Below are 57,671 nucleotides of genomic sequence, written 5' to 3' on the forward strand. Positions count from 1 at the left end.
AGCGTCAAAGCCCTCGAAGACGACGTCAACGCCTGGATCGCGGCATGGAACGACAACCCCAAACCCTTTGTCTGGACCAAAACCGCCGACCAGATTCTCGACAACCTCGCCAACTACTGCACCCGGATCAATAAAGCTTCCAACGACTCAGGACACTAGCTGCAGTTTGTCATTCATGACGACGATGGATCTGCAGGCTCCGTCGGATGACCTACTCTCGTTGCTTTAAACCTGATCGAGCACCCAGTCGCGGCATTGGTCCTTAAGCGCCGCAGTCATCCGACGGCGTTCCGGCCCCGTTCGGATGGGCTCACCTCACGATGTTGCTTTCGCCGCGACCAGCGACGCGGTGTCAACCTTGCGCCCCCTGGTTACCGCCAACGCTAAGCCCAGAGCCAAGGCGAGGGCCCCGACATACGCCGTCCAGCCGCGCCAGCCATGGTTGACCATCACCACCGCGAGCGGCGGACCGACAATGTTCAGCAGGGCGTAGTTCAGGTCGAACGCCGCTAGGTACTGGTGGGAGCGGCCCTCCGGCGCAAGGTCGAAGGACAGTGTCCACCACGCGGGGGATTCGGTCATCTCGCCGACGGTGAGCAGCAGGCCCGCGCCGAGAACGAGGGTGGAGCCGAGCCACGGAGATCCCCAAGGGGCCAGCGCGAACAGTATCGCCATACCGGCCAGGCACACCGCGCTGTACCGGAGGTTGTCTCGCGCGGTGGCCACGCTGACCACCCGTCGGGAGAACCGGTACTGCAGCACGACGACCAAGAGAGTGTTGATGAGCACCACGATGGCCACGAGGGCGCTGGGAAGGCCGTAATTGAGCACGAACAGCGGGAGTGCCACGTCGAGGACCCGGACGCTGCTGGCGAACATCGCGGCGGCCAGGATGAGTACGAGGTATCGCAGGTCCTTCAGGACCGAGAAGTCGAGCACCCGGTCGGGCGAGCCGACCTCGTGTGAGCGGCGCAATCCGGCCAGCATGCCCGCGCTCGCCAGAAACGACAGGCCGTTGGCGATGATCGCGACGCTGAGCAGCACTGGCCGGTGCGCCGCCAGCAATACGGCACCCAGGCCTCCAGCCGCCAGAAACCCGATGTTGCGGACCGACCGGAGCATCGCCAAGGTCTCGCTTCGCCGCTCACGACCGACGACGACGGCTGTGATGCTCTGGTTGAGACCGTTGCCGCCGGCGCGGAGCGCGCCGATGACTGCGTGCAGCGCGAACAGCGCCCAGAACGATGTGACCATGCCGACCAACAGGTATCCGAGGGCGCGGCCGAGTCGGGTGAGCATGGCGTAGCGCCACACGCCGTATCGGCCGGCCAACGCGCCGGCGGGCACCGCGAGGGCCAGCTCGGCCACGCCGCCGGCAGCTAGGGCCGCGGCCAACTGACCCGGGGACAGCTTGGCCACCTGAAGCGCGTAGAACGGAAGTGAGATTGATGCCAGGCCGGTACCGGCAGAGTCGACCAGCGCGTTGAGGGCGAGTAGCCGCTGGGGCCCCGGCCGGCGCAGAACGTCCCACCACCCGAGGTCTGTCATGACCGGCAAATCGTTCACCTCCCGTCGTAACGGCCCCGCTAGCGAAGCGTGGCGGTCTACACAGGCCCTGCACATCACGGTGTGTAAGGGACGTGTAGAGCGGCCGGGCATCCTCGGCCAGGTGACTCCGGATCACACACCGCAATAAATGATCTATCGAGAGGAGAACGCAATGTCTGAGGCAGACAACGACCTGTTGCACCTGGACGAGCGGGTAGACAGCAACGACGCCGGGCGGGCACACGAGACGACACTCACGCCCGACACCACGCACGAGACCACGCTCACGCACGAAACCACGCTCAAGTAGCAACAGCGTACGGTCCGGCGAGTGGGCGTCATGACGCAGCACTCGCCGGACCGGTCAGGAGGAGACGTGTCCAACGCCATGCCGACGGCAGCGATGTTCACGGCGCGGAATCCGGTGCTGCTGCGTGTGCCGGTGTACCCGCGAGGCGCCGGCACGCATCCCCTCCCCGCCCTCGACGAGCGCGCCGGTGAGGCCGAGACAGCCGCACTGATCGCCGTGCTGCGAACGCTGCACGGCGATTCGCTGTTGCGTGAGGCCGTCCTGGTTTCCAGCCGCCAACTCGCGACCGCCTGGCACGCCGTACTCGAGCCGCATGCCCGCAGATCCGCTCGGGAACTGTGGCGAATCACTACGGCCGTCACCAAGTACCTGCTGCGCGCCAGTTCCCGCGCTACCCCCTTCGGGCTGCTGGCCGGCGTCGCGGTGGCCCGGTTCGGCGAGGACGCGCGGGTACGGCTGGGCGACAACCACCGTACCCACACCCGGCCGGACCGGCAGTGGCTGCGCGACGTGCTGGCGGCGGCGCAGGTCGACCTGCTGGCAGTGCTCCGGCTCGTCGCGGACCCCAGCTGGGGCCAGGTGGGGGACCGTGCCGTGCTTGCGGGCGTACCAGACCGGAGCCGAACGGCCGAGACCTCGGTGCGACTGAACGCGCTCGTCGCCGAGGCACTGGCCGCTGCGGCGCTCCCGATAAGTGGCGGGCAGCTAGTGGACCACCTGGCGGCGAAGTTCCCGTCTCTTACGCGGGTCCAGCTGACCGACGTGATCACCCGACTTGTGGAACTCGGATTCCTGCTCACCGACCTCTATCCCACTCCGGCCTGCGTCGACCCTCTGGAGCATGTGGTCGGGCGGGCCAGCCGGTCACCCGATCGTCCCTGGGTTGCGCGCTTCACGGACGTCAGCGACCGGATCAGCCGGTACGACCGCTTGCCACCTGGCCGCGGAGAGGCGGCTTTGGCCGCCCTGTACGAGCCGATGCGGGCGCTGCACGAGACAGACCACCTGCTGCACGTCGACCTGGCCGTGGACGCCGACGTCCAGCTGCCGCAAGCGGTGGCGCTCGAAGCGGCAGGCGCGGCCGAGGCGTTGTGGCGGATGTCGCCGGTGATGGCGGGAAGCCCGCGACTACGCGACTACCACGGCAGGTTTCTTGAACGGTACGGGGAGGACAGGCTGGTACCGGTCCCCGAGTTACTCTCGCCCGATCGCGGCCTCGGTGAGCCGCGGGCAGGCTCCTCCGGGCCGGCGTCCTGCGGAGAGTATCCCAGCCGAGCGGAGCGGACGGCCGCCCTCGCCGGGCTCTTGTTCGCCGCAGTCCGCAACGGCCGGCGGGAGGTCGTCCTTGACAAGGAGGACGTCGCTGCGCTGTCGCCCGGCGATGGACTCGGCGCGGTACCAGTTTCCCTGGAACTGCACGCCCGGCTGCTGGCTCGCTCCGCGCAGGACCTGGCCGCCGGAAACTTCCGGCTGGTAGTTGCACCAGATCTCGGCACCCATCCGGCGGGCACTTCATTCGCCCGGTTCAGCTGGTTGCTGGACTGTGAGCCGGACTGGTTCAGTGGCCTAGACGAGCATCGCGCCACCGTCGTCTACCGGCCGCGCAGTGGCCGAGCGGAGAACGTGGCAGCAGCACCAGCGTGGCTACCGCACCGGATTCCGGTGTCGGTACCCGCTCCGCCGGGGAACCCCGGGAATCTCCCGCTGGACCGCCTCGCGGTGGGTGCCACGGCCAGCGGGCTATACCTGGTCCACCTCGACGATGGCCACCGCGTCAGGCCGGTCGTCTTCGACCTGCTCAAACCCGACGGCATCGCCCCCGCCTCGGTGCGCTTCCTCCGCGATGTGGCTCGGGAAGGTGTGCGCGAGATGTGTTCGTGGAGCTGGGGCCCCTTCAAGGATGCGCCGTACCTGCCCCGGGTACGCATGGGGCGTAGCGTGCTTGCCTCCGCGACCTGGCGCACCACCGACACACCGCTGCCCGGCGCCGCTCGCGACGCGTCACCACGTGACTGGCGGGAGGCAGTCGCCCGGTGGCGGGCCGACGCCGCGGTCCCCGAGGAGGTGCTCCTCGTCGAGCGGGACCAGCGCCTCGCGTTGCACCTGGACGACGAGATCCACCTGCGCATCCTGCGGCAGGAGCTGCGCCGCGGCGGCGCGGCGGCGCTCGTCGAACTGCCCGGCGGGGAGGACCAGCCGGACGGCTGGCTCACTGGCCCAAACGGTTCGCACTCGTGCGAGGTGGTGATCCCCCTCCTGCGCACGGCACGCGGATCCGGTGCGCAGACGGTGCCCCGGGCTGCAGGCCGGGTGCGGACCGGGGACCACCTCGTTCGGCCAGGCGGCGGGTGGCTATACGCCAAGGTCTACTGTGCCGCTGCCAGACACGATGACGTGTTGCGTGGACCGGTACGCGACCTGGTCGACCGGCTGAGCCGGACCCTGCCGGTGGACAGGTGGTTCTTTCTGCGATACTCCGACCCCGATCCTCACCTGCGGCTGCGTTTCCGCGGCAATCCCGACAGGCTGTGGAGCGCTGGGGTACGTGAACTGCACTCCTGGAGCGGCGAGCTCGCGGCGACGGGCGTGGCGGACCGGCTGGTCCTCGACAGCTATGACCCGGAGCTGGAGCGGTATGGCGGCCCGGATGCCATGTCCGCGGCCGAACAGGTGTTCCAGGCGGACAGCGAGGTAAGTCTCGCGCTGCTGGACCTGCTCGCGAGGTCCGATGACGCGGCACGCGTGGAGCTGGCCGCGACCAGCGTGGCGCAGCTACTGCTCGCCTTCGGCGGCACGAAAGAGCTGCTGCGCCAGCTGCGCCCGGCCGGCACAGCGCCCGACGAGCGGGCCAGGTTCCGGCGACACCGTGCCCGGCTGCTCGGTCTGATCTTCCCGCTCGACCAGACTGGCGGTGTCGCGGCCCCGCCCGGCGGCGCCGAAGTGTCCGCAGCCTGGGCGTCACGGGCTGCCGCCATCCAAACCTACCGCCGCGAGCTGGACCGGATAGATGGGGTGAGCAGCGCCCTCGACGCCATCGCGCTGTCCCTGGCGCACCTGCACGTCAATCGATTGCTGGGCACCGATGCTGCCACGGAACACGCTGTGCTGGGACTGGTGCGCAACTCGGTGGGCGCGCTCGTGGACCGGGCGCGGTTCGCCGATCCCAGCTGATCGGAGAGCAGCCCGGATCACCGTAGGCCGCGCCGTCAGCGCTTCCTGCCGACTAGGGCCACGAGGCCGGGCCGAAGCCGCTCGGTACCGAACGATGGCGACACCGCGGCATCCACCCCGTGCTCGGACAGTAGTTCCGGCAGCAGCGCCGTATCCACCAGCAGGATCTCATGCCGCTCGTCGGCCCGACGCCATGCACCGGAGTCGGTCCGGACGAACGTCGTCATCGCGTGGATCAGCCGGTTGGGCGGTGTCGCCGACGGCTGGCAGAAGATTGCCCAGTCCGCGGCCACCCTGGCCAGCGGGCGTCCATTCTGTGGTGCGGCGAGCCAGGACCGGTCGGCCACATCGAGAGCGAACACACCACCGGGTCGCAGCGCCTCGGCGATCGCGCCGAGCGCCTCGTGCACCGCGTCGGTGTCGGCCAGATAGTTGAGCACGTGCCCGGTGCCGACGACCGCGTCCACCCGGGGCAGCGGCTCATCCGGCATCACGAGCTGCCGTATCTCCGCCGCCCCGGGCACCGACTGCCGAATCCGGGTGAGCATCGCGGGCGACGCGTCGGTGGCGATGACATGGTGACCCGCAGCGACCAGGTGCCGGGTCAGCGCGCCGGCCCCGCAGCCGACCTCCAGTACCGTGCCACCACGGGCGAGGACCGGTTCCAGCCGGCTCAGGATGCCCGGCGCGCACCGGTCCCCGTGATACCCGAACCCCACGTCGTGGGCGTATGCGAGGTCGGTACCGTACAGGTCCGGCGACATAGCCGTCCTCCTTACCGGGATTCGGGGATCAGATCAGGATTACGCGGTCGACGGCCATCGTCCGCAACATGCGCTCGACTGTGCGGGAATCGGCGCCGTGCTGCGCGGTGACCTGAGCGATGATCTCGGCGACCTCGGTACGCCCGTCACACAGCCGCAACAGGTCGCACGACGCGGCGCCCAGCCGCAGCACGGTGCCGTAGAGGTCGCCGCGCTTGAGGAAGAGGAAGGTGGCCTCGGCCGTGCCAACCGCCTCGTATGGGCGCCCCTCGCGCAGCGCGGCCAGCAGTGGCTCGATGTCTTCGCGATGGCGTCGCATACGGATGCCGTTCGCCGCGACGGGCCGGCGGCGGCTGAGGTCCAGCGAATCCGAGAGGACCAGTGCCTCGACCCCGCGGCGCGGGAACAGCGTGCCTCCTGTCGGGCTCTCCAGGTCGAGGTGCGTCCAGCACAGGTCGCGCTCGAACGCGACCGCTGCCCGCACCGCGTCGGGGAGCGAATCCCCCTGACTGTCGGCCCACTTCGCCAGCGCTTCGGCCGCGGCGTACGCCTGAGCTGGAGCGGTAGCGAAAGTTGTCTCCTTCGCTTCATCCAGCACCCGCTCGCTGGCGACACCCAGTGCGGCGAGCGTGGCTGGCATATGCCGGCGCACCAGGAGCCGCCAGGCTTCCTCCGCCGTCACGGTGGGCGCTGCGGACGTGCGGCGCAGTGCGAGGGCGCGCTCGAACACGTGGATGTACGCATTAGCCAGCATGCCCGGCGCGCTCGGCCGGCTCAACTGCTGGCCGGCCCGTCCCACCGCGGCCGCCGTCTCCGGGTCGTCCACGATCCGTCCGAGGATATTCGCGAGCTCGTCGGTGTCGCTCGGCTCCTCTACCACGTAAACGTTCTCGCCGTGACGCAGGTTCGCTCGGAACGCCTGCTTGTCGGCGATCTCGCGGGACACCACCAGACATGTACCGGTGCTGAGAACCTCGTTGGGAATGCTGGGGGAGTGAATGTGCACGGGGAAACGCCGTTCCAGGAAGCATGCCGCGGTCACTCGCTGCAGGAACTCCGGTACCCGCCAGTGCGGTAGGAACGGCAGCCGCCAGGTGCGGTCGGCCAGGCCCGCCTCTTCGATGGCTCGGGCAAATGGCTGGCGTTGCTCGCCCCCGCCTAGGACGAGCAGGTTGAACTGCCGCCCCGACTCGGCCACCTGCCGCAGCGCGTTGATCAGGTCGTAGCTGCCCTTGGCCTCGCCCAGCTTGCCGTATACGCCAATGGTGACCCGGTCGGTGGGGAGCGGCGCCGTGTTGCTGACCCAGTGATGCCCGGTACCGGCGAACGCTGCCGTGACCCGGTCGACGTCCAACGGCGGCACATCGACGTGGTCGAACGCGGCGGACAGCGCCCGCGTGGGCAGCGGGACCACACGTTCGGGCGCCACCCCGAAACCTTCCACGGATCCTTCTTGTGCCAAGACCAGATCGGCGCGGCGAAGCACCTCCCGGTATGCCATGGACAGCTCGGGATGTGCGAGCAGGCGGGTGCGGTCGCTACCCGCGTGTTGCACCACGTGCGGGACACCAGTCCACTGCGCGGCGAGGTGGGCCGCCAGTCCGTACGGCTCCAGGTAGTACGAGAACACTACGTCCGCGCCGATTCGACGGATCTCCTCGGTGGCCAGAGCAGCCAGCTTGGTCACGAAAGGCTTGCTCACCGGGATGTGCGCGGCCAGCTTGGGGCTCACCGGCGAGGTGGCGACCAGCGTGACACTGCCCCCGTTCGCGAATCGCGGGGCCAGTCGTTCACGATCCTCGGCTTGCATCCAGATCCGGTACTCGTCCTCCACCTCGTCGGCGTTGGTGACCACGCTGACCTGGTTGCCGGCCGCGGCCAGGCTCGTCGCCATGCGGTAGCTCAACGCGCTGACGCCGCCCTGGATCGGCGGATACTTCACTACTGCGACAATCTTCAACGGTCGGCCCCTTCTCGTCGTACGTCTGCTCGTCGGTTGGTCGCCTCGTCGGCCCGGGGTGCCGGTCGGACCGTGATGACTGCCAGGTCGACGAGGCGCAGCAGCACCCCCACCGCACGGTCGCGTACGTCCTCGTTCAATTCGGCGATCAGCTGCCCGACGCTGCGCCGGCCGTCGCACTTACAAGCCAGTGCGGCTGTGGCGGTGCCCAGTCGCAGGCAGGTGGGTTGGCGAGCGTTCCACACCTTGCGTAGCAGCACTCCGCCCGGCCGGTACCGCGCTGCCGCGAGCGCGGTGAGCGACACCGACCGGGGCAGCCCCAGCACGTCGATGTCGAACTGCTCCACGCGGACGTCCGGGCTCAGCGCCGGGTAGGCGTTGCTCCTCAGGGGCAAGGCTGTTGGCGGCGGTGCGTCCACCCGATCTCTCGCGGTGATCGCCGCGGCGTCGTCCGCACTGAGCTCCAACATGGTGAACTCGAAGCGGGCCAGGTCCAGCAAGCCGGGCGGCAAATCGGCGGGCGACTGGCGGCTGAGCCACCTGACTAGATCGCCGGTCTGCGACACGCCCCGAGTCATGTCGACATCGGAGCGCGACAGCGCATCGTCCAGGTACGAATGAACTGTGCGGTAGTCATCGAGCTCGATGAGCGCCCCGAGCGTCTGTGGCAGCAGCGCCTGCAGCACGCCGATCCGCTTGGATCGTACGACCTCGTGCGACAGGTGCATCCGGGCCATTGGTATTGCCTGCAGCGTATGGAGTTCGGCGTCACTCAGCTGGTATGCGTCCCGCAGGATCTCCGGGTTTCGATAGAACTCGTGCAAGGTGTGATGCGAGGCAACCAGTTGGGCGAATGCATCGACCAAGCGCATGCCGCTCATGCGTGAGCCGCCGTCGCCATTGCTGCGGCTGCGCGCCGCACCTCGCCCAACAGGTCGGCGAAGTCCTCCGGGAAGTCCTGGTCACGCTCGACCAGCGAGGCCTTCAGCGGAATACGGGACACCAGGTCGTCGAAGAGCGACCACACCGGCTCCGGCACGGGCGCCGAGTGCGTATCGATGAAAGTGCCGGCGTGCAGCTCGCCGCCGGCGAGATGGACCTGCACGATCCGGTCGACCGGAATTGTGTCCAGGAACTTTCGCGTGTCGAAGCCATGGTTCACCGAGTTGATGTACAGGTTGGTCAGGTCGAGCAGCAGGCCACAATCGCAGTGCTCGCAGAACTCGGCGATGAACTCCGCCTCGGACATACCGGCGTCGAGGTCGGCGTAGTAGGTGATGTTCTCCAGCACGAACGGCACCCCGATCCGATCCTGCACCCGTTGCGCCTTCGCCGCGATCTGCCTGGCCACCTCCGCTGAGCGTGGCAGCGGGGTGAGGTTGCCCAGCGACACGGTTTCGGTCCGGGTGAAGCACAGGTGGTCGCTGAAGTAAGGAGCGTCAATATCTCGGACCAGCCGGCGTAGGGCGTCCAGATAGTTGTCGTCCACCTCGCCGGGGGAGCCGACCGACATCTCGATGCCGTGTGGCACGATGCGGAACTGCTCCCGAAGTTCCATCAGGCGTGAACGGCTCTGTACGGAGCCGTTCAGGTAGTGCTCGGTGATGACCTCGAGCCACTCGATGGACTCGCGGTTGTCATAGATGTCGTTGTGGAGCTCTCGGCGGTACCCCAGCCCGGAGCCCAGGCGGGGCAACTCGTTCAGCGGTGTCATCGTGACCGCCTTTCAGGGCGTCTTCGAGGGCGGGTGAGTGTGCAGGTCGGCTGATGCGGGCCGCCCCACGGCGGCCCGCATCAGATCTGTGCTGCAGTGCTCGATCGGCGTCCGTCGTCCGACTCTGTCGATGGCCGCGACCGATCGGCGCCGGATGCAGCGATCAGATCTCGAGAACGCTGTGACCGCCGACCCAGGTGCAGCAGGAGCCGCCACAGCCGCTCGCGCAGAACTGACCGCACGAGCCGTAGCAGTTGCAGGTAGTGGCCATGGGCAGGCCTGGCCCGGTGGCGATCATCGGGATCGTCTCGACCGTTTCCAACAGGAACGGATCGGCCTCGGTTTGCGGCCGGGTCGCGGTGATGGTCATCGATACTCCTTCGGGTTCGCTGGGCCGGTCGGTGCGCGCTACCGGTTCGGGCCAGCCTCGCGGCGCGATCTACACATGCCCTACGCGCTGCCCGTACCGGGTACATGCGCGTGTATCCGTTGTGTAGATCCAGGCCACATGCTGACTGGGCCCGGACTCCACGTTGCGTGCGCAGTTCGTACCGGCCCACAGGGAGGTTGCATGTTCGCCATCCCCGACATCGGCGCCGAGGGCACCGCGCTCGCCCCGTTCTTCGCGGTGCCGCGGGTACGGGCGCTTTCGGTGGCCAGGGACGAGGGCAGCTACGCGCTGGAGGTGGCCCGGCCCGCAGCTGGCGGGCGGCTAGCGCCGGCGGTGTCGGTGGTCTGGCCCGGCACTCGGCGGCGCCACCCGCCGTTCCCAGGCGAGCAGCCGACCTGCTTGCCGGGCCGACGCATCCTCTTCCTCGCGCCCGACCCGTCGAATGCGCGACGGCGCACCGCGCTGTGCATGACCGATTTGGACACGGGGACGACCGCGATGATCGCGGCCGGCGTGACCGGGTACTCGGCAGCCCCGAACACCGGCCGGCTGGTGTACGCCACCAGGGCGGCGGCCGAAGGCCATCGGCGCGCCATCCGAATGCGCAGAGCCGAGTTGGGCGTCACCGCGGTGCTCCACGCGCCGAAGGAACTGCCGGTCAATGACGCGCGCCGGCTGGTCTGTACGTCCTGGCTACCCGGCGCCAGCGGCACGGAACTGCCGGCACCGGACGGCCGTCTCACCAGTACGTTCGCCATCGCCGCCAGCGGTACCCGGGTAATCGCAGTGCAGGAGGTGCCGGACGGCCCGCACACCGCGAGCCAATTGGCCGTCGCCGACGAGTCGCCCGGAACCGGAGCCTGGCGGTGGCGGATCGTCGCGGCGGAGCCCGGAGTCGACTACTACGAGCCTATGCTTTCCCCGGACGGTGACCGGTTGGTATGCCTGCGCGTCCGGCCGGGACGTCCGCCGTCACCCAGCGGCTCCGGCGCGGCGCTGGAGGTACGTCTGTGGGTGATCGACCTGACCGGCCGGCAGGCGCCACAGGCGGTACCCGCGCCCGTCGACTGGTATCCGGGCGTGCTCCCGGCCGCCTGGTCGGCAGACAGCCGATATCTGTACGTCACCGCGGACCAAGCCGGTAGCCGGCCGGTGTACCGGATCGACCTGGTCACCGGCCGGGTCCGGCGGCTGACCCGCAGCGGCCACCACAGCGCGGTGCAGGTGGCAGGCTCGGCGGTGTACGCGCTGCGGTCGGCGATCGACCAGCCACCAGCACCCGTGCGGCTGCTGCCGGACGGGCCGGCCGGGCGCCGGGCAGCTCAGCCGCTCGCCGACCCGGGGCCGCCGATGGCATTGCCGGGCCGAATCGAGCGGGTGTCCACGGCGTCCTCGGACGGGTTTGGGGTGCACGGCTGGCTGTGCACGCCCAACAAGCTCCCGGAGGACGGTCTGCCGCTGCTGGTGTTCGTGCACGGTGGTCCGTACGCGAGCTGGAACCTCTGGTCATGGCGGTGGAATCCGTGGCTGGCGGTCGACCGCGGCTACGCCGTGCTGCTGCCGGACCCGAGTCCCTCCACCGGGTACAGCGCGGCGTTCGTGGCGCGGGCTTGGAGCGACTGGTCGGGGGTGCCCTACCAGGACCTCGTCGCGCTGGTCGACCAGGTCGCCGCACGGCCCGCGCTGGACGACAAGCGCGTCGCCGTGCTTGGCGCATCGTTCGGCGGCTACCTCGTCAACCTGGCGATCGGCCGGTCGGAGCGGTTCCGGGCGGCGGTCAGCCACGCGGGCATCTGGGACCTGCGCTCGTTCGTCAGCGGTACCGTCGCCGCGCGCCGGTTTGTCGAGGAGTTCGGGCATCCGAGTGAGCCGGACCGGTCCGGGTACCTGGTGCACTCACCCCGCCGCGCCGCCGCCGATATCGCCACACCGCTGCTGGTCAGCCACGGCGAGAAGGATCAGCTGGTGCCGGTGACCGAGGCGCTCACTCAGTACGCCGACCTCAGGCACCTGGGCAAGCCGGTTCGCCTTTTGTCATTTCCGGACGAGGCTCATGAGATCACCAAGCCGGGCAACGTGCAGGTGTGGTGGCAGTGCGTGTTCGCCTTCCTTGAGCACGAGCTGAACGGCAGCCCGTGGCGCCGGCCCGGCCTACTGTGAGCGGCAGCCTGCCCGATCCGGCGTTCGTCGTGACGGGCCCCGTGCTGGTACGTACACCCGCGCTGCCCCGTGCCGCCCTGGATGGCCTTGTCTCCTCCACCGACGGTGACCCGATCGAGCGAGTCCGCGCGCTGGCGGCCCACCCGGGCCTGGCGGAGGCCGTTGCGGTGGCGAGCCCCACCCTGGCGGAGAGCGTGGAGCGGACTCTCGCCAAGGCTGCGGCCGGCGACGAAATCGATCCCGGTAGAGCGCACCGGCTGCTGCTCGGCCTGACCCGGTACGCGCTGCGGATGACCGGCCGGCCGACACCCTTTGGCCTGTTCGCCGGCGTGGCACTCGGCGCCGTCGCCACCGGCGCGGTGGCGCAGATGGCCGGCGATCACCGCAAGCGGGTCCGGCCGGACGCGGGGTGGCTGGTGGCGTTGGCCCGCCGCCTCGAGCAGGACCCCCGGGTGCTGCCGCACACGACGCTCAGTGTCGATACGACGATGGTGCGCCGTGGCGAGCATATTCTCCTGCCGGGCGGGTCGGTGGTGCTGCGCCGCAATCCGCTGCTGGCAGCCATCCTAGCTGCGGCCGAGCCGCCCCGGCAGTGTGGCGACGTGGTCGCCGCCGTTGCCGAAGCGCTGCCCTGTTTCTCGCCGGACCGCGTGCTGACGTCGATCGGCGAGCTGGTCCGACTGCGGGTCCTGGTCACCGATCTGGTGCCGCCGCCGGAGGCCCCCGATCCGCTCCCACACCTGCTCGACCGGCTACCTGCCGGCTGTACCCTCCGACCCGAGCTCACCGCCATCCACGTTGAGCTGCAACGGTACGAACGGCTGGCGCCGGGGAAGGGCGCTGCCCGGGTGGCCCGGCTTACCGCCCGGATGCGGGCGGTGCAACCGGCAGACCGTACCCTGCACGTCGACTTGGCGCTCGACGCGTGCGTGTCACTGCCGCAGGTGGTGGCGGACGAGGCGGCCCAGGCGGCGGATGCCCTCTTCCGGATGTCCGCTGACGGAGGCCGGGGCCTGCTGCCGGCGCAGCGTCGGGTCGCTGCCTGCCACACTTGGTTCGTGGAGCGGTACGGTACGCACCGCACGGTTGCGTTGACCGACGTGGTCCTCGCCGACCGCCCGTCCCGGGCCGGCGGGCCGGGCTTTCGACAGCCTGGCCGTAGCAGCCGGAATGCACTCCTCGGCGAGTTCCTCCACACCGCGATCGCCGATGGAGCGCGGGAGGTGGTCCTTGACGCCCAGGACGTGCGGCGGCTAACCGTGCGTCCGGCAGGGGAGCAGCCCCCTCCGATGGAGCTGCACGGCGTTCTGCGCGCGGCATCCGTCGCTGCCCTGGACGCCGGTGACTTCCGGCTGGCGCTCGGGCAGTCGGCCGGTACCCTGCGCTTCGGCGCTTCCTTCGGCCGGTTCGCAGACCTGCTCGGCGTCCCGCCTCCGTCCGGACTGGACCATCCTAACGACGGTCAGGTGCGGGCCATGCTCGTGTGCCGGCCGAGCAGCGCGGACACGGGCAACGTGACGGCGGCTCCGGACTGGCTCGGTCACACCATCCGCATCGGCGCCGCGCCGTGGCAAGGGACCGCGACCGCCATCGACATCCGGGACCTGGGGCTGCGCGCGACCCCGGAGCGGCTACACCTGGTGCTGCGCAGCACGGGACAGCCCGTACTCCCTCTGCGCTTCGACCTGACGCCGGTGGACCGGCTGGCCTCGGCGGTTGCCCGGCTGCTCGACGACTTGGCGGTGGCCGCCGCGCCCGGACTGCACGGCTGGGATTGGGGCCGGATGTCTGACGCGCCGTTCCTGCCACGCGTCCGATTCGGCCGTACCGCACTTAGCCCGGCTCGCTGGAGCGTGAGCCCGGGGCTGCTCGGCCCGGCCGCCCGCCATCACCGCGAGTGGTCTCACGTGTTCGAGCGCTGGCGTATGCACGTGAACCTGCCGTCGACCGTCCTGCTCACCACCGGCGACCAGTACCTGCCGGTTGACCTGGCCGATCCAGTGCATCGAGAGTTGCTGCGTCGGCAGTGCGCCAGTAGCGAGGCCGTGCGACTGCTGGAGGTACCCGGCGGCGAGGAGCATCCGGATGGCTGGCTCTGCGGGCCGGGTGGCGGGTACACCGTAGAGGTGGTGGTTCCGTTGGTGCCGCGGCGGCCCGTGAATACCCCGCCCCCCGTCGCGTCGACGAGCCGCACGCGCGGCGGGGATGAGGGGGTGCACCTGCCAGGCGGCGAGTGGCTGTCCGCCAAGGTGTACCTACCGGGCTGGGCGGAGCAAGCAGTGGTCCGCGACCATCTGCCCCGGCTGGTCGACGCCGTACGACGGGAGGCGACGGTCGACCGCTGGTTCTTCGTCCGCTACGCCGACCCTGGTCCACACCTGAGGTTGCGCCTGCACGCCAACTCTGGTCAGTTGTGGAGCGTGGGCTTGCCCGCAGTGCACGAATGGGTGTGCCGACTGCGGGCGGCCGGCCTGGTCGATGAGCTTCAGCTCGACAGTTACGACTGCGAACTGGAACGCTACGGCGGCCCGCAAGCCACGACGGCGGCGCAGGAGGCGTTCTGCGCGGACAGCACCGCGGTGCTGGCACAGCTCGCGCTGGTCGATTCCGGCGTGGTGGACGTGGACCCAGTGGTGTTGGCTGCGGCGGGAATCATAGACCTGTTGGAGTCCCTCGAGGATCCTGATGCGCTTCGCGCGTGGGCTGCCAGGGACGTCCCGGATGTGGCTCGCCGGCGGTGGCAGGGACAGCGATGCGAGGCGTCACCGCTACTGGACCCCGCCGACTCGTGGGCGGCAATTCGTGCCCGGCGCGGTGGGGCCGCAGCGGTGGACGCATGGTCACGCCGGCGGCCGACCATCACCGCACTCGACCGGCTCCTTCGGGACCCGCTCCGCGACTGCGGTTCGTGGAGCACCTCTGAGGCAGTGGCAGCGAGCCTAGTACACCTGCATTGCAATCGGCTCCTTGGCATTGACGCCCCGGCCGAGCAACTGGCGGTGGGCATCGCGCGCAGCAGTCTCCGGGCCCGCCTCAGGACCGGCCGTGACCAGAGCTAGGAGCCTGGGCACCCCTCCAGCAAGGCCAGGATCTCCTCGGCCCGCCGGGGGTGGAGTTCGCGCAAGATCTCGTACGCCCGTTGCCAGGCCGTCCGGGCGGCGGCTAGCCGGCCGACCGCCCGGTGGCTGTCACCGATCCGGCTGAGCGTGTCGGCCTCGTGGTGTCGGTCCCCGAGGTCCTGATTGAGCGAAACTGCGTGGTCGTAGCAGCGGACGGCTTGTTCGTAGTTGGCCATCCGATGATGGATGTACCCGAGGCTGTCCCAGGCGGCGGCCTGCCCGACCGGATCCCCGAGGGAAGCGAGTAGCTCCAGCGACCGCTGACACGCGGCGAGTGCCGCAACGTGCTCGTCGAGCTGTGCGTGGCACCAGCTCAAGGCGTTCAGCGCTCGCGCTTGCGAGACCAGATCGCCGCTCTCCGTGATCAGCTCGACGGCCTTGCTCGTGTGGTGTAGCGCCTGCCGATACTGCCCCTGCTGCTCAGCGAGAGACCCCCAGTTCAGATAGGTAATTCCCTGTCCACGCCGGTCGCCGACCCGGCCGTACTGTTGCAGCGCCTGCCGATAGTGCTCATGCGCCGACTGGAAGTGGCCCAGCCTGCTGCGCGCTCGCGCCAAGCCCCGGTGTGCCTCGGCCTGGGCAGCGAGGTCGCCCACGGCGGTCGCCGCGGCAAGCGCTGCGCTCTGCACCGACGCCAGGTCCTGCCATTGGCCGCGGCGCTGCAAGAGCATCGTGAGCGCCGGACCGAACGCGATGGCATGCCGGTGGAATCCGCGGTCCGCAGCGAGCTGTGCAGCGGCGAGCAGCGTCGACTGCTCCTCCTCCAACCATGACAGTGCGTCGGCGGGTGCGGCGAAGTCCATGACCACCACGTTGGGCGTGGGCGCCGACGGTGCGTCGACCCTGCCGCGGGGGTCGAGCAGGCGTTTGGCCAGGCGGGCGGAGTGCAGATAGTGGTCCAGCAGCCGGAGCAGCGCCTCGTGTCGCTGGTCTTCGGCGTCGTACCCAGCCGCTAGCTCGTCGGCGTACGCTCGCAGCAGGTCATGCAGGGTATATCGGCCCCTGGCGTGCTGGTTCACCAGGCAGGCGTCGGAGAGCTGCGCCAACAGCGGCTCCACCCGCGCGACCGGTACGCCGAGCAGACTCGCGGCCGCTGACCGGTTGATGTCCGGTCCGGTCGGCAGTCCGAGCAGACGGAACAGCCTCGCCGCCTCCTCGTCCAGGGATCGGTAGGACCATGAGAACACGGCGCGGGCGTCGGCGTCCGGCGAGCTCACCGCGAGGGTGTCAAGGACCGGCCGCCGCTCGCGCAACTCCACAGCGAACTGGGCGAGTGGAAGGTGGGGCTGCACCGCGGCGCGAGCGGCGACGAGCGCCAGCGCCAGCGGAAGCCGTCCGCACCGATCGACGATCTCGTCCACGGCGGAGTGCTGCCGGTCGGCGCCGTGTTCGAGCCGAGCGGTGAACAAATTGCGGGCCTCCACGGCGGTGGGCAGGTCGAGCGCGAGGAACTGGGCGCCCTTGGTAGCCACCAAGCCGGCCAGGCGGTGCCGGCTCGTGACTAGGACCATGCAGCCGGGCACGCCTGGCAGCAGCCTCAGCACCTGGCTCTCATCACGCGCGTTGTCGAGGACGATCAGTATGCGTTTGCCGGCGAGTTGGCTGCGGTACAGGCCGGCCTGTGCGTCGAGATCCGCCGGCACCCGTTCCGACGGTACCCGCAGTGCGTCCAGCAGATGGCGGATCGCCTGCTCGGGAGCTAGCGGCGCGCCAGCGGGGCCGTAACCACGCAGGTTGAGGTAGATCTGGCCGTCGGGGAATCGATCGGCCACCCGGTGACCCCAGTGCACGGCAAGGGTGGTCTTGCCGACGCCGGGGGTACCGCAGATGGTACCGATGACAACGCCGGTGGTCTCATACTCGGCCCGAGCGAGCATCTCGTCTAGCCGATCCAGGTATGCGCGGCGCCCAGTGAAACCACGCAGGTCCGCCGGAAGTTGCGCGGGTTTCGGCCCGACCGCCGGGGGCGGGAGCGGCAACCGCGCCGGATTCGCCCGGGGGGAATTCGTCTGCTCCTCACGGAGCAGGTCCTGGTAAACAGCACGGAGTTCGGCCCCGGGACTGACACCCAGCTCGTCGGCCAGCGTCCGCCGCACCTGCTCATATACGGCGAGCGCCTCAGCCCGTCGGCCCCGCTCGTGCAGGGCACGCACGAGCATCGTAGCCAGCCGCTCCCGGAACGGGTTCCCGGCCAGGAGCTCGAACAGCTCGTCGATCGCGCGATCGTGCCGACCCAGCCGCAACTCCAGCGCGAGGCGCTGTTCGGTCGTGGCGAGGCGACGTCCATTCCAAGCCACGATCGAATCCCGCAGCCCGGTTCCTTCCAGCCCTGCCAGCGCCGGGCCGCGCCACAGCGCGAGCGCTTCCGCGAGGGCATCCACGGCACCCGCAGGGTCATCCGCGGCCATCGTCTCGGCCCGCCGCACGAGCTCGGTGAAGGATCGCGCGTCGTGCCGGTATCCGTTGACGACCAGCTGGTACCCGTCGCGGAGCGTCCGGATGATCTCCGGCGGCGCACCGGCCGCAGCCAGCTCGCGACGGAGCCGGGAGACGAGATCCTGTACCTGCCGACGGGCGGTGGACGGAGGGTCCACAGGCCATACCAGGTCGACCAGATGGCTTAGTGGTACGCCCTGGTCACCAAGCAACATCAGGGCGGCAACGACACACTCCTGACGAGGCCCATGCAGGGGAATGCGAGCGCCATCGACCCACACCTCGACTGGGCCGAGAACCCGGAATTCGATCATCACTCTCCAAGTCCCGTGACGCCTCGTCGCGGCCAGCTCAGCAGACCGTGACCGGGCGGGCCGCCCCAGCAGCGCGTCGGACGCTTCATCGCCGAACGAGGACGATTCGAGGACCGATCGAGTGCCGTCGCGGCAAAGGTAACCGATATGTGGAGGGGGAGGCTGCCCCACCACCGACTGTGACGGTGAGCAGGGGAGATGCCCATGCGCTTCCACGTTCTCGGCAAGTTCGAAATCCGTGGTGCAGGCCAGACGAGGCCTCTGACGCGAACGAAACCCAAGCTGCTCCTCGCCCTGCTCCTCATGCACGCCAATCGACCCGTGGCGATCGACTACCTGGTAGCCGAACTGTGGGGGGACCGCGAGCCCCGATCAGCCGCCGCCAACCTATACACCTATATCTCAGCCATCCGGCAGGTGCTGTCCGTCGAAGACCATGGTCATCGGTTGACCAATGGGACAACCCGGTACACGCTGGAGGTCGCAGCGGAGGAGCTGGACGTTCTGTCGTACCGGCAACTGGCGACGCGCGGACGCCACGAGTTGCGCCACGGCGATCCCCACGGGAGCGCCGAGTTCCTGGCGCAAGCCGTGAACCTCTGGCGAGGGCCGCCCTTGGACGACCTGCCCCGGTCGCCGGGACTGGACCGCTGGGTTGTTTCGCTTGAAGAGCAGCACCGCGCCCTCCTGCGCGACTGGACAGACGTCCGGCTGCGGCTCGGACAGCATGACGAGTTGGTGAGCGAGCTGCGCGACCTGATCGCCAGTGACCCCTTGTGCGAGCGAGGCCATGTGCAGTTGATGCTGGCGCTCTATCGTGCTGGCCGCACCTCCGAAGCACTGAACGCGTACGCTGACGCCCGTCACCTGCTCGTCGAGGAGTTGGGGCTCGAGCCCGGTCCGCTTCTCGTAGGGACCCATCGGGCCATCCTCCGCCGCGACCCGTCCCTCACCGATGCCGACAGCGTCACCTGGCTGCAGTGGCCCTCAGGTGACGACCGGTGAGAAGCGTTTCGCCGGACGGTCCGGGCGCAGGCACCCGGCGCCATCACCATGCGACGCTGAATCTGACCCTGCGGAGGACCGAAGGGCTGCGGCGTGCTCGTATCCGACGTGATCGCCATGATCGCTGTCCCAGTCCTACAGCAGCCCGTCGTGTTGGCAGCCCTGGTGGGGCAGGCCGTGTGGCAAGGGCCGCCGGGGTGGCGTTCGGGGTTCATTGTGCAGGTTCGCGGTCATCAGTCGGGGTACGACGGGCCAGTTGGTGTTCGGCGTTGACGGCGACGTACTGCGCGCCAAGCAGGCTGAGGTCACCCCCCAAGACCAGCTCGGGTTCGGCGTGCGGTGGCTGACCCCGCGGAACCCCACCGGGGCTATGTCCCGGACGCCCTCGACGGCACGCGTCGATCTTTGCTCGCGAGTCGTCCGGAGTGCGCGAGGACGGTGCGGGCCAGCCGGTGAAGACAAGGTCAGCGCTACGAACAAGTTCCAACCGAGATGAGGCGGCTCAGCATATTGACGGGCCTCACCGCTCCTGCTGTGATCATGCTCCCTTCAACCTCTACGGGAATGAACGATGATTCTTCGCGCGCCATGGCGGCGGCGTATAGCCAGTCTGACGGTGGCCCTGCTGGCCGGCGGCCTCCTCTCGGCGACCGCACCAGCCGACGACGTGGCACACGCCGCGCTGCCGACCGGCGGGATGACGGCGTCAGCCCTCAACACGATGTTCAACACCTACGGCGACGCTGGCGGCCACTGGACCGGCGCCGACGCGACCGCCTCGGTGCCCCTGCCGGACGGTCGTCTGGCCTGGCTCTTCTCCGACACGTTCCTTGGCACGGTGAACGCGGACGGCAGTCGGCCGCAGGATACGCCGATGGTGAACAACACCATCGTGGTGCAGGATGGCACCAACCTCGTAAGCACCCTGCACGGCGGCACGACAACCGTGCCCGAGGCGCTTGTGAAGCCCAGCCAGCAGGGCGAGTACTTCTGGGTGGCCGACGGTACCGTCGAGAACGGCGTTCTCAAGGTCATCTACAACCGGTACCGGCACAGCGGGACCGGCAATCTGGACTTCGAGCTGACCGGCAACTCGCTGGTCACCTTCGCGCTTCCCGCGCTGACCGTCAGTTCGGTCGTCGACCTGCCGCTCGGCAGCACCATCGGTTGGGGCTCGACGATCCTGGAGGACGGCGGGTACACCTACGTGTACGGCACCTCCAAGAGCCAGGACAACCTGAAGTTCGCACACCTGGCCCGGGTGCCGGCGGGCGGACTGAGCGGAGCCTGGCAGTTCTGGACCGGCTCGGCCTGGTCCGCCACCGAGGCTGACGCCGCACGGCTGCTCAGCGGCGTCGGCACCAACTTCGGCGTGCAGAAGATCGGCAGCCAGTACGTGCTGATCACCCAGGAGAACAACCTGTTCTTCGACCCGCAGTACGTGGCCTACACCGCCCCGACGCCGTCCGGCCCGTTCACCGGACCCACACAGCTGTTCAAGGCGCCGGAGCAGAAGCCCGGGTCCCCCGTCATCAGCTACGACGCCCGCCTGCACCCGGAGCTCGCTCCGTCCGGCAAGCTGCTGCTCTCGTACAACGTCAACAGCCTGGACAACGACGACAACTACACCGACGCGCGGCTGTACCGGCCGCGGTTCGTGGAGGTGGCCTGGCCGCAGCCGGTGCCCGATCCGGCGAGCCTGCCGGCCACGCCGGCCGGCTTCACCGCCACCGTCGACGGGTCCGGTATCGCCACCCTGACCTGGCAGGCGGTCAGCGGCGCCACCGGTTACTGGGTCCACCGCCGGGACGTCACGGCCGGTCAGACCCACTTCGCCCGGCTGCCCGAGCCAGTGACCGGCACCTCGACCCAGGTGGGACAGCTGCTCGACGGCCACCAGTACGAGTTGCGGGTGACCGCGGAGAACGCCGCCGGGGAAGGCACGCCGACCGCCACGCTCACCGTCACCCCGCAGATCGCCCCGCCGCCGGCACCGACCGGGGTCGCCGCGGTCGCCGACGCCGCCGGTCGGATCACCCTCAGCTGGAACGCCGTGCCGACGGTGTGGAGCTATGAGGTGTACCGCAAGGACCTGACCGGTGGGGACGATGGCTTCACCTTCGTTACGCGCCTCGGCCCGGACGTCACCTCACAAACCATTGAGTGGCTGGAGCACAACCACCAGTACGAGTTCTACGTGACCGCCACCCACGGCGGCGGCGCCTCAACGGAGTCGGCCCACGTTACGGCGACCGCCGTCTATACGCTGCCCGGTGCGCCGACCAACGTGACGGCCACCCCGAACACCAGCGACGGCACCATCCGGCTCTCCTGGACCGAGCCGGGGCCGAACGTCTGGTACCTGGTCTACCAGCGCGACGTGACGGCCGGGCAGACCGAGTTCGAGCAGTTGCCGCTGCCGGTCACCGTCGGCACCTCGCTCACCGCCGCCTTTCTCGTCCATGACCACCTGTACGAGTTCAAGGTGAGCGCGACCAACCGCGCCGGTGAGGGCCCCGCCTCCGCGGTGGTCTCCGCGAAGTCGAGCTACCCCGTACCGGCCCCGCCGACCGGACTGACCGCCTCCGCCGGGGACGCGAAGGTCACCTTGAACTGGGTCGCGAGCACCACCCCAGACGTCTGGTACCAGATCTACCAGCGGGACGTGACGGCAGGGGAGACGGTGTTCACCAAACTTCCGCTGCCGATCGCCACGTGCTGCACGATGGAAGCGGCCTTCCTCACCAACGGGCACAACTACGAGTTCAAGCTGACCACGATCAGTCAGGGCGGCGAGTCGACCGGTGCCCTCGTGCAGGCCACCCCGAAACTTCCACTACCCGGGGCGGTGACCGGGCTGACCACCACGTCGAACACCAACGGCACGATCACCGTGTCGTGGACGGCCCCGGGGGACAACCTCTGGTTCGACATCTACCAACGCGACGTCACCGCCGGCGAGACGAGCTTCACCAAGCTCGCCCTGCCGGTCACCGAATGCTGTTCCTTCAAGGCCGGCTACCTCACCCACCTGCACGTGTACGAGTTCAAGGTGGCAGCCACCAACGCCACCGGCGCCGGCCCGCTGTCGGCGCCGGTACAGGGGACGTCCCGGTACAGCCTGCCCACCGCACCGACGAACCTGCGCGGCGAGTCGTCCGGTGACGGCCGGATCGCCCTGGACTGGGACGCCCCGACTCCCGACGGCTACCTCTACTGGGTCTACCTCCGGGACGTCACGGACGGACAGACCAACTTCACCAAGCTCTCGCTGCCCACCGAGCGCACCTGGGCCGACCTGGGGCCCTATGTAAACGGGCACGTGTACGAGTTCAAGGTGTCCGCGGAAAACCAGGCGGGCGCCGGGCCCACCTCGACGGTCGTCCAGGTCACCTCCCGGGGCGGGGTCCCGGCGGCACCGACTGGCCTGACCGCGACCGCCGGCGACGGGCAGGTGACCCTACGGTGGACCGCGAGCAGCACCAGCAACGTGACGTACAACGTCTACCAGCGCAACGCCAGCGCCGGCGGCTCATGGCAGAAGCTGCCGTTGCCGGTCACGGGCACCTCGATGACCGCTGGCTACCTGGCCAACGGCAGCACATACGAGTTCAAGGTGAACGCGTCGAACGCCTCGGGCAACAGCGCCTTCTCCGACACCGCGTCGGCTCGGCCGATGCCCCCGCTGCCGGCGGCGCCGTCCGGACTCACCGCGAGCGCCGGTGACGGCAAGGTCACCCTCAGGTGGACGGCCAGTTCCTCGCCGAACGTTGCGTACTGGATCGAGCTGCGCTCGAACGGCGGGTCCTGGCAGCGGCTGCCGGTGGCGCTCAGCTCGTGTTGCTCGTACACGGTGAATCTGCTGAACAACGGCACCACGTACGACTTCCGGGTCTTCGCCACCAACATCACGGGTGACTCGGGCGCCTCCAACACCGCGTCGGCCCGGCCAATGCCGCCCTTCCCGCAACCGGCGAGCGGACTGAGCGCGACCGCTGGCGACGGCAAGGTGACCCTCAAGTGGACGGCGAGCCCGACTTCCGGGGTCGGGTACTGGGTGGAGCTGCGGGCCTACGGGAGCAACTGGCGGCGACTCCCGATCGCGTTGAGCAGCTGCTGCACCTACACGGTCGGCCTGCTGACCAACGGCACTCCCTACGACTTCCGGATCATCGCCACGAACCTGTCGGGGGACTCGTCACCCACCAACGTCGCCAGCGCGAAGCCAATGCCGCCGTTCCCGGACGCGCCGTACCTCGCCGACCCTTCCGAGGCGCCGGGCAAGGTCTGGCTGAGCTGGCAGGCGAGTACCACCAAGGGGGTCTGGTACTGGATCTACTACCGCAACATCAGTCGCGGGCAGGTGCTCTGGTCCAAGCTGGCGTACCCGACCGACCAGACCCACGTCGAGCTGTACGGCTTCTTCACCGCGGGTGACGCGTACGAGTTCCAGGTGGCGGCGTACAACGTGGCCGGGGAGGCCGGCAGCAACTTGGAAATCGGCGTGCCTCGTCGGTTCCTGGCCCTGGCCTCTCCACAGCGATCGTCGAACGTGTTCAACGAGAGCAACATCGTGGCGGCAGGCTGGGCAATCAGCAAGGGCATGTCCTGCCAGAACGACTACAGGCAAATCGTCTGCTTCGGATCACCGCCGAACTCCACCGGGCAACCGATGACCGTGGGCGACTACTTCTTCTACCCGGGTGGCGGCGCCGCCGACTTGGAAAATCAGGTTGCCGAAGAGACGGTCGACCGGGCACTAATGCGCCGGAGCTACGGTGCGAGCATCGCCGACTCCAAGGGCCCGGACCTGTTGCGCCATGAGGGCGTCCATTCCGAACAGTGGAGCAAGTACCCCATCTGGGAGATGTACGCCACGAAGTACGGCGCCTATGCGACCACGTCCAAAATGCGCACGGGGAGTTACTTCTGCGAAAACGGATTCGAAGAATCCGCGAATCTCTGGTGGGGCGGCTACAGCAAGTATCCGTCCGGTGGAGAATGCGGGTAGTGTTGCCGTGATCTCGGGTCCGGGCGGGATGGCGACTTACTCGCCGTCCCGCCCGCCCGTTGCGTAGAAGCCGTACCGGGCCAGGGGCGCCACGATCACCCGCTCCTCCCAGGACAGGTGCGCCAGCAGGGTGTCGGTGAGCAGGTCCACCGCCTCCTGGAGCTCGGTGAAGTCGCCCGGCTGCCGGATCAGGTTCACCAGGGCCCGGTCTGTGCCCGCGACCACCTGGTGGATCACCACGTGCTCCCCGGCCAGCCGGTCCAGCACTGGCCCGAGCCCGGCGTCCGGGCGCAGGTGCGGGGAAATTGCGTTGTCCTCCAAGCTGGTGCTGGGTCACCAAGGTGCAGTACGTGGCGCAGTAGGCCGCACCGTCCAGCGGGTCTGCCGCAAGGTCAGCGCGAAGGCGATCCGGGCTGACCTGAGCTGACCCGGCACTGGGCACACCAGCTGCGCCGAGCTGGACTACAGCACGCCCACCGACGCGGCATCCGCCTCCGCATACACACCGCGGCTGCTCGCGCGCCGCATAACCCAGCTCACCCTAGAGATCGACGATCTCAACCAACAAATCACCAACGCCGTCAACGCCCACAGACCCGAACTGCTGCACCGCCAAGGCGTCGGCCCAGACACCGCCGCCGCCCTGCTCGTGGCAGCGGCAACGACGGCATCCGTCCCGAGCTACGACACGTCACTCAGCCGGGGAACCAGATCCCGAAGGGTCTTCGGCGGCGGCCCGCCGAACCGCGCGAACAGCGACTCCGAAGGTGTGAGGCCGAGCTCGTTGTACAGCATCGCCGCGTACCGGTCGAACTGCCGGTACGCCGCCGCCGCGTTGCCCTCGGCAAGGTGGACGTCGATCAGTGCCCGGTGCGCGGATTCCCGCAACGGCTCGGCGGCGATCACCAGGAACGCGACGTCGATCGCTGCGGAGAATCGCCGGAGCGCCAACAAGCGGCATGCCAGCGCCTCCAGCGCGTGCAGCTGCAGCTGGCGGAGCCGTTCCCGTTCCACGACCAGCCAGTGCTCGTCCCAGTCCGGCAGCAGCTCCGCGGTCAGGGTGGCGACCTGGGCGTCGGCGGGCCTCAGGTCAGGGTCGTCGGAGAGCAGCCGGCGGGCCTGGGCGCGGGCGTTGTTGACGTCCACCTCGACGAGGTCGTGCAGGCGCAACCGGTCGCGCTCGGCCTGGATCAGGTCGGGATGGCACTGGCGGATCCGCCACAGCGCGGTACGCAGGCTCGCGTACGCACGCTCGGCGGGCACGTCGGGCCAGAGCCGCTCGGCCACCTGGTTGCGGGTGCAGTTCGGCCGGTTGGTGCGGTCCAGCGACAGGTACGCCAGCACCCGGCAGGCCTGGATCGGTAGCGCGACGGAGGTGCCCGCCACCCGCAGGCCGAAGCCGCCGAGCAGTGAGAGGCAGGCCGAGAAAAGAGACGCCGTGGCGGGTCCGTGGTGGGGGATCACCGGCATTGTGGGCCTCCTCAACAGGTGCCCGAACCTGCAGAACATGCTCGTCCCGCGTCCGTGGCGGGGGCAACGAAATGTAACGTCCACGACGGAGCGTTTTCCCATCGGTCCTGGTTGGCGGGCCTTTTGCCCGGTGCCCGCCGGGCACCCCAACGCTGACGGATACGCGGTGTTGACGCTCCGGCATACGCCGGCCGGTCATGCTCGTCCCCTTGCCGAGAGTCAGGGGGCCGGAATGAGCGTGCTGGGCGGAACCTACGCCGGGACCGCCGATGCGGTCGGGCACTACTCGCCTTTCGCGGGCATCCACACGACCGCGGCGGACGGGCCGGAGGCGGCGCCGGCGGACGTGGGCCTGCTGGAGTCGCCCTTCGGCGCCGGGTTGGCCGGCGAGCTGCCCGACCGCGCGGAAGAGGCGGCGGCGGAGCTGCTGGAGACGTTGCGGGACGAGGACTTCGCCGAGGCGTTGGAGCAGCTCGTCGACGAGGCGGCGGCACGGTACGTGGCGCAGCAGGCGGCGTGGTCCACCACGCCGCCGGAGGCGGAGTCGTGGACTGCGTTGTCGGAGTGGCTCGATCCGTTGGCGGAGGCTTCGGAGCGGGCCATCGACGGTCTCGCGGAGCGCGCGCGGAGCACCGACGTCCACGCGATGAGCGGGGGCGACCTGGAGTCCTTCCTCGCCTCGGCCGGCGAGGTGGCACCGCTCGGGTCGGAGGGGTTCGACCGGTTCCTCGGCGGCCTGCTGCAGAAGGCGAAGCAGGTGGTCAAGGGTGCGGTCAACCTGGCGAAGAAGGGGGTCGCCGTCGTCGGGCGGATCCTGCCGATCGGGCCGCTGCTCGACAAGCTGAAGGCTCTGGTCCGGCCGTTGTTGCAGCGGGTGCTCGGCGCCGCCCTGAGCAAGCTGCCGCCGTCGGTCCAGCCGATCGCGAAGACGCTCGCCGGGAAGTTGGGACTGGGGGAGCGCGAGACGGCGCACGGCGCCGATCCGGTCAGCGGGCTGTCCGAGGAGTTGGACCTGCAGCTGGCCAGCCTGCTGCTCGCACCGGACACGTTCGACGAGATGGTGGAGGCGGCCGAGTGGGAGGCCGGGACCGACGCTGGGGGCAGGGATCGGCTCGTCGACCTCGACGACGCCCGGGCGCGCCTGGCGCGGCAGCTCACCGACCTGCCAGCCGGCGCCCGGCCGGCCGCCGAGATCGAACAGTTCATTCCTGCGGTGCTGGCGGTTCAGCCGCTGATCAAACTCGGCATCTCCATCATCGGGCGGGACAAGGTGGTCCGCTTCATCGCCGACCGGATCGCCGACCTGATCAAAGGGATCATCGGTGCGGACGCGGCGCGGGCGATCTCGCAGCCGATCGTCGACGTGGGGCTGCGCATGCTGGGCTTCGAGGTCGCGCCGGACCAGGAGCAGGCGCTGGCGGGTGAGGCCCTCGCGTCGACCGTGGAGGGCACCGTCCTGCGGTTGCTCGAACTGCCCCCCGCCGCCTTCGAGGACCAGCTTCAGCTCGACGGCGCGCTGCAGCAGGCGTTCGCCGAGGCGGCTGCCGCGTACCTGCCCGACCGGCTGCTGCGTGCGGACCTGCCCGAGCGGGAGACCGCGGGCGAAGGCGGCGTGTGGGTGCTGATGCCGAGGGCGGCGCGACCCCGCTTCCGGTTCCGGCGATACACCCGCACCTTCCTGGTGCCGGTCAGTCGCCAACTGGCCCGCTGCGTGCCGTGGTCGGACGGCGGCACGCTGGAGACCCACCTGCTCGACCGGGGCGTCGAGCGCTGGCCCGTGCCGGCCGAGGTGCATCTCTACGAGGCGCTGCCGGGCACTCACCTCGGCCATTTCACCCAGGACGAGGCCGCCGGCGCGCGGTCGTCGGACAGCGGCGAGTACGAGTACCTCACCCCGCAGATCGCCGGACTGCTGGTCGGAGAGCCGGCGCTCGGCCGAGCACGGTCGGCGGGCGGAACGGAGGCGGGCCGGCCGCGACCGCAGGCGGGCGACCGCTTCTTCCGCGTCCGGGTACCCGGGTTGCCGCACAGGTCGCGGCGGTACCGGCGGATGCTGGTCCGCCTCGACGCCTCCGGGCAGCTGCGCATCCTGCTTCGCCTGTCCGAGCGGCAGGCACAACAGATCCTCACCCGGCTGACGGGGGCGGCCTCTACCGGACAGCGTGACCTGCCGTCGGTCCTGCTCGCCCTGCAGGGTCAGTACCGCCCGACGCTACCCGCCGTGCTGGCCGCCCGGCTGCTCAAGCGGTCGTTGGTCGCCGATCCGGGCCAGGCCCGGGCGGCAGCGGACCGGGTGCTCGTCGCGCTCACCGCCGGGCTGTCGAGCTTCCTGACCAGGAACGCCGCGCAGCTGGCGTCGGCGGTGAGCGACCCAGCCGACGGCGTGACGATCACCCTCACGGTGACCGGGCTTTCCCGGCAGACCCTGGCCGCCGACCTTCCGCCGGCGCAGGTCGGCGTGCAGCCCGGGAGGCAGGGCCGTGCCTGACCATGCCCTGATGGTGGACCCACCGGTGGGTCCGGCCACCGCCGAGGATCGCACCACCCTGGCCGTGGAGTTGCGACACTGGCGGCGCGCGGCCGCCGCACTCGCCGAGCTCGACACCGTCGCCGCCCCCGCCGCGTGGGCCGCGCTCGAGTCGTACCTCGGGCTCGGGGTGCGGGGCAGCCTGCGGGCGGTCGCGGCCCGGGTCACCGCCCAGGCCGACCGGCTTGCCGCCGCTCTCGTCGCCGCCACCGACCCCGCCGATCTCGACCGGGTGCGGGCCGCGCTGCTGAGGCTGCGGCGCGACTACCTCCGGGCGGAGACGGTCATCGACTTCTTCGGCGACGCGGTGAACACCCGCACGAACCCGCGGATCGCCGCGATCCTGCGCGGGCTCGACGCGCTCGCCGTGGACAGCATGGAACGCGGCCTCCGCCCGGTCGGTATCGACGTCCCGCCCGTGCTCACCTATCTCGACAAGGGGATCGGTGCGTCGATCCTGCGGGCCGGGGCCCGGCTGTGGGACGCGTCCCTCTCACCCGTGGCGGCCGTCAAGATCACCCGGCACAACCTGTGGCGACCGACATCCCTCATGCACGAGACCGGCCATCAGGTCGCTCACCTGACCGGCTGGACGGCCGAGCTCGGCGCGGCCCTGCACGCCACGCTCGCCCCGTTCTCCGCGCTGGCCGCGGACTCCTGGCGGGGCTGGGCCAGCGAGGTGGCGGCCGACGTGTACGCGTTCGCGCTGCTCGGCTACGCGCCCGTACCCTCGCTCGCCACGGTCGTCGACGGGGAGACCCACGCGGTGTTCCGGATGCCGTTCGGTGATCCGCATCCGTTCGCCTGGCTGCGCGTGCTCTTCAACGTCGCGCTGTGCCGGTCGTGGTTCGGGCCCGGCCCGTGGGACGGTCTGGGCGCGGCATGGTTGGCGCGCCACCGGCTGGAACGCGCCCCGCACGACGCCGCCACGGTCGCCGCCGCCACCCTGCCCCGCCTGCCCGCGCTGGTGGACGCCTGCACCCGTACGCCGATGCGTGCCTTCGGCGGCGTGTCGCTCGCGACGGTTCTCGACCCCCGACGGGTGGCGCCCGCCGAGCTGGAACGGCTCGCGCAGCGCGCCGGCCCGTCGCTCTACACCTCGCGCTACCTGCAGCGGATCGAGCCGATGCGGGTTCTCGGCTGGATCGTCCTGCGCGGCGTCACCGCCGGCGCACCCGGGACCGACGTGGAGAACTGGCTCCGCCGGATCGGCAGTGAGCAGGCGTCAGCCGCATGAACACGAAGGGGGACCCGACCATGGCCACCACCAATCAGAACAATCAACTGGCGGAGATTCTCACGAGGATCGCCGAGATCGAGGAGCGGCAGGCCGAAGCGCTCGCCGCGCTGGTGTCGGACCGGGAGCGCGCACCGTTGGGGCGGATGGGCACCGGGCAGGCTGGCATCGAGCTGCGTTTCCGGGCGTTGCGCAACGCCCTCGGCAACATGGGCCGCCGGGGCGAGACGGACCTGGCGTTGCGGCAGGCGCAGCTGCATCTCGACGGCACCCCGCGGCTGGTCTTCGTCGACGGGCTGCCGACCGGTACCGAGCACATCACCCTGTTCCTGGCCGACGGCAAGCAACGAGCGGTGGCGACATCCGAGCTGACGGGTCAGCCACCCCAGCTGCTCAAGCCGGGGGAGGTCCGCACCATCCAGTTCGACGACGAGCATCACCGGCCGCTCGCCTTCGCCCTCGTCCGTCGCATGCCCACTGCGGGCGCCGGGCCCATCAACTAGAGCGAAAGGTCTTCGACATGTTCCGCATGTTGGCCCAGTTGATCAGTGACCCGACCCTGACAGGCGGGGTGGCCCCGGACCCGGCCACGACGTTCGCGATCCATCCGATACAGCTCAGCCGCTGGTTGGAGGAGATCTGGGCCGGCGGCGGCGTCGCGTCCTGGCCCCAGGCATCCGCGACGCCCAAGGCCCTCGGGGATCCGGCCGTCGTCGACCGTCTCAAGCTGCCGAACAATCTTCGTGACGTCGGTCTGCGCTCGGGTGTGCGGCCGGCGTCGCCTTCGACCAGCCAGCCCGTCTTCGAGGGGCCTCCGGCGCTCGGGGTCGACGTCGGACCGTTGCCGTGGGAACACATGATCTACCCGTACCTGGTGGAGAGCACCGGCATCGTCGAGATCATGGCGGAGGTCGTTCGGCGGTACCTGGTCGGCGAGACCTTGCCGACTCCGTCCGTGGCGACCGTGGCCTGGGTGCGGGCCACCGAGGAACTCTTCTTCCGTGACCCGCCGCTGTTCCACATCGGCGGGCTCACCAGCCAGCTGCGACCGGACGCCCAGGTGAACCGACGCAACGCCTACTGGCGGATGTTCGGCTGCGACCTGCCGCACCCGCCGCGCGGCCCGATCCAGGGACAGCCCTGGAAGCAGGACACCGGACCGGGCGCCAACCTGCGCTTCGTCGAGTTGTGGACCGACCTGCTGCGCCAGGTGTGGGTCGGCATCGAGAACGATCGCAACCAGGTCGGCGCCAATCCGACGGACCCGAACTACGTCGGCTACCTCTGCCAGACCATCGGAGAGCTGCTGCGTCTGCGGCGGCGCGGTGGGCTCCTGGCGCGCGAGGAGTTCGCCTACGGCGCGATGCTGAGCTGGTTCCACCTCACTGTCGAGTTCGACACGGCGGTGGTCGAGGACCTGAGCGCCGGCGCCGGGGTCACCGGCGGCAATCCCGCCGACCGGTTGGCGGCGATCGGCACCCGGGTCGGCATCATGCCGCCGCGGCACGCCCGTGAGCTGTTCGAGCTGGCCGACCTGCTGTCGCCGGTGCTGTGGTTCATCGAGCTCGACCAGTTCAGCGCCCCGGCGAACGCGGAACTGCTCTACCGCTCGTTCGGCGCGCCGAACCCGCCAATCCGGGCGACGATGAACCGGATCATCGACCTGTGGCAGTCGGCCACGGGCCACCGGATCAAGGACCTGTCGGTCAACAGGGGCCTTTCCGCAGGTGGGGTGCCGCCGGCGCAGCCGACCCGGCTTCCGACGCCCACCACAGCCACGTCACTGTCCGGTCCGGCAGTCCCGGCACCGCTGGGCCCAAGCCCGAACGGCGCGAGCGCCGCGCACCGACCGTGATCGGAGGCGGAGATGGACACGGTGGCGGAATCGGCGGTGTTCGCCCCCCTCGTTGAGCCCTCCGAGGGCGAGCGGGCGGGTCGGTGGCCGTTGCGCGACGAAGTGTTCGCGCGCATTGACGAGCGGGAGGAGTACGCGTCCGCGGAGCCGGAGTCGGCCGGCCACAGCCCGACGATGGACGTGGTTTCCGGACTCGAACCGGAGGATCACGCGCTGGAGCCGGAGCTGGCCGACCTCGCGTCCGAGTCGGTGGACTACGGGCCCGAGCCGGAGTTGGCCGACTACGGCCCCGAGCCGGAGTTGGCGGACCTCCTGGCCGAGGACACCAGTCCCTTCGCCGAGGACACCCCGGCCGGCGAGTCGACCCGCAGCGTCCAGGTGCCCCCCGGACGCCTGGTGGTGGAGCGGCACCCGATGCTCGCCGCGCATGTCGGCAAACCGCCCGACCTGGTCGTGAAGTGGAACGCGATGACCGGCCCGTCGACCGTCGACGTGGTGGTCCACCTGCACGGGTACTCAGGCCGGGGTCGCGCCATGAACCTGGTTCGCGACAAGGAACCGGTCAGTGGCCTCGACTTCCAGGATCCTGCTGGTTCGGGCTCACCAGGAAAGACGTCGCCGACCATCCTGGTGCTGCCGCGTGGCCACTACTTCGGCGGGCGCTCCGGCATGGGCTACTCCTTCCCCGCGCTGACGAAGCCGGGCGCGGTCCAGGCCCTCGTCGAGGATGCTCTCGCCCGTTTCAGGGCGCAGACCGATGCCAGCGTGACGACGGGGCGCCTCATCCTGACGGCACACTCGGGCGGCGGCGCACCGCTGATGGCGATCCTCAAGCACACCGACCCGGACGAGGTCGTCACCTTCGATGCGCTCTACACCAACCCCGCGCCACTGATCGAGTGGGCCCGGCGGCGCATCGCGAGCGCCTCCGGGTCGTTGCGTGTCATCTACCGCGGGGGCGAGGGCACCGCCGCGCACAGCGAACAGGTGCACCGCGCGATCCGTGGCGCGGCGTCGGACACGTTCCGGGTGGAGCGGACCCGGGTCGGGCACAACGACATCCCCCGACGGTACGGCTGGCGCCTGCTCGCCGACCCCGCCGCGCGACTGCCGGACACCTCCCCTCCCCGCGCCCAGCACGAAGCGGGGGAAGGGGAGTACTTCGGCACGACGGGGTGGCGCTTCGAAGACATCGAGGGTGAGCAGGACGAACTCCTCTTCGAGGAACGCTACGGCGACGCCGACGAGGGTCCGACGGCCGACGTCACGCCCGCAGACGAGGAGTCCGGCGAGGTCGAGGCGGAGGAAGGGCAATGGGACCGGGAAGCCGGCGAGTACTGGCCGGAGCAGCACGAGTCGTTCCCGTCCGGCCTCGTACTCACGACTGTGTCCGGTCCCACCGGGCGCGACGAGGAGCACTGGGACCCGAACGGCACCGGCCTACCACTGTATGACACCGGCCCCGCCGCACGGGCGCAGCAGTTGTCGGCCAACTTCACCGTCGGCGAACTTGTGAGCAGCGGCGGACGAACCGCGGACAAGGCGAGAATCTCGGCGGCGCTCGTCCGCTGCCTGCAGGCCATCCGTGACCGCGTCGGCAAGCCGGTACGCATCACCTCCGGATACCGCTCCTGGGCACACAACGTCGAGGTGTACCGCAGACGCGGCAAGACACCCACCCACAGCCGGCACTGCAGCGGCCAGGCCGCGGACATCAGCATCGCCGGCATGACCGGTATAGAGATCGCCAAGGCGGCGATCGACGCCTGCGGTGACCGGATCGGGGTCGGCATCGGCGGCTCCTTCGCCCACGTCGACGTGCGGGGCAGTTGGGCCCGGTGGACGTACCTGAGCAAGGACGCGAACCGACGGGCGCTCGCCGAGATCGACGCCTACCGGGCCGGGCGAGCCAGGCAGAGCCGGCCCACGCCGACCCCGAGCCCGCCGACGGCACCGACTCCCGCGACGAACACCACCACGACCCCCGAGCGCGCCGCCGGCCGGGTCACGCTGGGCAAGTTCAGTAAATGCGCGAAAGGGGAACAGCCCGGTGCGCGCGCGATTGCCGACCAGTGGCGCAGGTTGACGGGGCGCAAGGCCGGCACCTTCAACTGCCGGCTGATGGCGTCCGGTAAGCCCTCCCTGCACGGCGAAGGCAGGTCGGCGGACCTCTACGCGCGGGCCGACGATCCAGGCCAACGGGCGCAGGCCGACGCGTACGTGGCGTGGCTCGTCGCCAACGCCGTCGAACTGCAGGTCGCCGTGATCATCTGGAACGGCAGGATCTGGTACTGGGGACGGCGAGCCGAGGGCTGGCGACCGTATTCCGGCCAGAACAAGCACATCGACCACATCCACGTCGACCTCAGCTGGGAGGGCGCGCTGCACCCCAGCACCCTCTTCGCCGGTTCGGTACCGGGACTGGGCGGTACACCGGCGCGGGCGCCGGCCGGCGGGTCGCACGTCGCGACCTTCGTACGGGAGTACCTGCCACACGCCAAACGCAGCCAGGACGAGACGGGCGTCCCGTGGTTGGTCACCCTCGGCCAGGCCGCACTCGAATCCGGGTGGGGGAGAAGCGCACCGCGGAACAACTTCTTCGGCATCAAGGCCAAGGCGAGCGACCCGGAATCGACCCGGCAACTCCTTCGTACCAAAGAGGTGCTCCGCCACCCCAACGCCAACTTCCCCGAGATCATCTCCGTGACACCCCGGCCCGACGGGAGGTACGACTACGTCATCAAGGACTGGTTCCGCGCATACACCTCGCCCGCCGAGGCGTTCTCCGCGCACGGCGCATTCCTCCGGCAGGACAGGCGGTACGCGCCGGCGTTCGATCACGTCGACGACCCCTACGCGTTCGCCCGGGCGGTGGCCACCGCCGGCTACGCCACCGATCCGTCCTACGCATCGGTGCTCACGAGCGTGATGCGAACGATCGAGAAAGAGGTGGAGAGGGGAGTGCGGTGACCACGTCTGGATCCGAGACCAGTCGAAGCGGGCGATCTCGTCGTCGATACTCACGCGACGACCTGCCGTGGCGAACGTGTGAACAGCGCCGGATATCTCGTCCGGACTTGTTCATCTAGCCGCCGAGCGGTCGCTACGACGACCGGATCTGCCGAGATGAGTGTGTTGCGGGTTGGCGACATGAGTCGGTCGAGTTCGGAGGTTCCCGGCCTGCGAGAGCGGCGGATTGACCTGCTGTCGTCTTGTTGACAATGACGTGCGGAAGCCCGTGGCTACACTGCGGGCACCGGAAGGCCCATCGACCGAATCTGGGGATGCAATGCAAGAGCCGGGCCTCTACTTCCCATTCGTCCACATACGTGATGATGATTGGCTCAAGATGGCAGCGTTGTACTGGCCGTCTGTGCGCCGGCTTGTACCAGCGGGCTACCTCAAGCATGACAGCGTCACTGCACGGACCTTCTTTGACGCCAATGGGTTGCGCGATGAGGATCCTGGGCAGCTAACGCCGGATCTAGGCTGGGATCTGGCAAGAGCATTGGGCAATAATGCGGATCGCCTGATGCGAGACTTCAGCATTGCCCGTGCGCATGCCGATTGGGACGGCGAATCTCAGTTGCAGGGTGGCCCGGTTGGTGAGCCGCAACTCGGATGGATCCATGTAACGAAGTTTCCGATGTGGGCTCTCCGGCAATTGTGTGAGATGGGGCTTGCTCGGGTGGGAGGCTCCGCCGACCCGATTTGGAGGCACTCCGGACCACCATCTGACTGGATCGGAGTGCACCCGGCGCTGGCAGGCGCGTACATGACGGCCCTCGCCGGCTGGGTCAGCCGGGCGGCCCGATTTCAGCCGCTGACGGATCAGGACGATTTGAGGGCCGCCACGGCGAGCAGCGATGTCGGGGCGGCGTTAGGCCTGCTGATGGGCCGACCGGCTGAGCCGGCAAACGGCGAGGATGCGTTGGACGCCGGCGTGGAAACCTATGTCATGCTGGCGTTGCGGTACGCGCGGCCCGCGAATCTTTCGAGCATCTCGGCAGATAAGATCCTCCAGTGTCGGTCTGACCTTGCGGAAGAACTTGCGGTGTTCCGTGATTATGTCGCCACTCAACGTGCGGAACTGGCTGAGCTGGCCTCAGTGCCGATCAGGCGCAGACGTCTGGAGGCCTTCGCTTCACACGTGGAGCATACCGTGGAGATACCGCTGCGTAAGCTTGAGAAAGGGTTGTCGCTGCACAGGCTGGAGCCGACCAGGTCTCTGCTAGTGGCCAGCTCGTTCGTGCCACCTGCCGCCGTTTCTGTCGTTGGTGTGATGCCGCCAGCGGCGGCCACAACGGTGGGCGCATTGGCTGCTGTCGGCAGCGCGTGGTGGCAAGTCAACCGCGTCCGAGAATTAGCCAAAGCCGGCTCACCCGTAGGCTACCTGCTAGATGTGCGAGATCGGTTAACGCCGAGGACTCTAGCTACTCGAGCGCGCAAAATGCTCCGCGGTACATACAGCGGTACCAAACTACGGCGTTAGCAAGGCCGATTCTGAGGCACGTCTACCTCATCTAATAGGTTCCGTCAGCCTGCTGGTGCAGGATGGCTCCGGTAGCGGCCGGCGGGTCAGCACTCCACTCATCGGACCCTGTCGAGGTCTTGCGGCAGACCGTGCGCCCGTTGGTCGTGAGGAGACGGGACGGCTGATGGGATGACGTGCCCCGCCCCAGGCTGGTGAGCACTTGGCTATTAGATCGCCGGCGTCTCCTCCACGCTGCTAATGCAGGCGGTGTCCGCGTGGGAGGCGAGGATGATCTGGGTAGGCGATGACTGGGCCGAGGACCACCACGACGTGGAGATCCTCGGCGAGGACGGGTGCCGGCTTGTCCGGGCGCGGCTGCCGGAGGGCATCGAGGGCGTCGGTCGGTTGCATGCGCTGGTCGCGGAGCACATGCCGGCGTCGTGGGCGGATCTGGACCCGGCCGACGCGGCCGTGCGGGTGCGGATCGGGATCGAGACCGACCGTGGCACGTGGGTGCAGGCGCTTGTCGCGGCGGGGTATCAGGTGTATACGATCAATCCGATGTCGGTGGCGCGGTATCGGGAACGGCACTCCACCTCGGGTGCGAAGTCCGACGCCGGGGATGCGCACGTGCTGGCGGAAATCGTGCGCCTGGATCACGCTCATCACCGTCAGGTGGCTGGTGACAGCGCTCTCGCCGAGGCGGTGAAGCTGGTGGCGCGGGCGCATCAGAGTCTGATCTGGGACCGCACCCGGCAGGTGTTGCGACTGCGTTCGGCGTTGCGGGAGTTCTATCCCGCCGCGTTGGAGGCTTTCGACGACCTGGCCGCCGGTGAGGCGCTCGAGTTGCTGGACCGGGCACCGGATCCGGAGCGCGCTGCTCGCCTGCCGAGGGTCACGATCGTCGCCGCGCTGCGCCGTGCCGGTCGTCGTGATCTCGATGGCAGAGCGACCGCGGTCCAGCAGGCACTGCGCGCTGAGCAGCTGCGTCAACCGCGGCCGGTGCAGAATGCCTACGCGGCGATCGTGTCCAGCCAGGTCCAGCTGATTAACGTTCTCAACACCGAGATCTCCGAACTCGGGCAGGTGGTGGCCACACATTTTGGCCGCCACCGGGACGTTGAGCGTTACCTGAGCCTGCCCGGCCTCGGCCCAGTGCTCGGCGCCCGGATCCTCGGCGAGTTCGGCGACGATCCCCATCGCTACGTCGATGCCAAGGCCCGCCGCAACTACGCCGGCACCTCGCCGATCACCCGGGCGTCCGGCAGTCGCCGGGTCGTGCTCGCCCGTTACGCCCGCAACCGTCGCCTCGCCGACGCCGTGCACCAGTGGGCGTTCTGCGCCATGCGCGGTTCACCCGGCGCCCGCGCCTACTACCAGGCCCTCCGCGAGCGCGGCACCGGACACCAAGCCGCCCTGCGGCAGCTCAGCAACCGGCTCGTTGGCATCCTTCACGGCTGCCTCAAGACGGGAACCACCTACGACGAGGCCGCCGCTTGGGCTCACCTTCAACCCCGCACTTGACATCGAAAAGCATGGGATGTCTGCCGCTGAGAAGGTGTGTCACCGACGTCTCCTTCACCACCCGTAACCAGGTCTCGCTATTCCGGCGTGATGCGCCACCCTCACCGCATACTCCAGAAACGGCAACATACTGGGAAGCACTCCGGTGCCCCCGATCGAGGCCGACACGTCAGGCCTGCCAGGAGACAGCCCGGCCAACCCGGGGAAACCCCTGACCGACCGACAACGTGGCCGAGCCGTCTTCAGACGGCTCAGCCACGCCGCGTGTCCGTCGGGAATCGTGCCGGGTTCCGGGCCGAGACCGGAGAGCAGGTTGGGAGCAACCGCTGCGCGCAACCGCGTCAAACAAGCACCTGGCGGACGAGGCACAAGCCCGGCTTGCTCACCTGGGGTCAAGGATCACAAGCGTCAGGAGTTGCAGCGGGCCAAGCGCGGCGGCGGCAGACAGCGTGTGCTGGTCGCCGCTTGCCAGCACACCTCTGCTACCACGCCTTCCCGCGGATCGGGGGCACGTCGAGGTCGCGCTCGCCGCCGCGGTGCTCGGCGAGTAGCTGCCGACGGGTCGAACGCCAGGCGACGCGCTCCTGCCGGCGGGCGAGCTTGCGGTGGGATTGGAAGGTGCAGAGCTGGCAGCCGCAAAGGTTCGGCGCCTGAGCCGACGGCTGCCGGTAGCAGCGAGTGCCGTTCCACTCGGGCGAGGCGAGGAACTTCTCAAGGTCGCAGGGGCCGGAGCCGTGTTGGTGGATGTCGGTGAACCAGCGACGCAACTGCGGATCTCGCTGCTGCACTCGCTCGAGTCGGTGTACGTCGGTACGGGCCATGTGACGACCGCCTTCCGGCCGCCCGCGCGCCGTGCGCGGGACTAACGCCTTCCTGGCATGTCGATCACCTCCGAGGGGTGGGGTGGACGCCGGTATGTGAGTGGTGCGGTGTGCCCGGCTCCCGGCTCAGCGCGGTACACCTCTTACAGCCTTGTCGGTTGCGCCGTACATGTTAGGCCCGCCCTCTGACGGGACTCGACCACCCGCAATGGTCTTACAGGGGCGAACGGCCGACGCCGACTCGCTGCCCTGGGCGCCGGAAACTGACCGGGCGTGGCTCAGCGGATCAGGCGACCGGTGGGCTCGGGCAGCGGCTCGTCGGTGTTGATGAGCGAGGGCGGCCCGGCGGTGACGGCCTCCTCGGGTTCGCGGCTGGAGGCACGGGCGTCGGCTAACGCCTCGGCAGGTACGTGCTGTTCGAGGAATCGCCGCGCGAGCCGGGTCGAGGGGTGCACGCCGATGGTGGCCGCCACGATGATGCCGGCGATCACCAGCCAGCCGATGGCGCCCCAGTTCATCGCGAGGAAGGTGTACACCGCGGGCGCCCATACGCGGCCCAGGGTGCTGCTCAGCTCGGCGGCGCCCTGGTAGGCGCCGCGTTGACGTGGGTCCATCAGCTCGGCCTCGAAGGACCAGCTGGCTGCCGAGAGGTAGAGCTCAGCCCCGGTCACGGTGACGTGACCCAGCCAGACCAGCGCGATGGTGACCCAGCCGATGGTGTCGTGGGTCGCCAGCGTGATCAGACAGGAGAGCACGAAGAAGGTGGACGACACCCGAACCGCCTTCAGCGCGGTCGGCACGTCCTGGACTCCGCGGGCCGCCACCATCGGCAGGAAGATGCACATCACCGTGTTGGTTCCGAACAGGAAGGCCAGCAGCACCCGCGGGGCGTCGGTCTGCTCTACCAGCCACAGCGGAATCACGATGTTGAGCAGCACCTGATTGGTCCAGAAGACCCCGCTGAAGAACGTCGTGAGGAGCCAGCCGGGGTTTCGCAGCGGTCCGGGCCCGGCGATCTTCGCCTTGCGGTCGGCCGGGGTGCGGTCGTCGTGCGAGGCCCGCGGCAGCCGGCTGATTGCGGCGGCGTTTACCAGGAAGACCACAGCGGTGAACCAGGGCAGCGCGTGGAGGACGTCGTTGGAGTGGAACGCCAGCGCGAAGCCGCCGATCAGGGAGCCGAGGGTGAAGCCGACGTTGAGCGCGGAGTACATGTAGGCCCGTGACTTCACCCGCTGGTCCGGCGGCAGTGCGTCGATCGTGTACGCGCCGTGCGCCGCGTTGCCGAGGGCGCCGATGACCTCCATGCCGACGGCCATGGCGACGTAGCCCTTGAAGTCGGTGATGAGCGGCCACACCGCGAACATCGCCGCCTGCCCGGTGGCGCTGACGGCCCACATCTTCTTCGGCCCGAAGCGGTCGACCAGCTTGCCCATCGGCAGTGCGGCCAGGAAGGCGGCGATGCCGGCGCAGGTCAGGCCGAGACCAACCTGAGCGGCGGACAGCTCGACGATCTTGGTGAAGAACACCGCCGAGCCGGTCATGAAGGTGCCCTCACCGAGGGCGAAGAGGAGTGACTGGGCAGCGAGCTGACCGGCGAGAGGCGACGGGGGGCGCGCTCGGCGAAGGACGGCGGCGAACATCACCGGGGATTGTCCGGAACCTCACGACCAATGTCGTGCGATTTTCCGACGCGGCGGCGGTGGCGCTGCAGCACACCGGCGGCTATGACCGGCGTGGCACCGACGCCTGACCGGTGACATGCAGCTGCCGGGGCCACCGAGCCGGCCGACGAATCGGGATGAGGACAGCAACCGTCGGTCTGCCGGTGAGTCAGACCAGCCCGGCGACCCACCCCACCATCCTCACTGTCTGCCGGCGTCTCCGACCTGAAGCTGTGCCCGAGTTGAGGGCCGAGGCCGAAGTAGTGTCGGAAGTTGTAGATCAATGGGCGCCAGGCGGTGGGGGCGACGTGCTGCGTACCGGGCACGACGATGGCGGGGTCCGCGTGGACACGTAGCACGCGCGCCTCGACGATCACGAAATCACCGTGCAGATCGGGGGTGACCCGTGCGGCCCGCGCCTCGAGTTGCAGCGGGCACTCCGCGACCCGCTGCGCTCGTACCAGTTCAGCCGGTTGCGGATGCAGCCCGGCGGCGGCGAACTTCGCCGGCTCGTACCGGAATGCACCCCGCTTGTGGTCCGGCACCGGGTCGCGGCCGGTGAGCGGCGCAAGCCTCTCCACCGCCGGCCACTGCTCCGCGCTCGGCAGGTTGATCACGAGGTCCGGTCGCTCGCGCAGGTTGCGGGCGCTCTGCCCTTCCGTCCCCAGGCCGAGCACGACGACATGACCGAGCGCCCAGGCGGACGACATGGGCGCCAGGTTGCTTGTCCCATCCTCGTTTTCGGTGCTCAACAGCACTACCGGTGTGCCGAAGTAGAGGATCTTGGGCTGAATGGTCAGGTGATCATTCGTCTGCGTCATGGCCGAACGGTATGGGCGGGACGGTTCGGTGCGCGGCGAACCGTCACGCTGGTCCGATCACCTGCACCGGGATGTCCCCGTCGACCGTCACCCCACGACGGCCCGCGAGCGGAACCTCAACGTCAGCACCTGCGTCCTTGTCTTGGCGCCGGGGTAGCTCTCGCCTTCCGCGGATAGCTTGCAGCGCTCGAGGCAGCAGCGGGTCGCGTGCCGTGCGCAGGTCCTACCGGTGCAACTGGCAAACGAACACCGCTGCCACGGGCGTCAACAACCAGGTCATCGCAGATGTCGCCGGCCGGCCGACCTGAGTCTCACCGGCGCCTGGTTCAAAGCGACGTGACACACTCCACGCGTCGGTGGTAAGTCCAACCGCCAGGGCCGGTCAATGCGCCGGGACCGGTATTCCAGGGACTGTCCCGACGACCTTAGCGCGTTCGGGCTCGCCATCGGAGCCTCCGATCGGCGTGATCCACGGTCGCGTCGCGGAATCCGGCGGCGAGCAGCCGTTGCTTCAGGGTTTGCGGATCGAGCGGTTCGTATATGTCGCCCTGGTGAAAGTCGCGCAGGTTATCGGAGGCGGGGCTGTCGGTGCCGGCGAACCAGCCTGCGGGCCGCAGGACCCGGGCCACCTCACTGAACAGACGATCCTGCGCCGCCGCGGGCGATACGTGATGGAGCATCGTGAAACAGACGACGTTGTCGATGCTGCTATCCGGCAGCGCGATGGCGGTGGCGTCGCCGCGGCGTACGTCCAAGTCGGGAAACCGATCCCGCAGCCCGGCCACCAGAACAGGATCGACCTCCAGCAACGTGAGATTGGATGTCATGGTCATCAGGTAGGCCGTGCTTGCGCCGAAGCCGGCCCCGAGTTCCAGCACGTGACCGGTCAGGGGTAAGTCAGCGAGCCCCCATGGGATGACCTCCTCGGCGAGGCGGGCCGCCCATTCGGGGCTGGAACAGAAGGCGTCGTGTTCGGTATTCATCGCAGCGTCCCGTCCAACAAGGTGGAGAACAACAGATGTCGGGCTTTGTCGGCAGGCCAGGCGTGCCTGGCGCGAAAGTGCAGGTATGGCCAGGCGACGCCGTTGAAGAGCACATCCGCCAGGTCGATGTCATCGCCTTCGGCGCGCAGGTTCCCGGCCGTCCGCGCATCGCGCAGCACATTGATGAACGGATCGAGGAACCCGATTGGCATCTTGCTCACCTCGTGAGCCCGATGGAACATCTCGTCGGAGACCATGAGGATGTCGCTGTGGGCGTCGACGACGTCGCAGAGCGCATTCATCATGTGTTCCAGGCGTTCGCGCGGCGTACCCGATGAAGTGAGCGCGGGCAGCATCGCGTCCCGGTAGCTCTCTGCCAGCCTGCGCAATAGCCCCTCCAGCAGCGAGTCACGGGTGATCCCGTTCCGCCAGAGGGTGACGCGCGACCTACCGACCTTGTCGGCGACCCGATCGAGCGTCAGACCATCCCAACCGACCTCGCCCAGCACGGCGACCGCCGCGCGATACAGCTCATCGTCCACGCGATGAAACCTACCCCTTCCGTATGTACAACGCAAGCGATACATGCTAGAAACGCTCATGTTGCATCATTGAAGGGAGCTGGTTGCGATGAGACTTCCGTTCGCTGATCCACTGACGACGGTTGAAGCAGGACCCCGGGTGATTCCCGAACCACCACGGCGGGGCGAGCCGGATGGCGACCCCTGCACCATCTGTGGTCAGGACGAGGGAATCTGGTCGGATGAGAACTGGGTGCTGCACAATCCGGTGGGCTGCAGCCTGCCAGGCACGTTGTGGCTGGCGTCGCGCCTACACGCCGACTCGTTCAGCGATCTACCCGCGCACCTGGCAGCCGACTTCGGCTCGGTCGTCAGCCGGGTGGAGAGGGCCATCCTGTCGCTCGGGGATATCGCGCGCGTCCATCTTTACCGCTGGGGCGATGGCGTCGCGCACTTCCACGTCTGGTTCATGCCGCGTCCGCTCGGCATGATCGAGGCGACACGCTACGCCTTGCCTTTGTGGGAAGACCACCTGCCTGCCGCCTCAACTGAGGCGATCACGGCGGCGGGCGCGGCGATCGCTTCCGCTATGGCGGCGGTTGGTGCGCACGGCGGGCTATCGCCCCGGCCGGGCTGCTGATAGGGCGGCGTGGCGTACGCGATGACTGCGGATGGGAAGCGGGTGCGGATCGCAACGGTTGCCGCCCAATGGGGACGCATCGGTGTCACGGGCTTCGGCGGCCCACCCGCGCATGTCGCGTTGCTACGCCGCTTGTGCGTGGTCGAGCGCGGCTGGATCACTGAGCATGAGTTCGAGGACGGCATCGCCGCGACCAACCTGCTGCCCGGCCCGGCCTCGACCCAGCTGGCGATCTTCTGCGGTTGGCGGGTGCGGGGCTGGCTGGGTGGCCTGGTCGGGGGCGTGTGCTTCATAACGCCGGGCCTCGTGGCCATCCTCGGGCTGTCGGCGCTGCTGCTGTCGCGGCACCCGGCCCGCCCGGTGCTGGGTGCCGCAACAGGAGCTGGCGCGGCGGTCGCCGCCGTCGCGGTGCAGGCGGGAACCAGCCTGATTCCGGCGAGCTGGCGACGCAACGGCACGTCTTCGGCGCGACGTATCCGATGGGGCACCTACACGGTCGGCGGTGCGCTCGCGGCGCTGCTGCTCGGGCCGTGGCTGGTAGTTGTCCTGCTCGCCGCCGGTGGGCTCGAGTCGATGCTGCGGGCACCACGAGCCAATCTGGACCGCGCCGGAGCGGCCGGAATATTCCTTCCGGCGGGGATCAGCGGCGTCGCATCGTCGCTCGCGTGGACGGCGTTCAAGGTCGGTGCGCTGTCCTACGGCGGTGGATTTGTGATCATCCCGCTGATGCACTCGGATGCGGTCGACCGCTATCACTGGATGAGCGCGGACCAGTTCCTGTACGCGATTGCTCTCGGCCAGATCACCCCCGGTCCGGTCGTGCAGACCGTCGCCGTGGTCGGCTATGCCGCAGCCGGCGTCGTCGGCGGTCTGCTCGCGGCCGTCGTCGCGTTCACGCCCTCGTTCGTATTCGTCCTGGCCGGAGCTGGGCACTTCGACCGGTTGCGAGCCAACGCAGTGGTCCAGGGTTTTCTCGCCGGGGCGGGGCCCGCCGCGATCGGCGCGATCCTCGGTTCCGCCGTGTTGCTGGGGCTATCGCTCACCCGCCTTTGGCAGATACCCGTGCTCATCGCGGCCGTCATCTGGCTGCTAGTACTGCGGCGGGGTGTGGTGAGCGCCCTTGTCGGCGCGAGCACCCTCGGCATCATTGCCGCACTTGCGGGATTGCCTCTTTGACGGGCTCTACGCCACGAAGCGCGACGGTGCCAAGACCAGCTAGGCGCCTACCTGCTGACGCCGGTCCGGTTCGTCTACGCCGAGCCGGCTTCGCCGGCGCTCTGGTCGACTGGTGCCAGCGCATCCTGCGCACCGTCCTGAACATCGTCCGCAAAGCACCCGACCAGAAAGGGTTCGCCGTCATCCCGCGCTGGTGGGTGGTCGAGAGAACGCTGGCGTGGCTGACCGCGCGCGGGCTGGCCCGCGACTACGAGCGGCTCCCCGCGACCTCCGAGGCGATGATCCGTTGGGCCGCGCGACCAACGTGATTCTCCGCCGCCTTGCCCGCGGCAGACCGGCCACCCGTCAACACGCCTGGACCCTCGCCGACCTGAAGAAATGACCCTTCTCAAACACGCTCGTAGGCGGTACAGCTCGTCAGCCCGCCCGTGGCCGGTCAACTCGTCGGGCCGTCCATGAGACGGCGCAGCATGCTCCCGCCGGTGGGGACGGCAAGCCGCAAAGTGTGTGCGGCGAGTTGGATGGCCCACCAGGCGAGGGCGACGAGGTATCCGACAATGAGGGCGCTGTTGGTGTCGTAGGTGACGACGATGGCGTAGCCGGTGGCGAGGCCGGGTGCGGTGACGGCGCGGGTGGTGCGCCCTCGGATGGCGGTCAGGGCGGTGCCGACGCCAATGAGCGCGGCGCCGGCGCTGGCGATGAGGCCCGGCATGCCGATCACATCGACCGGAGGGGTGAGCGTGAGGGCTGCGCGCATGAGGTAGACGCCGGTGGTGGCGATGCCGGCGTGCAGGATCGCCGGTCGGGTGCGGGCGAGCCATGTGGGCAGGGCGTTGGCCGGGATGCGGGGTGCGGCGGCGGCGATGACGGCGGCGCAGACTGCGAGAGGTAGCGCGGCGCCGAGGGTCCATATCAGGTACGGGTGATAGTCGAATTCGACGGCGGTGCCGGTGGCGAGGCCGTAGAGGGCGGCGGTGATGGCGCCCCCGACGGCGGCAGCGACGTATCCGCGTCGGATCAGGCTGCCCGTCGCGGGTTCGGGCGTGGACGTGGCGGGTGTGCCTGCGAGCCAGGTGGTGGGGGCGAGGTGCGCCACGGCGAACGCGGCGAGCATGGCGAGCGTGCCCGCGGCCCCAAGTTCGGGGAGGGAGAGGCGAACACCGACGACCTGAACGGTGTAGTTGGTGACGATGTCCGCGGTGAGGATGGCTTGCAGGAGCAGGGTGAGGGAGCAGGCGCCGAGCAGGATGGCGCTGGTCAGGTCCCGGATGCGGAGCCGGACCCGTGGCAGTTGGGTGCCGGCGGCGGTAGCTGTGGCCTGATGGTGGGGTGCGGCGAGGGCCAGGGCGCCGTCGGCGAGGGCGTGGGAGTGGCCGGTGAGGGTGGTCGGTGTGCGGCCGGTAGCTGCCTCGAGCCGGTCTCGCAGGCCCGGGATCGCTTCGGCTTCGCGGTGGATCACGCCGCTGAGGTGCTGGAGGTCCACGTCGGCCGCGTCGAGGATGTCCTGAACTGCCGCCTCCACCTCGTCGAGGAGGGGCTGTGCGGCGGCGGTGACGTCGTCGCGGGTGATGACGGCAGGCTTGCGTGGCGCGGGTAGGAGGACTGGTGCGCGGTCCTGGACGGTCAGGAGTTGCCTCGCCTGACGGACTGACTCCAACAGCGCTACGTCGCCTTGTCCCTGTGCGGGTGGGGCTGTCTGCGTGCGTAGTGGCTCGTCGTCCGCGGTGTTGCCGGCGACGATTTGCCGGGCGAGGGCCTGGTCCAGGTCGCGGTTCGGGTTGAGCGATCCGGTCGCGAGTTCGCGGTATCCGTCGGGGCTGGCCTGCAGGACGGTCAGGGTGACCGGGTGCCGGTCGGCCTGGCAGATCAGCAGGCACGAACCGTCCAGGGTGCTGCCTGCAGACGTGGCGTAGGCGGCGAGTGCCGCTGGTGCGGTGACCATGACGGGAGCGGGCAGGCCGGCGCGGGTCGCCGCGTCGGTGAGGTGCCCACGTCGGCGTGGTCCCCATCCTGAAGGGATGGTCACGGTGAGGGCGGTGACGGGTCCTGCGACCTGGCGGGCGGCGTGGTCGGCGATGTGCCACAACTGGCCGGCGAGCAGCTGCACGGCGTCGACCGGAGGATCGGACTCGGCGCTGCCGAGCAACTCCAGCGGTTCGCGGATGAACCGGTAACCGGCTGAAGGCTCAGGTGGCGCAGCGACTGCCACGTGCAGCTGGCCGGCGGCGTCGAGAGTTATGCCGTGCGGCATGACGAGGCCGCCGTTGAGCATGACGGGAATCCGCGCGCCGTGCCGGTCGATGGTGGCGGCGATCGCCGACGAGCTGAGGTCGATCGATAGTCGGACGCCCCCGCTTGGCATGTGGCGCAGTCTCTCCCGATGGGGGAGTGGACCGTCAACAATTGTCTCCTCGGGTGATCAGTTGTGCGCGCATGGTGAGAATCCTTCGTCGCGGGATGGTCATCAACACCGATTGCGGTGTATGCCCGAAGAGGTTCAGTGCCGGTCGCGGGGGAGGAGCATAGTGCCGCAGGAGTCCCCGGACGGACGTAGCCGGTTGGCCGAATACGTGCGTCCCACGGTCTACAGCCCGCGCCTCCCGTCACCGCCTCGCCGTCGAACAGGACGGGCAGCGGCCGTGCTCCGGGTGCTTCGGGCTGTCCTGGGCGCGGCGATCTTCCTGGGTGGGATGCCGGCACTGCTGCTGTTCTTCGGCGGGAACCCCGTGCGGCGGCTGCCGTCGTGGACGCAGGTCGGGGACTGGTTCGATGAGCCGAGCGGACGATTCACCCCGGCCGTTCTCACCGGCGTGGCCATCTGGGCGCTGTGGCTGTTCTGGGCGGCGCTGGCGCTGCTGCTGGTTGCCGAACTGCTCGCGCTGGTGACCCGGTGGCGGATCCCTGTACTGCGGCTGCCCGCGCCGCTGCACCGGCTCGTGTTCGGCCTGGCCGGCACCGCGGCGATTGCCGTCACCTCCGTCGGCACCCTCAACATCGCTGACAGCGGCGGCAGACCGCCCGCTGTCGCCTCGACCGACGATGTAGGGGCCATTCCTCGGCAAGCCGTCGCGCGAGGTCCCGCGCTGATCCAGGTCGCCGACACCCGCTACCTGTACACCGTCGAACGGCACGACACCCTGTCCAAGATCGCTAAGGAGTGGCTCGGTGACGCCGGCCGGTGGCCGGAAATTTGCCGCCTGAACAAGCACCGCCACTTCCCTCGACCCGGCGGCACGCTACGCGACTGCGACCTCATCTATCCCGGCTGGGACCTGCGGCTGCCCGCTGACGCCCGCCCACCGCAGACCGCCACCCCGGCACCCCCGTCCCCGTCCCGTCCGCCGGCACCACCGCCGGCGACCGTCACCCCCTCGCCACCGCCCAGCACCCCGAAGGACACGTCGAGCCCCACCCCGTCGCCCACGACGAACGAACAGGAACCCGCCACCACCCCCGACGGCTCTGCACCGGCAACTCACGGCGAATCCAGCCCGTCCCCGTCCGCAGAGCCCGCGACCCCCACGGTCACGGCGTCACCGTCCACCTCGCCAGCAGCCAGCGACCCGCGGAGCCCGGCCGCAGCAACCGACGAGCACGGGGTGCAGCTGTCACCAGCCAACTGGCTGCCCTGGTCGCTCGCCGCCGCGATCAGCGCCGCCGCCGCGCTGGTCTGGGCACAGCGCCGCCGCCGCCACACCGGCGAGCCCGACACCGATCCGCCGACACAACTGCCGCCACCCGTACTCCACCTGCGGCGCGCCGTCGCCCGCAACACCGAACCGTCAAACCCGGACAGCCAAGCCACCGAGCCGCCTACAGCCGCCCCCGACCTCACGCCACTGCCCACGGGTGCGACCGGCATCGTCGGTGACGGCGCCCACGCCGCAGCCCGCGCCGCCCTCGTCGCGACCCTGGCATCGGGCGACCCGCACCACCCCGACACACGCGGTGAAGTCGTCATCGACGCCGCCACCGCGGCAACACTGCTCGGCCCCGACGCCGGCGCCCTCCAGCCCTGGCCACGGCTGCACATCTCCGACACCATCGACGACGCCCTCGGCAGGATCGAAGCCGAACTGCTGCACCGCAGCCGCATCCTGGACGAGCACGCCCTCACCGAACTGGACACCGTGCACCAGCACACATCAGACGAGGCGACGCTGCCAACCCTGATGCTCATCGCCCCCACCCCACCCGCCGGTGCCGGCACCCGAGCCGATGCCGTCCTTGCCTTCGGCCGCGACCTGCGTGTGTCCGCACTACTACTCGGCGAATGGGCTCGCGGCGCCACCGTCGAAGTCGCCACAGACGGCCACGTCGACATCGTGTCCGGCAAGCAGAGCGCGCCGCTGCCACCGCGCGTGCCCGTGCTGGAATCCGAGGCGGCGTTGCAGATTCTCGCGACCCTGCGCGAGGCGCAGACCGGTGAACCGCCCGCCGTCGCCTCGCCCGCCCTTCCGGTCAGGGTCGTCCCGCTGCACGCCAGCCGCACCCCCACCAACCCCTCAAACCAGGCCACCCCGGCCACCACGCCGCCCGCCGACGCCATTGCCGGTAAGGCACGACTGCGGGTACTCGGGCAGCCGCGGATCGAGGACATCACCCGACCCGGCAGACCCCTGCGCGCCAAGGCCCTCGAACTGGCCGTCTTCCTCGCCTGCCACCCCGACGGAATGACCACCCGCGACATCGGTGAATACCTCGAACCAGACGCCCGCATCACCCAGGCCGACCAGCGCGTACACACCAACGCCAGCAACCTACGACACGTCCTCGCACGAGCCGGCACCGCTGACGCGAGAAACGCCTACCTCGTCAAAACCGCCGGACGCTACCGCCTCGGCCCCGCCACCGTCGATGTCGACGTCTGGACACTGCGAGACCTACTCCGCGCGGCCGGCATCGCCAGCGGCCCCCGCCGCCACGCGCTACTCACCGCCGCCTGCGACCTCTACACCGCGCCCCTGGCCGACGGCCAAGACTACGAATGGCTCCAGCCACACCGGGAGACCGTGCGCCGATGGGGCACCGAAGCCCACCTCCTGCTCGCAGCCGACCTGATCGACACCGACCCGCAGCACGCAGCCAACCTGCTCGACAAGGCCATCGGCCTCGACCGCTACAACGAAGCCCTCTACACCCACGCCATGCACACCCGCCACGCCCTCGGCGACGCCGACGGCATCCGCACCCTGCTGCGCGCCGTGACCAAAGCCCTCGCCGACATCGACGCCAAACCGCAAGAAGCAACCATCACGCTCGCCAACCAACTTCGCGACAGCCTGGCCCAGGCGTGAGCACCATCAGCCCCGGGACAGCCAGGTAAGGGCCGGCCGCCAATCGAGGGACTACCGCAGCGCCGCGTCGCCGAGGGGCGTCCGCCGGTAGCGGATCTCGTGCCGGTATCGTTGCCCGGTGACGAACCCGGCGTTGCGCAGCACGGACAGGTGCTCCGACACCGTCCCGGCCGCGAGTGCGTGGCGGTGCGCCAGGGTTGTCGTGCTGGCCGGTTCGTCGAGGCTGAGCAGCAGCGCCGCCCGGGTCTTGCCGATCAACCGGCCCAGGGCCGCGTGCCGATCGGTGGCGACGGGCTGCCAGAGGGTGCCCAGCCCGCGCGCGGGATAGATCACGGTGGGCTGCCACGGCGGGTCCACGATGACGACGACCTGATCCCATTTGAAGGCGCTGGGTACCAGGGCCAGTCCCTCGCCGCCCAGATCGCGGTGTTCGTCGTGGCCGTACTCGCGGGTCAGTACGCCGTTGTGCCACCGCAGCCGGGGATGCAGTTCGGCGAACAGCCGGTCCAGGCCGCCCTCGGCGAGGCGTCGGGTCTGGAAGCCCAGATCGGCGTTCAGCAGTGCGCGTACCTGCGGCCAGATCGGTTCGACAAGAACCTGCCATGCCGTGGTCACCAGGGAGATCAGCGTCTGGACGACGACGGCCGGGTCGCCCAGCAGGAGCCGTCCGGTCGCCGACTCGGCCGCTGCCGGGGTGTCTGCCAGTGACCGTCGCACCTCCGCGTGTACCCGGTCGTGGTCGGTGGCCGCCAAGGCGGCGAGTTCGTCCTCGAAGCGGGCGTGTGGGCTGACCGGCGGTGGCGACAGGAAGTCGGGGGTGTAGCCGCGACGCGGCTGGAGCAGGGCGATCGGCCGCAGGTCGACCTCCCGCAGGTCGAGGGTGTCGCGCCAGCGGCGGTGCGGTCCGAGCCCTTCGTGGGGGGACAGCAGGCGCACCGCGGACAGTGTCTCGAGGATGGGGGAGATGGCGAAGCGGCAGTGCAGCAGGTCCGCTGAGCTGAACCGCAGCGTGACCGCCATCCGCACCACCTCCCGGTAGGAGAGCTTCGGCCTGGGCCGAATCACTGGCGGCCACGGTAGCAGCACTCGCAGAGTGTGCGTCGTCTGAAGCGACGATCACGAGGAGGATGACGATGAACCCGAGCGCCGACTGGGAGCAGCGCAGCGCGGACCTGTGGGCGGCCTTCAACGCCGCCCCCGACGACTGGGACGAGGAGCAGTTCCGCGAACGGGTCGGCGCCCTCGCCGACGAACTGGGGCCGGATCATCCGGTGGCGGCGTTCGAGCGGGCCTGCGCCTGGGACTCGACCGGTCATTCGGACACGGCCGTGCCGCTCTACCGCACGGCGCTGGAGCGGGGCATCGACGGCATTCGCCGGCGGCGCTCGGTGATTCAGATGGCCAGCTCGCTGCGGAACATGGGGCAGGCCGGGGAAAGCGTCCGGCTGCTGACCGAGGAGCGTGAGCGCGGCTCCGACGAGCTCGACGACGCCCTCAGTGCGGCGCTCGCGCTGGCGCTGACCAGCGTCGGCCGCGAGCGGGAGGCGGTGTCGGTCGCCGTCGGGGCGCTCGCCGGGCACCTGCCGCGCTACCAGCGCTCGATGGCCAACTACGCCCGGCTCCTGGTCGAGCCCGCCTGATCGGACCGGTCACGGTGGGCGACGAGACCGGCGGCATCGGACCGCACCGTCAGCGGCCGGCAGCCTCGAATTGCCGCGCGAACCGGCGCTGCCACGGCGCCAGAGCGCCGGCCGGTACAGCTGGGGCAACTGCGGCTGAGCCGAACGAGCTCCCCGCCGCCACGGTCTCGCTAGGGCGAGGTAGCCGTGGCAGCGGCATGGGCTCCGATGCCGGGGTCCATGCCGTGCCGACGTCGAGCCGTTCACCTGCGCTCGATCGCCTCGGAACGGCAGGGGACGCAGCGGCCGGCGGGCTGACCGATATGCCCAGGCCGCTGGCACCGGCCGCCGGCGGTTAGCGTGGCCGCGCCCCGCCAGTCGGTTCCGGCCGGCACCGGAGCCCGCCGGCTCGTCGGCAGAAACCGCCGCCACCGCGCAGCGCTCACGGGCGCGTCGTCCTTCAATGGGTCTTCACTACTTCGGGTGACACGCTGGCTGTCACCCCCGGCACGCGAATGTGTCACCCCCGCCGGCCGTTCTGTCACCCCCGCTGCGGCTGCGGCCGGTCGATTCGTGTGCACCAGTTGATAGACGCGGGTGGCGATGCCGGCGACCTTCGACACGACGAGGCGACCCAGTTGCACGAGCTTGGCCAGGCATCGTTGCACTGTGCGCTCGGAGCAGCCGACGTACTCGGCGAGGGTGGCCACGGAGGGCCAGGCGTTGCCTTCATGGTTGGCGTGGGCGGCGATGGCGATGGCCACCGCTCGCTCGTTTTTTCCAAGATCTTTCGTGGTGAGCAGTGCAGCCTTGACGGCTTGACTCATGGCTTGCGGATCTCCGTCCGTCAGAGCCCGCGGCGCCTGTATGACACCCCGGGCCGATCTCTGGGTTGAACCACCGCCGCTTCCGGGGGCGGCGGTGTGTTACGTACGCGAACGTCCGTTGCTGCGGCGCTCTCACCGCCGCCCGGGATCGACGATCGGCGTGTGAGCCCTGGCGGCCGCAGGGTGATGATGCGGACTGTCGCCCGATGGATCAGCCACCGGCGGACCTGATCCACGCTCAATCCGTGACCCGGGTCAAGCCACGTCAGCCGGGACCGCAGGCGGACGACATCGGCGCCGCAGATCAGACGCTGAGCGATACGACACACGGATTCGCGGCGGCTGAGCCCACCGCTGGACCGAACCGCCCCCTGGTAGGTGTGCCGCTGCGCTGCACTTCACGGCAGATCACACAACGCGTGCCGGCGGCTCTGCCATGAACGCGGCCGAGCCGCTGGCGGTCAGCGGCCCGCCCGCCCCCGGCTGCCCGACGGGCGGGCGCCGCCAGACCTGGCCGACATCGCCCTGACGCTGGACCCGGCGGCCAGGGGAGCGGATCACGGAAGCAGCCAGGGGCCGGGCGCCGCCTCGCGGGCGAGGACGACTCGACGGGCGGGAACGCCTCGGACGACGACCGCCGCTCCCACCTGATCAGCCCGTACACCCACGAGTCCGAGACCTCGCCGTTCACACACGACGCGGTCTTCCCGCAACGTCCCGTCACGCACGGATCCCAGCTTCTGCAGGGCGCGGGTGCCCCGACTTGGCTGATGATCACTGACCTCGGGGGCGGACGTGTTCTGATCTGGTGATTCGCCGATCGGAGTGGGGAAATCTGCACTGAATACGAGGTTCGAAGCGCAAGCGGACGGCTCTGCCGTGACGCGGGCGCGCGAAGACTTCAAGTCGAGCCTGTGGCTCACCACGTCGCGCCCGCCCGACCCGGCGCATCCACGCGCCGCAACCGGCGGCGAAACGGACGTCACGAGGCGCGGGTTGAAGCGCACCAATACGATCCCGCAATCCGCTGTCCAGCCAGCCCGCGGTGTTTGCTACGCCTACAGGCCGGCGTAAGCGCGTAGCGCCTCGTGAGTCGTCGGCAGGCCGTGTTGGCGGAGCGGGCCTTCAGGCCCCGAAGAGCCGAAGACCTGCGGGTTAACGATGAGCCAGGCGACCGCCGCCCGCTGCGCCGCCGTCAGTTCCTCGAAGCCGCGGCCGTGATCCGATTCCATCTGCGGAAACGCGTACCCCAGCACGACGTTGAAATGGTTGTGCCAGTTCGAGGTGGGTTGCTCGGCGAGCACCGCCGCAACGAGGTCCGACCGCACCTCCTCGGCCACCGGCGCGGCGAAGGCGTCGAGCACTTCGAGCGCCACGTAGCTGGGGCTTGTTTCCCAGATTGTCTGCCCGGTGTCCTTCTGGGCCGCCCATCCGCGTAGCTCGGCTATCGCCGCCTCCGGCACCCCTTCACCGGCCAGCTGCGCCCACGCCACAGCAGCCGCCCATCTCAAGTCGGGATCTGTCCCTGCGAGGTTCCGGTCGAGCAGGTCCGCTACCGGCTGCGTCAACGCACCGCCGACCAGTCCCAACGCGATGAGCGCCGCTCCCACTATGTGCGCCGGGCGTTGGCCGTCGGAGGCGATTTCGAGCAGGCGGGGGCGGATCGACGTCATCTCCTCCGAGAACCAGGCCACGGCATGGATCGCCTCGCCGACCACCTCGGCGTCCGGGTCAGCCAGGCATGTCAACAGCAGCGGGACGCCGGCCCGGACGGCGTCGTACGTGGCGAGCGCGTGCCGAGTCCCGAACAGGCGCCGCTCGGGCCCAGCGAGCGGAAGCGGCTGCCTCTGCCCTGTGCTAACGACCTCGTGCCAGTCCTTCATCGCTTGCGACCAGCGGCGCCAGGTCTCCTCGGGGACCTGCGCCACGTCGTTACGGATGTCGGCGATGGGGAAGCCGCCGGCGGGTATGTCGTACGGCGTGTAACCGACAGCGAGGCAGGAGAGCAGCTGAATGACCTCGTGCCGGGCAGGCGTGGCGGGGTCGGCCAGCAACTCCAGCAGGAACGGAACCGCGTATGCGCTGGCCTCGTAGCGGGTGCCCTGGTGGTAGATGTTGCCGTACAGCTCGTACATTGCCGCGCTACGGACCTCGGCGTCGGATGACCGCAGATCACGGATCAGGCCAGGCACGTCCTCGGCACTTCCGTACGCGTGCGTCAACGATGCCCAGTCGACGCTGTCCAGATCAAGTCGCACCCGCCGCATTCTCCACGAGGTGAGCCCACCGTGGGGTACCCCCTCGATGTCTTCGAATGTCCCCGTCACGCGCCGCCGAGGGAGCTGAACTGGATGCCGGCGAGCCGCCAGCCCTCAGGCAGTTCGACCCAGGTCTGGCTGACGCGGACGGTCAACGCCATCTCCTGCCCACGCCAGGTCGACTGGCTGCGCTGGACGCAACGGACGATAGCCGCGTGGCCGTAGAAGAACGCCTCTACGTCGCTGCTCTTCAAGCTGGTGTAGGCGAACTCGGCGAACTTGCCGACCCACTGTGCTTTATCAAGCACGTAGCCCTGCTCACCGATGGACCGAAAGTCGTCGGCCAGCAACATGTTCAGCGCCTCAGTGTCGGCACGGAGCTCGGCCTCATCGAAGGCACGCTGGAGCCGATGGACGTCTGAGATCACAAACAGATCTTGCCCTCTGGTGCGTTCGGGGTGGAAACCGGCCCGGCATCACCCCGCACGACCCGGGCACGGCAAGGCATTCGCTCATCGGTCACGTCCGGATGCCCGGCACCGGCGATCCGGCTACCTTCCGTGACGAGCGCCTCGCGGCAGTTGAGGTGTCGGCCTGCGACCGGCGGCAGAGCGTGCTTGCGTGTATCCCTTAGTTGGGCGGGCGGATGGCGCCCCAGCCGGTGATGTCGCACTGACCGTGGGCGTTGCTTCCGGCGGCGACAACTGTTCCGTCCGCGCGTAGTCCGAGAGTGTGGGTGGATCCGGCCGCCACCGCGACGATCTCGCGCCAGTCGGCTACGTCGCACTGGTCGGAATCGTTGCTGCCCGCGGCCACGACTCGGCCAGCCGCGGTGACTCCGACGGTGTGGTAGCTCCCGGCCGCCACTGCGACGACGTCCCGCCAAGCACTGACGTCACAGGCGCCCGCGGATTGATCACCGACCGCAAGGACGCGGCCGTCGTTGGTGAGACCGACCGTGTGCAGGTAGCCGGCGGCGACGGCCGTAACGCCACGCCATGTGTCGATCGCGCACTGCCCGCGGCGATCGTTCCCCACGGCGACGGTGGTTCCATCGGCTGTGAGGCCCACCGAATGCCAGTCGCCGCAAGCCACCGCGACGATCCCACGCCATTGGCTCACGTTGCATGCACCATCGCGGAGCCGTCCCGCAGCCAGCACGGTGCCGTCACCAAGGAGCCCCAACGTGCGGCGCCAGCCCGCGGCGACAAATGTGACGTCCCGCCATGAGGTGACGTCGCACTGCCCGTCGCCGTTCCAGCCCGTCGCCATCACCGTGCCGTCCGCACGCAGGCCGACGCTATGGGACCTTCCAGTGTTCGACGCCGTATGCACGTTGCCCGCCGCTACGGCGACCACATCGACCCAGTCCTCGACCCGACACTCACCAGATGTCCCAGTGCCGGCCGCAACCACGGTGCCGTCGGCGCACAGCCCCAACGAGTGTCGTCGTCCGGCGGCGATGACAGGACCAGTCACGTGCACAGCATCGCGGATTACGTGATGCTGGGCAGACTCGGCCCCGTTCCATGGCCCTCCAGGCTGATGAGCGTCGCCACAAGGTCGTCGAGATTCCGGACCTCCAGCACTCGCCCATCGGCACGACCGGAAGTAGAGCTGTCCGCCCAACAACTACCGTGCGTGACGCTCGGTCGGTGGCAGCTGTGTACGAAGGGTAGGGGTGCGTCGGTGGGCGCTGGCTAGGCTGGACCGCGTGCGTACCATCGCGAGCGACCGCCTTCTGCTGCGCCCGTGGCGCGAGGACGACGCCGACTTCCTTCTGGATCTCGAGTCGCGCTGGGAGGTTATGCGCTTCTTGGGGGCGCATCCCACGATCATGAGCACCCGCCAGGACGCGCTCGCCTCGATCGCACGCCGGCGGGCCATCGACGACCTGATCCACGGAATCTGGGCCATCACCACAGCGGCGGACGGCCGACCGGTGGGAAACCTCCTGCTCAAGCCGATTCCCCTGTCGGCCGGCGAACCCTCCGGCGGGCCGACCGATGCCGAGATCGGCTGGCACCTACATCCGGACGTCTGGGGACACGGATACGCCACCGAAGCAGCAGAGGCGGTTCTCGACGATGCATTCAGCCGCGGCCTGGCGAAGGTCCTCGCCGTCACGGATCCCGACAACCACGCCTCCCAGGCCGTCTGCCGGCGGCTCGGCATGACGCACCTCGGTCGCACGACGAGGTACTACGACACTCCGAACGAACTTTTCGAGAAGCTAGCCGGCTGATCGGCACCGTCCGGCTCCGTTCACTCGGCGTGACACTTCCGTGACGAGCGGATCGGGGCAAATCCGGATAGCGGATCTGGAACTCCGCCAGTTGGCAAGTCGCCGTCCCTTGCATCCGGGCCTCCGCCTGGCCATGATCAAAGCATGGTTGAGAGAACGGACACCAGTACCGCCTGGTGAGCGGGCCAACTGCACGGCTGCGCATCTGGCGCGCCCTACCCGACCGCTATGCGGACAGGAATGTGGCAGCTTCCACGGTCGACGCCGCCGGACGCGTCATCGCGCTACTGGTCGCTCCGGATGCGACCTGTACCGAGCGTGGAGCCGCGCTCCAGCCGTACGCCGCGACCGCGGTCGTCATCGACGGCAGCGATATCACCGAGGTCGCCATCCCAGAACTCGACCTGCGGTTCTCCAAGATCGACGTCCTCGGTGACGGCTTCGTCCTGGCGGCAGCACGATGCCGGATGCCCACCGGTCCGGCGGCCACCACGGTCGCCGAACTCGAGGCACAGATCCCCCACAACGCGCGCATCGTCAACGCCGACGGCTCGTTCCGAACCACCTTCCACGCCGGCGACGGCATCGAGCAGCTGATGGTCGACCGGGCGGGCAACATCTGGATCAGTTATTTTGACGAGGCCTCCATCTGCGCGCCGCATCCGGTCAGACAGAACCGCACGCAACCGCCCCACCGCACGGGCATGTCCATGCCCGGCCTTATTCGTTGGACCGCGACCGGCGACGCCGCCTGGTATGCGCTCCAAGATCGGAACGGCCCAGCGAGCTGGGTCGACTGCTACGCGCTCAACGTCGGCGCCCACCGCACCTGGGCGTATCCGTACCCCGGCTTTCCACTTGTGGAGATCGGCCAGGACGGGGTGCGCTGCGTACGTCGAACGCCCGTCCGCTCCGCGGGTGGCGTCATCGTTGCCGGCCAGCGTGTGGCGTTCGTGGCCGGCCAGGGACACGGCCCGCGAGCAGCCGGCCGCTACTTGGTCACCTTTTCCCGCATCATCGACGGCCCGGTCGAAGCCACCACGACGGCGCCGCTTCTTCTGCCCACTGGCCAGCGCCCAACCACCTGGGCACGGCGAACAGTGTGCCGGGACAACCGAATGTGGATGCAGTTCGGCGACGAACGAACCTGGTACGTCCTCACCGTGTGAGCGAGTCGCCGTCGGCTCGGGTGGTTGTACCCAGCCCCACGACACGCACCGTTCTCGGCAAGTCCGAACGTCGGCTCCATTCGCTTGACATGACGCTCCGTAACGCGCGGATCGCGGCTACCTGCGTGCACGTGACCTTGGTCGACGTCGGGCCGGGGTGTCGACCAGAACAGGGCGAGCCCTATCGAGCGAGACAGTGGGTCACCTCTCGGGCAGCCTCTGGTGGCGATCCGCGCGCCCTCCTTGGTCGGGGGTGCCGCTTGGGTGCTTTTTCGTGGATGCCGGGGCGTGCACGCCCGCGACGAGATGGCGGACGGCCTCGGGATCGCCGATGATGACGGCGCCGTCGGCTGCGAGCCCGGTGAGGTCGTCGCTGCCGAAGGCGGCGAGGAGGGCATTCGTCGTGGTGGTCAGGATGGCGTCCGGCTCGTCGGGTGGCTCGTGGGTGACCTGGGCGCCGGCCGGCGTGAGGCGGACGCCGAACACTCCGGCGGGACCGTGGTCGCGTAGTTCGATCCGGAGCGACATCTCGGGCTGCTCCGGTGTCGGCTCGAAGTAGGTGCGGATGCTCAGCATGGCGCTGTCCGTGCTGACGAAGAGCTGTTCCGCGGTTGGCGGGGCGGCAAGGGCCCAGGTGCCCAGC

At 69.3% G+C, this 57,671-nt stretch carries 39 protein-coding genes and 3 pseudogenes (1 of these 42 running past the window's edge); 21 read left to right on the top strand and 21 right to left on the bottom strand.

Annotated elements, in window-relative coordinates:
* Nucleotides 1–159, top strand: a pseudogene (locus tag ACZ6S5_RS26610) (IS630 family transposase); the annotation flags it as partial.
* Nucleotides 160–315: 156 nt separating this feature from the next.
* Here the strand turns inward: ACZ6S5_RS26610 and ACZ6S5_RS26615 are convergent.
* Entirely contained in the window at nt 316–1,566 is a 1,251-nt protein-coding gene (locus ACZ6S5_RS26615; protein ID WP_466004712.1) for an MFS transporter, read from the bottom strand.
* A 154-nt stretch (nt 1,567–1,720) separates the two neighbouring features.
* On the opposite strand from ACZ6S5_RS26615, the gene ACZ6S5_RS26620 reads away from it, so the two are divergent.
* A complete protein-coding gene (locus tag ACZ6S5_RS26620) occupies nt 1,721–1,858 on the top strand; it encodes a hypothetical protein (RefSeq protein ID WP_466004714.1) in 138 nt (45 codons plus the stop codon).
* Between the two features lie 66 nt (nt 1,859–1,924).
* The gene (locus ACZ6S5_RS26625) at nt 1,925–5,029 is read left to right on the top strand and encodes a lantibiotic dehydratase (protein WP_466004716.1); all 3,105 of its coding nucleotides are present in this window, start codon (nt 1,925–1,927) and stop codon (nt 5,027–5,029) included.
* Nucleotides 5,030–5,064: 35 nt separating this feature from the next.
* On the opposite strand, the gene ACZ6S5_RS26630 is transcribed toward ACZ6S5_RS26625, so the two are convergent.
* The 5 genes from ACZ6S5_RS26630 to ACZ6S5_RS26650 all read right to left on the bottom strand — a co-directional run bounded on the left by ACZ6S5_RS26630 (nt 5,065) and on the right by ACZ6S5_RS26650 (nt 9,837).
* Nucleotides 5,065–5,793 carry a class I SAM-dependent methyltransferase gene (locus tag ACZ6S5_RS26630; protein ID WP_466004718.1) on the bottom strand — a complete coding sequence of 243 codons (729 nt, stop codon included), beginning with the start codon at nt 5,791–5,793 and terminating at the stop codon, nt 5,065–5,067.
* A 28-nt stretch (nt 5,794–5,821) separates the two neighbouring features.
* Nucleotides 5,822–7,753 (bottom strand): PqqD family peptide modification chaperone, encoded by a 1,932-nt coding sequence (locus tag ACZ6S5_RS26635; RefSeq protein ID WP_466004720.1) that lies wholly within the window; start codon nt 7,751–7,753, stop codon nt 5,822–5,824.
* On the bottom strand, nt 7,750–8,634 hold the full coding sequence (locus ACZ6S5_RS26640; RefSeq protein ID WP_466004722.1) for a hypothetical protein: 885 nt from the start codon (nt 8,632–8,634) through the stop codon (nt 7,750–7,752). Before ACZ6S5_RS26640 ends, ACZ6S5_RS26635 begins: the two co-directional genes overlap by 4 nt.
* Complete coding sequence (locus ACZ6S5_RS26645) at nt 8,631–9,467, bottom strand: MbnB/TglH/ChrH family RiPP precursor modification enzyme (protein ID WP_466004724.1); 837 nt, start codon at nt 9,465–9,467, stop codon at nt 8,631–8,633. The genes ACZ6S5_RS26640 and ACZ6S5_RS26645 overlap by 4 nt, the downstream gene beginning before the upstream one ends.
* A 163-nt stretch (nt 9,468–9,630) precedes the next feature.
* Entirely contained in the window at nt 9,631–9,837 is a 207-nt protein-coding gene (locus ACZ6S5_RS26650) for a hypothetical protein (protein WP_466004726.1), read from the bottom strand.
* Between the two features lie 201 nt (nt 9,838–10,038).
* Here ACZ6S5_RS26650 and ACZ6S5_RS26655 point away from each other — a divergent pair, with 201 nt between their 5' ends.
* Together ACZ6S5_RS26655 and ACZ6S5_RS26660 are read left to right on the top strand one after the other, a co-directional pair.
* Nucleotides 10,039–12,018 carry a S9 family peptidase gene (locus ACZ6S5_RS26655; RefSeq protein WP_466004727.1) on the top strand — a complete coding sequence of 660 codons (1,980 nt, stop codon included), beginning with the start codon at nt 10,039–10,041 and terminating at the stop codon, nt 12,016–12,018.
* Nucleotides 12,015–15,077, top strand: coding sequence for a lantibiotic dehydratase (locus ACZ6S5_RS26660; protein WP_466004729.1), 3,063 nt, complete (start codon nt 12,015–12,017; stop codon nt 15,075–15,077). The genes ACZ6S5_RS26655 and ACZ6S5_RS26660 overlap by 4 nt, the downstream gene beginning before the upstream one ends.
* Here ACZ6S5_RS26660 and ACZ6S5_RS26665 read toward each other — a convergent pair.
* Nucleotides 15,074–17,887, bottom strand: a complete 2,814-nt coding sequence (locus ACZ6S5_RS26665) for an AfsR/SARP family transcriptional regulator (protein ID WP_466004731.1) — start codon at nt 17,885–17,887, stop codon at nt 15,074–15,076. The two genes, ACZ6S5_RS26660 and ACZ6S5_RS26665, sit on opposite strands and share 4 nt — an antisense overlap.
* Nucleotides 17,888–18,091: 204 nt before the next feature.
* On the opposite strand from ACZ6S5_RS26665, the gene ACZ6S5_RS26670 reads away from it, so the two are divergent.
* The gene (locus ACZ6S5_RS26670; RefSeq protein ID WP_466004732.1) at nt 18,092–18,892 is read left to right on the top strand and encodes an AfsR/SARP family transcriptional regulator; all 801 of its coding nucleotides are present in this window, start codon (nt 18,092–18,094) and stop codon (nt 18,890–18,892) included.
* A 616-nt stretch (nt 18,893–19,508) separates the two neighbouring features.
* Nucleotides 19,509–23,903 carry a fibronectin type III domain-containing protein gene (locus tag ACZ6S5_RS26675; protein WP_466004734.1) on the top strand — a complete coding sequence of 1,465 codons (4,395 nt, stop codon included), beginning with the start codon at nt 19,509–19,511 and terminating at the stop codon, nt 23,901–23,903.
* A gap of 36 nt (nt 23,904–23,939) precedes the next feature.
* Here ACZ6S5_RS26675 and ACZ6S5_RS26680 read toward each other — a convergent pair whose 3' ends face one another.
* Both ACZ6S5_RS26680 and ACZ6S5_RS26685 read right to left on the bottom strand, forming a co-directional pair.
* Nucleotides 23,940–24,224: a hemerythrin domain-containing protein gene (locus tag ACZ6S5_RS26680; RefSeq protein ID WP_466004735.1), complete on the bottom strand. Its 285-nt coding sequence runs from the start codon at nt 24,222–24,224 to the stop codon at nt 23,940–23,942.
* Nucleotides 24,225–24,584: 360 nt separating this feature from the next.
* Nucleotides 24,585–25,373 (bottom strand): AfsR/SARP family transcriptional regulator, encoded by a 789-nt coding sequence (locus ACZ6S5_RS26685; protein ID WP_466004736.1) that lies wholly within the window; start codon nt 25,371–25,373, stop codon nt 24,585–24,587.
* Nucleotides 25,374–25,605: 232 nt separating this feature from the next.
* Between ACZ6S5_RS26685 and ACZ6S5_RS26690 the strand changes: the two genes are divergently transcribed.
* From ACZ6S5_RS26690 to ACZ6S5_RS26720, 7 genes are all read left to right on the top strand, one after another.
* Nucleotides 25,606–27,861, top strand: coding sequence for a hypothetical protein (locus ACZ6S5_RS26690; RefSeq protein ID WP_466004737.1), 2,256 nt, complete (start codon nt 25,606–25,608; stop codon nt 27,859–27,861).
* A 10-nt stretch (nt 27,862–27,871) separates the two neighbouring features.
* A complete protein-coding gene (locus ACZ6S5_RS26695; RefSeq protein ID WP_466004739.1) occupies nt 27,872–29,137 on the top strand; it encodes a hypothetical protein in 1,266 nt (421 codons plus the stop codon).
* Nucleotides 29,134–29,640: a hypothetical protein gene (locus ACZ6S5_RS26700; RefSeq protein ID WP_466004740.1), complete on the top strand. Its 507-nt coding sequence runs from the start codon at nt 29,134–29,136 to the stop codon at nt 29,638–29,640. Before ACZ6S5_RS26695 ends, ACZ6S5_RS26700 begins: the two co-directional genes overlap by 4 nt.
* A gap of 17 nt (nt 29,641–29,657) precedes the next feature.
* A complete protein-coding gene (locus tag ACZ6S5_RS26705; protein ID WP_466004742.1) occupies nt 29,658–30,992 on the top strand; it encodes a hypothetical protein in 1,335 nt (444 codons plus the stop codon).
* Nucleotides 30,993–31,004: 12 nt separating this feature from the next.
* A complete protein-coding gene (locus ACZ6S5_RS26710) occupies nt 31,005–33,962 on the top strand; it encodes a glucosaminidase domain-containing protein (RefSeq protein WP_466004743.1) in 2,958 nt (985 codons plus the stop codon).
* A gap of 379 nt (nt 33,963–34,341) precedes the next feature.
* Entirely contained in the window at nt 34,342–35,484 is a 1,143-nt protein-coding gene (locus tag ACZ6S5_RS26715) for a hypothetical protein (RefSeq protein ID WP_466004802.1), read from the top strand.
* Between the two features lie 270 nt (nt 35,485–35,754).
* On the top strand, nt 35,755–36,990 hold the full coding sequence (locus ACZ6S5_RS26720; RefSeq protein WP_466004745.1) for an IS110 family RNA-guided transposase: 1,236 nt from the start codon (nt 35,755–35,757) through the stop codon (nt 36,988–36,990).
* Nucleotides 36,991–37,472: 482 nt separating this feature from the next.
* On the opposite strand, the gene ACZ6S5_RS26725 is transcribed toward ACZ6S5_RS26720, so the two are convergent.
* The 5 genes and pseudogenes from ACZ6S5_RS26725 to ACZ6S5_RS26745 all read right to left on the bottom strand — a co-directional run bounded on the left by ACZ6S5_RS26725 (nt 37,473) and on the right by ACZ6S5_RS26745 (nt 41,818).
* Nucleotides 37,473–37,778, bottom strand: a complete 306-nt coding sequence (locus ACZ6S5_RS26725; protein WP_466004746.1) for a hypothetical protein — start codon at nt 37,776–37,778, stop codon at nt 37,473–37,475.
* Between the two features lie 311 nt (nt 37,779–38,089).
* The gene (locus ACZ6S5_RS26730) at nt 38,090–39,451 is read right to left on the bottom strand and encodes an MFS transporter (RefSeq protein WP_466004747.1); all 1,362 of its coding nucleotides are present in this window, start codon (nt 39,449–39,451) and stop codon (nt 38,090–38,092) included.
* A 230-nt stretch (nt 39,452–39,681) separates the two neighbouring features.
* Nucleotides 39,682–40,293 (bottom strand): annotated as a pseudogene (locus ACZ6S5_RS26735) (flavin reductase family protein); the annotation flags it as partial.
* A gap of 425 nt (nt 40,294–40,718) precedes the next feature.
* Nucleotides 40,719–41,276 carry a class I SAM-dependent methyltransferase gene (locus ACZ6S5_RS26740; protein ID WP_466004749.1) on the bottom strand — a complete coding sequence of 186 codons (558 nt, stop codon included), beginning with the start codon at nt 41,274–41,276 and terminating at the stop codon, nt 40,719–40,721.
* The gene (locus tag ACZ6S5_RS26745; protein WP_466004751.1) at nt 41,273–41,818 is read right to left on the bottom strand and encodes a TetR/AcrR family transcriptional regulator; all 546 of its coding nucleotides are present in this window, start codon (nt 41,816–41,818) and stop codon (nt 41,273–41,275) included. The genes ACZ6S5_RS26740 and ACZ6S5_RS26745 overlap by 4 nt, the downstream gene beginning before the upstream one ends.
* An 88-nt stretch (nt 41,819–41,906) precedes the next feature.
* Between ACZ6S5_RS26745 and ACZ6S5_RS26750 the strand changes: the two genes are divergently transcribed.
* The 3 genes and pseudogenes from ACZ6S5_RS26750 to ACZ6S5_RS26760 form a co-directional block, all read left to right on the top strand.
* Nucleotides 41,907–42,437, top strand: coding sequence for an HIT family protein (locus tag ACZ6S5_RS26750; RefSeq protein WP_466004753.1), 531 nt, complete (start codon nt 41,907–41,909; stop codon nt 42,435–42,437).
* A gap of 9 nt (nt 42,438–42,446) precedes the next feature.
* On the top strand, nt 42,447–43,613 hold the full coding sequence (chrA, locus tag ACZ6S5_RS26755; protein WP_466004754.1) for a chromate efflux transporter: 1,167 nt from the start codon (nt 42,447–42,449) through the stop codon (nt 43,611–43,613).
* Between the two features lie 185 nt (nt 43,614–43,798).
* Nucleotides 43,799–43,909: pseudogene (locus ACZ6S5_RS26760) on the top strand (IS5-like element IS4811 family transposase); the annotation flags it as partial.
* Nucleotides 43,910–44,049: 140 nt separating this feature from the next.
* Here the strand turns inward: ACZ6S5_RS26760 and ACZ6S5_RS26765 are convergent.
* Nucleotides 44,050–45,975, bottom strand: a complete 1,926-nt coding sequence (locus tag ACZ6S5_RS26765; RefSeq protein WP_466004755.1) for a hypothetical protein — start codon at nt 45,973–45,975, stop codon at nt 44,050–44,052.
* 61 nt (nt 45,976–46,036) lie between these two features.
* On the opposite strand from ACZ6S5_RS26765, the gene ACZ6S5_RS26770 reads away from it, so the two are divergent.
* Nucleotides 46,037–48,910 (top strand): transcriptional regulator, encoded by a 2,874-nt coding sequence (locus ACZ6S5_RS26770; protein WP_466004757.1) that lies wholly within the window; start codon nt 46,037–46,039, stop codon nt 48,908–48,910.
* 51 nt (nt 48,911–48,961) lie between these two features.
* Here the strand turns inward: ACZ6S5_RS26770 and ACZ6S5_RS26775 are convergent, their stop codons facing one another.
* Nucleotides 48,962–49,975, bottom strand: a complete 1,014-nt coding sequence (locus ACZ6S5_RS26775) for an ArsR/SmtB family transcription factor (protein WP_466004759.1) — start codon at nt 49,973–49,975, stop codon at nt 48,962–48,964.
* A 68-nt stretch (nt 49,976–50,043) separates the two neighbouring features.
* Here ACZ6S5_RS26775 and ACZ6S5_RS26780 point away from each other — a divergent pair, with 68 nt between their 5' ends.
* Nucleotides 50,044–50,550 (top strand): tetratricopeptide repeat protein, encoded by a 507-nt coding sequence (locus ACZ6S5_RS26780; protein WP_466004761.1) that lies wholly within the window; start codon nt 50,044–50,046, stop codon nt 50,548–50,550.
* A gap of 242 nt (nt 50,551–50,792) precedes the next feature.
* Here ACZ6S5_RS26780 and ACZ6S5_RS26785 read toward each other — a convergent pair whose 3' ends face one another.
* The 4 genes from ACZ6S5_RS26785 to ACZ6S5_RS26800 form a co-directional block, all read right to left on the bottom strand.
* Nucleotides 50,793–51,356 carry a helix-turn-helix domain-containing protein gene (locus ACZ6S5_RS26785; RefSeq protein ID WP_466004763.1) on the bottom strand — a complete coding sequence of 188 codons (564 nt, stop codon included), beginning with the start codon at nt 51,354–51,356 and terminating at the stop codon, nt 50,793–50,795.
* Nucleotides 51,357–52,414: 1,058 nt separating this feature from the next.
* Nucleotides 52,415–53,614, bottom strand: coding sequence for a hypothetical protein (locus ACZ6S5_RS26790; RefSeq protein ID WP_466004764.1), 1,200 nt, complete (start codon nt 53,612–53,614; stop codon nt 52,415–52,417).
* A 65-nt stretch (nt 53,615–53,679) separates the two neighbouring features.
* Nucleotides 53,680–54,042, bottom strand: a complete 363-nt coding sequence (locus ACZ6S5_RS26795) for a nuclear transport factor 2 family protein (protein WP_466004766.1) — start codon at nt 54,040–54,042, stop codon at nt 53,680–53,682.
* Nucleotides 54,043–54,244: 202 nt separating this feature from the next.
* Nucleotides 54,245–55,093 carry an RCC1 domain-containing protein gene (locus tag ACZ6S5_RS26800; protein WP_466004768.1) on the bottom strand — a complete coding sequence of 283 codons (849 nt, stop codon included), beginning with the start codon at nt 55,091–55,093 and terminating at the stop codon, nt 54,245–54,247.
* A gap of 235 nt (nt 55,094–55,328) precedes the next feature.
* On the opposite strand from ACZ6S5_RS26800, the gene ACZ6S5_RS26805 reads away from it, so the two are divergent.
* Together ACZ6S5_RS26805 and ACZ6S5_RS26810 are read left to right on the top strand one after the other, a co-directional pair.
* Nucleotides 55,329–55,859: a GNAT family N-acetyltransferase gene (locus ACZ6S5_RS26805; protein ID WP_466004770.1), complete on the top strand. Its 531-nt coding sequence runs from the start codon at nt 55,329–55,331 to the stop codon at nt 55,857–55,859.
* 242 nt (nt 55,860–56,101) lie between these two features.
* Complete coding sequence (locus ACZ6S5_RS26810) at nt 56,102–57,028, top strand: hypothetical protein (protein WP_466004772.1); 927 nt, start codon at nt 56,102–56,104, stop codon at nt 57,026–57,028.
* Between the two features lie 201 nt (nt 57,029–57,229).
* Here the strand turns inward: ACZ6S5_RS26810 and ACZ6S5_RS26815 are convergent, their stop codons facing one another.
* Nucleotides 57,230–57,671, bottom strand: partial view of a winged helix-turn-helix transcriptional regulator gene (locus tag ACZ6S5_RS26815; protein WP_466004774.1) — the 3' portion only. 287 nt of this gene lie beyond the right edge of the window; the window shows 442 of its 729 coding nt (coding positions 288–729); its start codon lies off the right edge, out of view; it ends in the stop codon at nt 57,230–57,232.

It is taken from the genome of Micromonospora sp. NPDC051924 (assembly GCF_055586005.1).

What these genes read in the sequence shown, in the direction of transcription:
- ACZ6S5_RS26765 (WP_466004755.1), bottom strand. Translation starts at nt 45,975, where the DNA reads ATGCCAAGCGGGGGCGTCCGACTATCGATCGACCTCAGCTCGTCGGCG.
- ACZ6S5_RS26750 (WP_466004753.1), top strand. Translation starts at nt 41,907, where the DNA reads ATGAGACTTCCGTTCGCTGATCCACTGACGACGGTTGAAGCAGGACCC.
- ACZ6S5_RS26700 (WP_466004740.1), top strand. Translation starts at nt 29,134, where the DNA reads ATGAACACGAAGGGGGACCCGACCATGGCCACCACCAATCAGAACAAT.
- ACZ6S5_RS26655 (WP_466004727.1), top strand. Translation starts at nt 10,039, where the DNA reads ATGTTCGCCATCCCCGACATCGGCGCCGAGGGCACCGCGCTCGCCCCG.
- ACZ6S5_RS26650 (WP_466004726.1), bottom strand. Translation starts at nt 9,837, where the DNA reads ATGACCATCACCGCGACCCGGCCGCAAACCGAGGCCGATCCGTTCCTG.
- ACZ6S5_RS26740 (WP_466004749.1), bottom strand. Translation starts at nt 41,276, where the DNA reads ATGAATACCGAACACGACGCCTTCTGTTCCAGCCCCGAATGGGCGGCC.
- ACZ6S5_RS26780 (WP_466004761.1), top strand. Translation starts at nt 50,044, where the DNA reads ATGAACCCGAGCGCCGACTGGGAGCAGCGCAGCGCGGACCTGTGGGCG.
- ACZ6S5_RS26715 (WP_466004802.1), top strand. Translation starts at nt 34,342, where the DNA reads ATGGCAGCGTTGTACTGGCCGTCTGTGCGCCGGCTTGTACCAGCGGGC.
- ACZ6S5_RS26665 (WP_466004731.1), bottom strand. Translation starts at nt 17,887, where the DNA reads ATGATCGAATTCCGGGTTCTCGGCCCAGTCGAGGTGTGGGTCGATGGC.
- ACZ6S5_RS26620 (WP_466004714.1), top strand. Translation starts at nt 1,721, where the DNA reads ATGTCTGAGGCAGACAACGACCTGTTGCACCTGGACGAGCGGGTAGAC.
- ACZ6S5_RS26785 (WP_466004763.1), bottom strand. Translation starts at nt 51,356, where the DNA reads ATGAGTCAAGCCGTCAAGGCTGCACTGCTCACCACGAAAGATCTTGGA.
- ACZ6S5_RS26690 (WP_466004737.1), top strand. Translation starts at nt 25,606, where the DNA reads ATGAGCGTGCTGGGCGGAACCTACGCCGGGACCGCCGATGCGGTCGGG.
- ACZ6S5_RS26730 (WP_466004747.1), bottom strand. Translation starts at nt 39,451, where the DNA reads ATGTTCGCCGCCGTCCTTCGCCGAGCGCGCCCCCCGTCGCCTCTCGCC.
- ACZ6S5_RS26630 (WP_466004718.1), bottom strand. Translation starts at nt 5,793, where the DNA reads ATGTCGCCGGACCTGTACGGTACCGACCTCGCATACGCCCACGACGTG.
- ACZ6S5_RS26640 (WP_466004722.1), bottom strand. Translation starts at nt 8,634, where the DNA reads ATGAGCGGCATGCGCTTGGTCGATGCATTCGCCCAACTGGTTGCCTCG.
- ACZ6S5_RS26720 (WP_466004745.1), top strand. Translation starts at nt 35,755, where the DNA reads ATGATCTGGGTAGGCGATGACTGGGCCGAGGACCACCACGACGTGGAG.
- ACZ6S5_RS26710 (WP_466004743.1), top strand. Translation starts at nt 31,005, where the DNA reads ATGGACACGGTGGCGGAATCGGCGGTGTTCGCCCCCCTCGTTGAGCCC.
- ACZ6S5_RS26695 (WP_466004739.1), top strand. Translation starts at nt 27,872, where the DNA reads ATGGTGGACCCACCGGTGGGTCCGGCCACCGCCGAGGATCGCACCACC.
- ACZ6S5_RS26685 (WP_466004736.1), bottom strand. Translation starts at nt 25,373, where the DNA reads ATGCCGGTGATCCCCCACCACGGACCCGCCACGGCGTCTCTTTTCTCG.
- ACZ6S5_RS26645 (WP_466004724.1), bottom strand. Translation starts at nt 9,467, where the DNA reads ATGACACCGCTGAACGAGTTGCCCCGCCTGGGCTCCGGGCTGGGGTAC.
- ACZ6S5_RS26670 (WP_466004732.1), top strand. Translation starts at nt 18,092, where the DNA reads ATGCGCTTCCACGTTCTCGGCAAGTTCGAAATCCGTGGTGCAGGCCAG.
- ACZ6S5_RS26705 (WP_466004742.1), top strand. Translation starts at nt 29,658, where the DNA reads ATGTTCCGCATGTTGGCCCAGTTGATCAGTGACCCGACCCTGACAGGC.